Source organism: Microbacterium sp. P03, from assembly GCF_043556235.1.
Taxonomy (GTDB): Bacteria; Actinomycetota; Actinomycetes; order Actinomycetales; family Microbacteriaceae; genus Microbacterium.
Map to the genome: position 1 here is coordinate 1 of NZ_JBIGIM010000001.1, position 57281 is coordinate 57281.

At 70.0% G+C, this 57281-nt stretch carries 47 protein-coding genes (1 of these 47 running past the window's edge); 27 read left to right on the top strand and 20 right to left on the bottom strand.

Going from position 1 to position 57281, the window contains the following annotated elements:
• Positions 1-269: 269 nt before the first annotated feature.
• The 4 genes from pulA (at position 270) to ACFXOO_RS00020 (ending at position 9306) form a co-directional block, all read left to right on the top strand.
• Positions 270-6356 carry a pullulanase-type alpha-1,6-glucosidase gene (pulA, locus tag ACFXOO_RS00005; RefSeq protein WP_394562396.1) on the top strand — a complete coding sequence of 2029 codons (6087 nt, stop codon included), beginning with the start codon at positions 270-272 and terminating at the stop codon, positions 6354-6356.
• 105 nt (positions 6357-6461) lie between these two features.
• On the top strand, positions 6462-7619 hold the full coding sequence (locus ACFXOO_RS00010; protein ID WP_394562397.1) for an acyl-CoA dehydrogenase family protein: 1158 nt from the start codon (positions 6462-6464) through the stop codon (positions 7617-7619).
• A complete protein-coding gene (mmsB, locus tag ACFXOO_RS00015; RefSeq protein WP_394562398.1) occupies positions 7616-8533 on the top strand; it encodes a 3-hydroxyisobutyrate dehydrogenase in 918 nt (305 codons plus the stop codon). Before ACFXOO_RS00010 ends, mmsB begins: the two co-directional genes overlap by 4 nt.
• Positions 8530-9306, top strand: coding sequence for an enoyl-CoA hydratase-related protein (locus tag ACFXOO_RS00020; RefSeq protein WP_394562399.1), 777 nt, complete (start codon positions 8530-8532; stop codon positions 9304-9306). The genes mmsB and ACFXOO_RS00020 overlap by 4 nt, the downstream gene beginning before the upstream one ends.
• Positions 9307-9327: 21 nt before the next feature.
• On the opposite strand, the gene ACFXOO_RS00025 is transcribed toward ACFXOO_RS00020, so the two are convergent.
• A complete protein-coding gene (locus ACFXOO_RS00025) occupies positions 9328-9864 on the bottom strand; it encodes a MarR family winged helix-turn-helix transcriptional regulator (RefSeq protein ID WP_378843366.1) in 537 nt (178 codons plus the stop codon).
• A 90-nt stretch (positions 9865-9954) separates the two neighbouring features.
• On the opposite strand from ACFXOO_RS00025, the gene ACFXOO_RS00030 reads away from it, so the two are divergent.
• The 6 genes from ACFXOO_RS00030 (at position 9955) to ACFXOO_RS00055 (ending at position 16462) form a co-directional block, all read left to right on the top strand.
• The gene (locus tag ACFXOO_RS00030; protein ID WP_378843368.1) at positions 9955-10731 is read left to right on the top strand and encodes an electron transfer flavoprotein subunit beta/FixA family protein; all 777 of its coding nucleotides are present in this window, start codon (positions 9955-9957) and stop codon (positions 10729-10731) included.
• Between the two features lie 9 nt (positions 10732-10740).
• Positions 10741-11709, top strand: a complete 969-nt coding sequence (locus tag ACFXOO_RS00035; protein WP_394562400.1) for an electron transfer flavoprotein subunit alpha/FixB family protein — start codon at positions 10741-10743, stop codon at positions 11707-11709.
• A gap of 657 nt (positions 11710-12366) precedes the next feature.
• Entirely contained in the window at positions 12367-13545 is a 1179-nt protein-coding gene (locus ACFXOO_RS00040; RefSeq protein WP_394562401.1) for a cytochrome b/b6 domain-containing protein, read from the top strand.
• Positions 13546-13644: 99 nt separating this feature from the next.
• Positions 13645-14916: a sensor histidine kinase gene (locus ACFXOO_RS00045; RefSeq protein WP_378853204.1), complete on the top strand. Its 1272-nt coding sequence runs from the start codon at positions 13645-13647 to the stop codon at positions 14914-14916.
• Positions 14904-15581, top strand: coding sequence for a LuxR C-terminal-related transcriptional regulator (locus ACFXOO_RS00050; RefSeq protein ID WP_378843376.1), 678 nt, complete (start codon positions 14904-14906; stop codon positions 15579-15581). Before ACFXOO_RS00045 ends, ACFXOO_RS00050 begins: the two co-directional genes overlap by 13 nt.
• Positions 15578-16462, top strand: coding sequence for a DUF4097 family beta strand repeat-containing protein (locus tag ACFXOO_RS00055; protein WP_394562402.1), 885 nt, complete (start codon positions 15578-15580; stop codon positions 16460-16462). The genes ACFXOO_RS00050 and ACFXOO_RS00055 overlap by 4 nt, the downstream gene beginning before the upstream one ends.
• 29 nt (positions 16463-16491) lie before the next feature.
• Here the strand turns inward: ACFXOO_RS00055 and cofE are convergent, their stop codons facing one another.
• The gene (gene cofE / locus ACFXOO_RS00060; protein WP_378853208.1) at positions 16492-17268 is read right to left on the bottom strand and encodes a coenzyme F420-0:L-glutamate ligase; all 777 of its coding nucleotides are present in this window, start codon (positions 17266-17268) and stop codon (positions 16492-16494) included.
• A 58-nt stretch (positions 17269-17326) separates the two neighbouring features.
• The gene (locus ACFXOO_RS00065) at positions 17327-17866 is read right to left on the bottom strand and encodes a hypothetical protein (protein WP_394562404.1); all 540 of its coding nucleotides are present in this window, start codon (positions 17864-17866) and stop codon (positions 17327-17329) included.
• Positions 17867-18046: 180 nt separating this feature from the next.
• Here ACFXOO_RS00065 and ACFXOO_RS00070 point away from each other — a divergent pair, with 180 nt between their 5' ends.
• Positions 18047-18724, top strand: a complete 678-nt coding sequence (locus ACFXOO_RS00070; protein ID WP_378853212.1) for a response regulator transcription factor — start codon at positions 18047-18049, stop codon at positions 18722-18724.
• Positions 18721-20265, top strand: coding sequence for a sensor histidine kinase (locus ACFXOO_RS00075; protein WP_394562406.1), 1545 nt, complete (start codon positions 18721-18723; stop codon positions 20263-20265). The genes ACFXOO_RS00070 and ACFXOO_RS00075 overlap by 4 nt, the downstream gene beginning before the upstream one ends.
• Here ACFXOO_RS00075 and ACFXOO_RS00080 read toward each other — a convergent pair.
• Complete coding sequence (locus ACFXOO_RS00080; protein WP_378843386.1) at positions 20240-20746, bottom strand: GNAT family N-acetyltransferase; 507 nt, start codon at positions 20744-20746, stop codon at positions 20240-20242. The two genes, ACFXOO_RS00075 and ACFXOO_RS00080, sit on opposite strands and share 26 nt — an antisense overlap.
• 236 nt (positions 20747-20982) lie before the next feature.
• Between ACFXOO_RS00080 and ACFXOO_RS00085 the strand changes: the two genes are divergently transcribed.
• Positions 20983-21543 carry an acyl-CoA thioesterase gene (locus tag ACFXOO_RS00085; protein WP_378843388.1) on the top strand — a complete coding sequence of 187 codons (561 nt, stop codon included), beginning with the start codon at positions 20983-20985 and terminating at the stop codon, positions 21541-21543.
• Positions 21544-21567: 24 nt separating this feature from the next.
• Here ACFXOO_RS00085 and ACFXOO_RS00090 read toward each other — a convergent pair whose 3' ends face one another.
• Positions 21568-22452: a LysR family transcriptional regulator gene (locus ACFXOO_RS00090; protein WP_378853370.1), complete on the bottom strand. Its 885-nt coding sequence runs from the start codon at positions 22450-22452 to the stop codon at positions 21568-21570.
• A gap of 158 nt (positions 22453-22610) precedes the next feature.
• Here ACFXOO_RS00090 and ACFXOO_RS00095 point away from each other — a divergent pair, with 158 nt between their 5' ends.
• The gene (locus ACFXOO_RS00095) at positions 22611-26396 is read left to right on the top strand and encodes a proline dehydrogenase family protein (RefSeq protein WP_378853372.1); all 3786 of its coding nucleotides are present in this window, start codon (positions 22611-22613) and stop codon (positions 26394-26396) included.
• Here ACFXOO_RS00095 and ACFXOO_RS00100 read toward each other — a convergent pair.
• Positions 26389-27096 carry a hypothetical protein gene (locus ACFXOO_RS00100; protein ID WP_378853216.1) on the bottom strand — a complete coding sequence of 236 codons (708 nt, stop codon included), beginning with the start codon at positions 27094-27096 and terminating at the stop codon, positions 26389-26391. The genes ACFXOO_RS00095 and ACFXOO_RS00100 overlap by 8 nt on opposite strands.
• Before the next feature lie 52 nt (positions 27097-27148).
• Between ACFXOO_RS00100 and ACFXOO_RS00105 the strand changes: the two genes are divergently transcribed.
• Entirely contained in the window at positions 27149-28012 is an 864-nt protein-coding gene (locus tag ACFXOO_RS00105; protein ID WP_378843392.1) for a GTP-binding protein LepA, read from the top strand.
• 42 nt (positions 28013-28054) lie between these two features.
• On the opposite strand, the gene ACFXOO_RS00110 is transcribed toward ACFXOO_RS00105, so the two are convergent.
• Positions 28055-30124 carry an MDR family MFS transporter gene (locus ACFXOO_RS00110; RefSeq protein WP_378853218.1) on the bottom strand — a complete coding sequence of 690 codons (2070 nt, stop codon included), beginning with the start codon at positions 30122-30124 and terminating at the stop codon, positions 28055-28057.
• A gap of 286 nt (positions 30125-30410) precedes the next feature.
• On the opposite strand from ACFXOO_RS00110, the gene ddaH reads away from it, so the two are divergent.
• Together ddaH and rocD are read left to right on the top strand one after the other, a co-directional pair.
• Positions 30411-31292 (top strand): dimethylargininase, encoded by an 882-nt coding sequence (gene ddaH / locus ACFXOO_RS00115; protein WP_378843396.1) that lies wholly within the window; start codon positions 30411-30413, stop codon positions 31290-31292.
• On the top strand, positions 31289-32518 hold the full coding sequence (gene rocD, locus ACFXOO_RS00120) for an ornithine--oxo-acid transaminase (RefSeq protein WP_378853220.1): 1230 nt from the start codon (positions 31289-31291) through the stop codon (positions 32516-32518). The genes ddaH and rocD overlap by 4 nt, the downstream gene beginning before the upstream one ends.
• Before the next feature lie 17 nt (positions 32519-32535).
• Here rocD and ACFXOO_RS00125 read toward each other — a convergent pair whose 3' ends face one another.
• Complete coding sequence (locus ACFXOO_RS00125) at positions 32536-32853, bottom strand: hypothetical protein (protein WP_378853222.1); 318 nt, start codon at positions 32851-32853, stop codon at positions 32536-32538.
• Between the two features lie 67 nt (positions 32854-32920).
• Here ACFXOO_RS00125 and ACFXOO_RS00130 point away from each other — a divergent pair, with 67 nt between their 5' ends.
• Both ACFXOO_RS00130 and ACFXOO_RS00135 read left to right on the top strand, forming a co-directional pair.
• Positions 32921-33181, top strand: coding sequence for a hypothetical protein (locus ACFXOO_RS00130; protein WP_378843402.1), 261 nt, complete (start codon positions 32921-32923; stop codon positions 33179-33181).
• A gap of 45 nt (positions 33182-33226) precedes the next feature.
• On the top strand, positions 33227-34033 hold the full coding sequence (locus ACFXOO_RS00135; RefSeq protein ID WP_394562408.1) for a zinc-ribbon domain-containing protein: 807 nt from the start codon (positions 33227-33229) through the stop codon (positions 34031-34033).
• A gap of 14 nt (positions 34034-34047) precedes the next feature.
• Here the strand turns inward: ACFXOO_RS00135 and ACFXOO_RS00140 are convergent, their stop codons facing one another.
• A complete protein-coding gene (locus ACFXOO_RS00140; RefSeq protein ID WP_394563158.1) occupies positions 34048-35598 on the bottom strand; it encodes a molybdopterin-dependent oxidoreductase in 1551 nt (516 codons plus the stop codon).
• Between the two features lie 165 nt (positions 35599-35763).
• Between ACFXOO_RS00140 and ACFXOO_RS00145 the strand changes: the two genes are divergently transcribed.
• The 3 genes from ACFXOO_RS00145 to ACFXOO_RS00155 are packed head-to-tail and all read left to right on the top strand — an operon-like array spanning position 35764 to position 39205.
• The gene (locus ACFXOO_RS00145) at positions 35764-37437 is read left to right on the top strand and encodes a circularly permuted type 2 ATP-grasp protein (protein WP_394562409.1); all 1674 of its coding nucleotides are present in this window, start codon (positions 35764-35766) and stop codon (positions 37435-37437) included.
• Positions 37431-38363 carry an alpha-E domain-containing protein gene (locus tag ACFXOO_RS00150; protein ID WP_378843408.1) on the top strand — a complete coding sequence of 311 codons (933 nt, stop codon included), beginning with the start codon at positions 37431-37433 and terminating at the stop codon, positions 38361-38363. The genes ACFXOO_RS00145 and ACFXOO_RS00150 overlap by 7 nt, the downstream gene beginning before the upstream one ends.
• Positions 38360-39205, top strand: a complete 846-nt coding sequence (locus ACFXOO_RS00155) for a transglutaminase N-terminal domain-containing protein (protein ID WP_378853228.1) — start codon at positions 38360-38362, stop codon at positions 39203-39205. Before ACFXOO_RS00150 ends, ACFXOO_RS00155 begins: the two co-directional genes overlap by 4 nt.
• Positions 39206-39229: 24 nt before the next feature.
• Here the strand turns inward: ACFXOO_RS00155 and ACFXOO_RS00160 are convergent, their stop codons facing one another.
• From ACFXOO_RS00160 to ACFXOO_RS00185, 6 genes are read right to left on the bottom strand one after another with little or no spacing between them, the layout of a single operon-like run.
• The gene (locus ACFXOO_RS00160; RefSeq protein ID WP_394562410.1) at positions 39230-40225 is read right to left on the bottom strand and encodes a serine hydrolase domain-containing protein; all 996 of its coding nucleotides are present in this window, start codon (positions 40223-40225) and stop codon (positions 39230-39232) included.
• Entirely contained in the window at positions 40222-41658 is a 1437-nt protein-coding gene (locus ACFXOO_RS00165) for a rhamnulokinase family protein (RefSeq protein ID WP_378853232.1), read from the bottom strand. The genes ACFXOO_RS00160 and ACFXOO_RS00165 overlap by 4 nt, the downstream gene beginning before the upstream one ends.
• On the bottom strand, positions 41655-43691 hold the full coding sequence (locus ACFXOO_RS00170; RefSeq protein WP_394562412.1) for a bifunctional aldolase/short-chain dehydrogenase: 2037 nt from the start codon (positions 43689-43691) through the stop codon (positions 41655-41657). Before ACFXOO_RS00170 ends, ACFXOO_RS00165 begins: the two co-directional genes overlap by 4 nt.
• Positions 43688-44605 (bottom strand): alpha/beta hydrolase fold domain-containing protein, encoded by a 918-nt coding sequence (locus ACFXOO_RS00175; protein WP_394562413.1) that lies wholly within the window; start codon positions 44603-44605, stop codon positions 43688-43690. The genes ACFXOO_RS00170 and ACFXOO_RS00175 overlap by 4 nt, the downstream gene beginning before the upstream one ends.
• Positions 44606-44611: 6 nt before the next feature.
• Positions 44612-45778, bottom strand: a complete 1167-nt coding sequence (rhaI, locus tag ACFXOO_RS00180; protein WP_378853238.1) for an L-rhamnose isomerase — start codon at positions 45776-45778, stop codon at positions 44612-44614.
• The gene (locus ACFXOO_RS00185) at positions 45775-46134 is read right to left on the bottom strand and encodes an L-rhamnose mutarotase (RefSeq protein WP_378843423.1); all 360 of its coding nucleotides are present in this window, start codon (positions 46132-46134) and stop codon (positions 45775-45777) included. The genes rhaI and ACFXOO_RS00185 overlap by 4 nt, the downstream gene beginning before the upstream one ends.
• A gap of 121 nt (positions 46135-46255) precedes the next feature.
• Here ACFXOO_RS00185 and ACFXOO_RS00190 point away from each other — a divergent pair, with 121 nt between their 5' ends.
• The gene (locus ACFXOO_RS00190; protein WP_378843425.1) at positions 46256-47251 is read left to right on the top strand and encodes a LacI family DNA-binding transcriptional regulator; all 996 of its coding nucleotides are present in this window, start codon (positions 46256-46258) and stop codon (positions 47249-47251) included.
• Positions 47252-47281: 30 nt separating this feature from the next.
• On the opposite strand, the gene ACFXOO_RS00195 is transcribed toward ACFXOO_RS00190, so the two are convergent.
• Entirely contained in the window at positions 47282-48292 is a 1011-nt protein-coding gene (locus tag ACFXOO_RS00195; RefSeq protein ID WP_378843428.1) for a LacI family DNA-binding transcriptional regulator, read from the bottom strand.
• A gap of 134 nt (positions 48293-48426) precedes the next feature.
• On the opposite strand from ACFXOO_RS00195, the gene ACFXOO_RS00200 reads away from it, so the two are divergent.
• From ACFXOO_RS00200 to rhaS, 4 genes are read left to right on the top strand one after another with little or no spacing between them, the layout of a single operon-like run.
• On the top strand, positions 48427-49941 hold the full coding sequence (locus tag ACFXOO_RS00200) for a sugar ABC transporter ATP-binding protein (RefSeq protein WP_394562414.1): 1515 nt from the start codon (positions 48427-48429) through the stop codon (positions 49939-49941).
• Positions 49938-50969, top strand: a complete 1032-nt coding sequence (locus ACFXOO_RS00205) for an ABC transporter permease (protein WP_394562415.1) — start codon at positions 49938-49940, stop codon at positions 50967-50969. Before ACFXOO_RS00200 ends, ACFXOO_RS00205 begins: the two co-directional genes overlap by 4 nt.
• On the top strand, positions 50966-52021 hold the full coding sequence (locus ACFXOO_RS00210; protein WP_378853242.1) for an ABC transporter permease: 1056 nt from the start codon (positions 50966-50968) through the stop codon (positions 52019-52021). The genes ACFXOO_RS00205 and ACFXOO_RS00210 overlap by 4 nt, the downstream gene beginning before the upstream one ends.
• A 58-nt stretch (positions 52022-52079) precedes the next feature.
• Positions 52080-53135: a rhamnose ABC transporter substrate-binding protein gene (rhaS, locus tag ACFXOO_RS00215; protein WP_394562417.1), complete on the top strand. Its 1056-nt coding sequence runs from the start codon at positions 52080-52082 to the stop codon at positions 53133-53135.
• Positions 53136-53231: 96 nt separating this feature from the next.
• On the opposite strand, the gene ACFXOO_RS00220 is transcribed toward rhaS, so the two are convergent.
• The 4 genes from ACFXOO_RS00220 to ACFXOO_RS00235 form a co-directional block, all read right to left on the bottom strand.
• Entirely contained in the window at positions 53232-53957 is a 726-nt protein-coding gene (locus ACFXOO_RS00220; protein WP_394562418.1) for a creatininase family protein, read from the bottom strand.
• Positions 53954-54934, bottom strand: coding sequence for an aldo/keto reductase (locus ACFXOO_RS00225; RefSeq protein WP_394562420.1), 981 nt, complete (start codon positions 54932-54934; stop codon positions 53954-53956). Before ACFXOO_RS00225 ends, ACFXOO_RS00220 begins: the two co-directional genes overlap by 4 nt.
• A 142-nt stretch (positions 54935-55076) precedes the next feature.
• Entirely contained in the window at positions 55077-55949 is an 873-nt protein-coding gene (locus tag ACFXOO_RS00230; protein WP_378843441.1) for a helix-turn-helix transcriptional regulator, read from the bottom strand.
• A 113-nt stretch (positions 55950-56062) separates the two neighbouring features.
• Positions 56063-57281: the 3' portion of a cytochrome P450 gene (locus tag ACFXOO_RS00235; protein WP_394562422.1), read on the bottom strand. 35 nt of this gene lie beyond the right edge of the window; the window shows 1219 of its 1254 coding nt (coding positions 36-1254); its start codon lies beyond the right edge, outside the window — the gene reads right to left on this strand; the stop codon is at positions 56063-56065.

Sequence of the window (57281 nt, forward strand, 5' to 3'; positions counted from 1 at the left end):
CGAACGGGTGGAAAGTGCGCATGCGGGGCGGCATCCCCGAAATACGCGGTCCATCCGCATGGGACCCCGGAAGGCAGTGGAGACCCGTCACCACATCACCCACCCGCCTGAGCCGGGCACTACGCGCACGAAGCCCCGGCTAAGCGGGATCGCGCCCCGCTCTCGATGAGCTGTGCAAGCCCTTGCCGTTTGCTATGCGAGCCGGTACCGTCGCACCCACCTCAGACCGGTCACAGCGGAGTACCGGTCGGTGTACCAGGGAGCCTGACGTGTCGGCATCGACCGGAGCGCGCACTCGTCGCGTCCTCGCCCCTCTCCTCGCCGTCGCCCTCGTGGCGTCGGGGGCGTGGGCCTCGCCACCGCCCGCCGCGTCCGCCGCCGCGTTCGCCGCAACAGCCGCAGCAGAAGACGCCGCAGCCGACCGAACCTTCGCTGTGGTGGGCGATCTGCAGAGCGAGCTTGGATGCGCTGCGGACTGGGCGCCCGACTGCGCTGAGACCGAGCTGATCGCGACGGGCGAGGAGGGCGTCTACGCGGCAGAGTTCGAGGTCCCCGCCGGAACGTGGGAGTACAAGGTCGCCGTCGACGACGGATGGGACGAGGCCTACGGACTGAACGGCGGCGGCGACAACATCCCACTGACGACGGCGGGCGCCAGCATCCTGCGCTTCGTCTTCGACGACACCGCCAAGCGCGTCGGGCTCGAGCTGGTCAGCACGCGATCGGCCTACACAGCGGACGACGACGGGCTGGTGGCCGCGCCGGTGCGGCAGGCGGGTGCCGGTAAGCAGTTCTACTTCACGATGACCGACCGCTTCGCCAACGGCGACACGACCAACGACACCGGCGGGATCGCCGGCGACCGGCTTGCGAACGGCTACGACCCCACCGACAAGGGCTTCTTCAACGGCGGTGACATCGCCGGGCTCCGGTCTCAGCTGGATTACATCAAGGGCCTCGGCACGACGGCGATCTGGTTGACGCCGAGCTTCAAGAACCGTCCCGTCCAAGGCGTGGGGGCGAACGTCAGCGCGGGGTACCACGGCTACTGGATCACCGACTTCACGCAGATCGATCCGCACCTGGGCACCAACGCTGACCTCGAGGCCTTGATCGACGAGGCCCACGCGATGGGCATCGACATCTACTTCGATATCATCACGAATCACACCGCCGACGTCATCTCCTACCAGGAGGGCGAGTACGGCTACATCGACCAGGCCACTGAGCCGTACAGAGACGCCGACGGAAACGTCTTCGACCCGGCCACGTACGCGGGCACCGACACCTTCCCGGCCACGGACCCGGCGACAAGCTTTCCGTACACACCCGTGATCGCGCCCGCCGACGCCGACATCAAGGTGCCCGCCTGGCTGAACGACCCGACGCTGTACCACAACCGCGGAGACTCGACGTATAGCGGGGAGTCGACCACGTTCGGCGACTTCAGTGGACTCGACGATCTCATGACCGAGAACCCCGCCGTGGTCGACGGCTTCGTCGACGTCTACCAGGACTGGATCGACCTCGGCATCGACGGGTTCCGCATCGACACCGCGAAGCACGTGAACTTCGAGTTCTGGGAGCAGTGGACCACGGAAGTGCTCGACTACGCCCATGCCAACGGCAAGCCGGACTTCTTCATGTTCGGAGAGGTGTACGACGCCGATCCTGTGAAGCTGTCGCCCTACGTCCGCAACAGCGACATGAACTCGGTGCTCGACTTCACGTTCCAGTCCTCCGCGGTCGGGTACGCCTCGGGAAACTCCGCGAAGGGTCTGCAGAGCCTGTTCGCCGGCGACGACTATTACACGACGGCCGACAGCTCGGCATCCGCTCTGCCCACCTTCCTCGGAAACCACGACATGGGCCGGGTGGGCTCGTTCCTGCGTTCGACCGATGCGCCGCTGCAGCGTGACGAGCTGGCGCACGACCTGATGTTCCTCACGCGCGGCCAGCCGGTCGTCTACTACGGCGACGAGCAGGGCTTCGCGGGAACGGGGGGTGACAAGGACGCACGACAGAGCCTCTTCGCCAGCCAGGTGGCCGACTATCAGAACCAGCCGCTGATCACCGGCGAGACGGCCGGATCGGTCGACCGGTACGCCACCGATGCGCCGCTCTACACGCACATCGCCGAGCTCGCCGCCCTGCGCGCCGCGCACCCCGCGCTCTCGACCGGCGCGCAGATCGAGCGCTACGCCGCCAACGGCCCCGGGGTCTACGCGTTCTCGCGTGTCGACCGCCAGGAGAAGACCGAGTACCTCGTCGCGGTCAACAATTCCACGACGGCGGCGAGCGTCGACCTGACCACGCTCACCCCGAGTGCGTCGTACGCGGTGCTCCACGGCGATGGGACGACGGTGACGACGGATGCCTCGGCCGCGGCATCCATCACCGTTCCTGCTCTCGGAGCCGTGGTGTGGAAGGCCGATCGCGCGGTGACCGCTCCCGAGGCGGCTGGCGCCGTGACGCTCACGGCCCCCGCCGCGGGCGCGGGACTGTCGGGAGTCAGCCCGGTCTCGGCGGATGTCGACGACGCCGTCTGGCAGGAGTCGAGCTTCGCCTGGCGCATCGCCGGTGACGACGAATGGACGGCGCTCGGCACCGCTGAGGACTCCGATCCTCGCGTCTTCCACGACCCCGCCGGCCTGGCCACGGGGACGCTCGTGGAGTACCGGGTCGTCACGACCGACGCGGCCGGGCAGCACTCCGCCGCGTCGACGTACGCGTCGGTCGGTAACGCCGTGACCGTCGAGGTTCCGGAGGTGCCCGAACAGCCCATCGACATGGTCACGGTGCCCGGCAGCCACAATTCCGAGATGGGCTGCGCGGCCGACTGGGATCCCGCCTGCGACGCGGCGAAGCTCACGCTGCGTCCCGACGGGATCTGGGCCGGGTCGTTCGAGCTTCCGGCAGGCGCCTACGAATACAAAGTGGCGCTGAACGGCTCGTGGACCCTCAACTACGGGGCGAACGGCGTCTTCGACGGCGGCAACATCGCCTACACGCTGACCGAGCCGACGACGGTCACGTTCTACTTCGATCCGCGGACGAATATCGCGCAATCCACCGCCCAAGGCCCGATCGTGACGCTTCCGGGCAACTACCAGAGCGAGCTCGGCTGCCCCGGCGACTGGGCGCCGGACTGCCTCGTGAGCCTCATGGCCGACGGTGACGGCGACGGGGTCTATGAATTCTCGACGTCGGCGATCCCCGACGGCGCCTACGAGGTGAAACCCGCCCACGCGCTGTCGTGGGATGAGAGCTACGGACAGGGCGGTGTCCCCGGTGGGGCGAACTACTCCTTCAGCGCGTCGGCCGGCAAGCTCACGGTGTTCCGATACACCCTGGCCACGCACGTGCTCGAGATCGACGTGACCGACCCGCCCCTCGCCGGTGTCGGTGAATCCCGCGCGCACTGGATCGACGCGGACACGCTCGCCTGGCCGGCTGATCTGGGATCGGCCGCGACGGATGCCTCGTGGCAGTTGCTCCACTCCGCCGACGCGTCTCTGAACGTCGTCGACGGCCTGCCGGCCGGCAGCGGGTCCGACGCGCCGATCGTCCTCGAACGCGACCCGGCAGGATTGACGGATGCGCAGAAGGCGGCGTTCCCCGCCCTCGCGGGCTACATCGCGCTGCACCCTGCAGGACTCAACGTCGACGCGGTGGCCGCCGTCGTCAAGGACCAGCTGCGCGTGGCGCAGTACGACGGCGACGGTGCGCTCACCGCCTTCACCGGCGTGCAGCTTCCGGGCGTGCTCGACGACCTGTACGCCGACGCGCTGGAGGGCGCCGCACTCGGCGTGACCTTCCAGGGCAAGAAGCCGACCTTCGCCCTCTGGGCGCCGACCGCGCGCTCCGCCACCTTGCTGACCTGGGATGCCGGCGCCGATGGTGACCCGCAGCGCCACGAGGCGGAATGGGACGCGGCATCCGGTGTCTGGTCGTTCGCGGGGAAGAAGGCGCTCAAGGGCGACGAGTACCTCTGGGAGGTCGAGGTCTATGCGCCCTCGACCGGAGCTGTCGAGACGAACGTCGTCACGGACCCCTCCTCGATCGCCCTCACCGAGAACTCCGAGCGCTCGGTGGCGGTCGACCTCGGCGACAAGGAGTGGCGCCCGAAGCAGTGGGAGAAGACCGCCGCTCCGGTGGTCGCGCAGCCGGTCGATCGCTCGATCTACGAATTGCACATCCGCGACTTCTCCATCGGCGACGACACGGTGCCGGCCGCCGAACGGGGCACCTACCGGGCCTTCACGCGCGACAGCGCCGGCACGCGTCAGCTGCGCCAGCTCGCGGACGCCGGCATCAACACCGTGCACCTGCTGCCCTCGTTCGACATCGCCACGATCGAGGAGGATCGTGGCGCTCAGGCGACCCCCGACTGCGACCTGACGTCGTTCGGTCCCGCAGCCGCCGACCAGCAGGCGTGTGTCGCAGCAGTCGCCGACACGGACGGCTACAACTGGGGCTACGACCCGCTGCACTTCTCCGCACCCGAGGGGTCGTACGCGGTCGATCCCGACGGCGGCGCCCGCGTGGCCGAGTTCCGCGGCATGGTCGGCGCCCTCCACGGGATGGGCCTGCAGGTCGTGCTCGACGAGGTGTTCAACCACACGGCGGCATCCGGCCAGGACCAGAAGTCGGTGCTCGATCAGGTCGTGCCCGGCTACTACCAGCGGCTCAACGCCGCGGGCGCCGTGGAGACGTCGACGTGCTGTCAGAACGTCGCGACCGAGCATGCGGCGGCGGGGAAGCTGATGGTGGACTCGGTCGTCCTCTGGGCCACCCAGTACAAGGTCGACGGGTTCCGGTTCGACCTGATGGGCCATCACTCGAAGCAGAACATGCTCGAGGTGCGTGCGGCGCTGGACGCTCTGACTGTCGCTGAGGACGGCGTCGACGGCTCGGCGGTCTATCTGTACGGCGAGGGCTGGAACTTCGGCGAGGTCGCCGACAACGCCCTCTTCGAGCAGGCCACCCAGGGCCAGCTGGGCGGCACCGGTATCGGCACGTTCAACGACCGGCTCCGCGACGCGGTGCACGGCGGCAGTCCCGTCGACTCCTCGACGACGTTCCGTCAGGGGTTCGGGACGGGTCTCGGCACCGACCCCAACGGCGACGCGATCAACGGGTCCACCGAGCAGGCGCTCGCAGACCTCGGCACGCAGACCGATCTGGTCAAGCTCGGACTCACCGGCAACCTGCGGGCATTCGAGCTGACCACCACCGACGGCTCGGTGAAGCGCGGAGACGAGTTGGACTACAACGGCGCGGCTGCGGGCTACGCCGATCAGCCCGACGAGACGATCAACTACGTCGATGCGCACGACAACGAGACGCTCTACGACCTGTCGGTGCTCAAGCTGCCGCAGAGCACGACGATGGCCGACAGGGTGCGCATGAACACCCTGTCGCTCGCGACCGTGACGCTCTCGCAGTCGCCGTCCTTCTGGCACGCGGGCACCGAACTGCTGCGATCGAAGTCCCTCGACCGCAACAGCTACAACTCGGGCGACTGGTTCAATCGCATCGACTGGACCGGGCAGGAATCCACCTTCGGATCGGGCCTGCCGCCCGCCCCCGACAACGAGGAGAAGTGGCCGATCATGGCGCCGCTGCTGGCCGACCCGGCGCTGAAACCGGCCGCCTCCGACATCGGATCGGCCGAGGCATCCGCCCTCGACCTGCTGCGACTGAGATCGGACGTGCAACTGCTGACCCTCGGATCGGCCGACCTGATCCGCGAGAAGGTCAGCTTCCCCGGCAGCGGGCCGGATGCCACGCCCGGCGTCATCGTGATGCTGATCGACGATCTGGTGGGGGAGGACGTCGACCCCGCGCTCGAAGGGGCGCTGGTGGTGTTCAACGCCTCTCCGCAGGCGACGACGCAGAGCCTTCCCGCCTTGGCCGGCCGCGGCTTCGCCCTCGCCTCCGCGCAGGCCGACGGGTCGGATCCCGTCGTGAAGACCACGACGTGGGATGCCGCGACGGGCAGCGTCACGGTGCCGGCGCGCTCGGTCGCGGTGCTCGTCGACGCGCAGGTGGAGCCGGTGTCGACGCGGACCATCGCCGTGTTGACCCGGTTCCTGGCCAAGGTCGGCACTCCGGTCTCGGTCATCGGCAAGGTCACCGCGCAGGACGGCTCCGCGCCGGTGGGGACCGTCACCGTCACCGATCGCGGAACGGTGATCGCGACGTTCGAGCTGACGGCTGCCGCCGACGGTCGTTTCTCCGTGCCCCTGCCGGCTCTCGGGCGCGGCCTGCACCTCCTGCGTACCTCGTTCACGGGCTCCGAGGGTTGGCTGGATTCGCAGTCGCCGTTCCCCGTTCCGCTCATCCTCTACTGACAGGGGTCAGGGACGGCGGAAAGGTAGTAGGACTTCCAGCTATCTGGTCGGAGGACAAGCTAAACTCGGCACTGTGCCAACGAAGGTGCCGAAGGAGTCAGCGAAATGTCCTCGAACGTGATGTCGATCAGCGCAGAAGAGCGCACGGCCATCCTCGACGCCGTCCGTGATTTCGCGTCATCCGAAATCGCTCCGCATGCCTTGGAGTGGGATGAGCGGAAGCACTTCCCCCGCGAGACCCTGCGTCACGCGGGCGAGCTCGGACTCGGCGGGCTCTACGTGCGCGATGACGTCGGCGGCACGGCCATGTCGCGGCTCGATGCCGTCGCGGTGGTCGAAGAGCTCGCCCAGGCCGACCCGTCGATCGCCGCCTTCATCACGATCCACAACATGGTCGCCTGGATGATCGACACCTACGGCGACGATGCTCAGCGACAGGAGTGGCTTCCCCTCCTCACCGCGATGGACGGCTTCGGCAGCTACTGCCTCACCGAGCCCGGCGCGGGATCGGACGCCGCGGCCATCACCACCTCTGCGATCCGCTCCGGCGAACACTTCGTGCTGACAGGAGTGAAGCAATTCATCTCGGGTGGGGGCGAGGCGTCCGTCTACGTCGTCATGGCGCGGACGGGTGAGCCGGGCGCACGCGGCATCACCGCTTTCCTCGTGCCCGGCGACGCGGAGGGCCTGAGCTTCGGCGTGAACGAGAAGAAGATGGGCTGGAACGCCCAGCCGACCCGTCAGGTGATCCTCGACGAGGTACGGGTGCCCGTCTCGGCCGTGCTCGGCGGAGAGGGGCGCGGGTTCTCGATCGCGATGTCGGCGCTGAACGGCGGACGCGTGAGCATCGCGGCGTGCTCGCTGGGCGGAGCGCAGTGGGCGCTCGATCGTGCGGTCGCGTATGTGCACGAGCGCTTCACGTTCGGCGAGCCGCTCGCCGAGAAGCAGTCCGTCATCTTCACCCTCGCCGACATGGCCACCGAGCTGCGGGCCGCCCGCGCGCTCGTCCGCGATGCGGCCCAGGCGATCGACGAGCACCACCCCGACGTCGCGATGCAGTGCGCGATGGCCAAGAGGTACGCCACCGACGCCGGCTTCCGGGTCGCGAACGAGGCGCTCCAGCTGCACGGCGGATACGGGTATCTGCATGACTACGGGATCGAGAAGGTCGTGCGCGACCTGCGGGTTCATCAGATCCTCGAGGGCACGAACGAAATCATGCGCGTCATCATCGGTCGCGAACTCATGGGGACACGGCGGTGAAGATCTCCTTCCTCGGGCTCGGCCATATGGGCCTGCCGATGGCTCGCAACCTCGCCGTCGCCGGTCACGACGTCGTCGGGTTCGACCTCTCGGCAGACGCGCGCGACGCCGCACGGGAGGCGGGCGTCGCGGTCGCGGCGACGGGGACGGATGCTGCGACCGGCGCCGAGATCGTCTTCACGATGTTCCAGGCCGGGCCTCAGGTACTCGGCGCGTATCGCGGAACGGACGGCGCGCCGGGACTGCTGGACGTCGCCGCCCCCGGAGCGCTCTTCGTCGACTGCTCGACCATCGCCGTCGACGACGCCCGCGCGGCGCACGCGGCGGCCTCGGCCTCCGGTCATCGGTCGCTCGACGCCCCCGTGTCAGGCGGCGTGGTAGGTGCGGAGAACGCCACGCTTGCGTTCATGGTGGGCGGCGCGGATGACGCGTTCGCCGCGGCACTGCCCATCCTCGACGTGATGGGCGCGCGGGTCGTGCACTGCGGCGGCCCCGGACTCGGTCAAGCGGCGAAAGTCTGCAACAACATGATCCTCGCGGTGTCGCAGATCGCGGTCGCCGAGGCATTCGTGCTCGGCGAGCGACTCGGTCTCAGTCACGACGCGCTGTTCGATGTCGCCGCCCATGCATCCGGCCAGTGCTGGGCGCTCACGACGAACTGCCCGGTGCCCGGGCCCGTGCCGACGAGTCCCGCGAACCGCGACTTCCGTCCCGGCTTCGCCGGCGCCCTGATGAGCAAGGACCTCGCACTGGCGGCGAAGGCGATCGATCGGACAGGTGTCGACGCCCGGATGGGCATGCTCGCGCGTGACATCTACAACGAGTTCGCCTCAGGACCCGGAGCGGGGCAGGATTTCTCGGGGGTCATCACCACGATCCGATCCGCGAGCGCACAGGAGCAGGAGCAGCAATGACCGATTACGAGACGATCATCGTCGAGACACGGGGTCGGGTCGGGTGGATCACCCTGAACCGGCCGAAGGCCCTGAACGCCCTCAACGCGCAGCTCATGCGCGATGTGGTGTCCGCCGCGACCGCATTCGACGACGACGAGGGTATCGGCGCGATCGTGCTGACCGGCTCGGACCGTGCGTTCGCGGCCGGGGCCGACATCAAGGAGATGGAGTCGCAGTCGACCGCGCAGATGCGCGCAAGCGACACGTTCGGCGAGTGGTCGCGATTCGCCGATGTGCGCACCCCCGTCATCGCCGCGGTGTCTGGCTACGCCCTCGGCGGAGGATGCGAGCTGGCGATGATGTGCGACATCATCCTCGCCGCCGACAGTGCTCGGTTCGGTCAGCCCGAGATCAACCTCGGCGTGATCCCCGGAATGGGGGGCACCCAGCGGCTGCTGCGGGCGGTCGGCTACTACAAGGCCGCTGAACTCGTGCTCACGGGCCGCCTGATGGACGCCCACGAGGCCGAGCGCGCGGGGCTCGTCTCGCGCGTGGTTCCCGCCGTCGACCTTCTGGCCGAGGCGTCCACCGTGGCCGAGACGATCGCCTCGAAGTCGCTGCCGTCCGTCTACGCGGCGAAGGCCGCGCTCGACGCCGCGATGCAGACGTCGCTCGCCGAGGGCCTGGCGGTCGAGACCGAGGCGTTCACGTCCCTGTTCGACACCGCCGACCAGAAGGAAGGAATGGCGGCATTCCGTGAGAAGCGCACGCCTGCCTTCCAGAACCGCTGACCCGCACCGACGCGGCTCGCGTCACAGGGGCTCGGGCTGCGGCCGCGGGTCGGCGAAGTCTCCCGAGGCCTTGCGCAGGCGCGCGATGATGCCGACGAGCTCGTCGGTGTCGGACTCCGACAGGCCGGGGTCGGTGAAGACGTCGTCGTTGAGCGCGATGGTCGCCCGCTCCACGAGATCCCGGCCGGCATCCGTGAGCTCGAGCATCGCCGCCCGCCCGTCGACGGGGTGCGGGGCGCGCACGACCAGGTCGTCGCGGACGAGTCGATCGACCGTGTTCGTCACGCTGGTGGGGTGCACCTGCAAACGTGCGATCGCGCTCGACATCGGCATGCGCCCCTCGCGGGAGAAGGCGAGCAGGCGCAGCAGCTCGTACCGCGCGAACGACAGGGCGAAAGGCTTGAGCGACGATTCGATGCGAGCGAGCAGCAGTTGCTGGGCGCGGATGATCGAGGTCACCGCGGTCATGCCGCTCGCGGCATCCGTCCAGCCGTGCGCCAGCCACTGGCGCTTGGCCTCGGCGATCGGATCGACCGGAAGTGGGCCCTGGCGGACCATCGCATTCCTCCGTTCTGGTGCAGTCGGCGCTGTCCACGGTAGCGGCTGCACCGCCGCCGTAGAATCGAACAGACGGAGGAGAGTGTGCCCATGAAGATCGTCGTCCTGGTCAAAGAGGTCCCGGATACGTACGGGGATCGCAAGCTGGATCTCGAGACCGGTCTGGCCGATCGAGCCGCGAGCGAGAACGTTCTCGACGAGATCGGGGAACGGTCTCTCGAGGTCGCGCTGAGCTACGCCGACAAGAATCCCGGCACTGAGGTCGTGGTCCTGTCGGCCGCGCCCGAGTCGGCTGCGGCGACGGTCCGCAAGGGGCTCGCGATGGGTGCGACGTCGGCCGTGCAGGTCGTCGACGACGCGATGATCGGCGCCGACCTCGGTCTCACGGCGGAAGTGCTGGCCGCCGCCGTGAAGCGCACCGGCTACGACCTGGTCATCACCGGTAATCAGTCCACCGACGGCTCGGGAGGCGTGATGGCCGCCATGGTCGCCGAACTGCTCGACGCGCCCCATCTCACCACGTTGACAGAGGTCGAGATCGGCGAGGACCGCGTGACGGGCACACGGGCGTCGGATGCGGCGACGATGCGGGTCTCGGCCGATCTGCCCGCGGTCATCTCGATCACCGAGGCCATGCCCGACGCCCGCTTCCCGAACTTCAAGGGCATCATGGCGGCGAAGAAGAAGCCGTTCGAGGTCGTGTCGCTGGACGACCTCGGCGTCAACGCGGAGGACCCCGAGGCGTCGCGCACGATCGTGATCGCCCTGGCGGAGAAGCCCGCGCGCTCGGCCGGGACCAAGATCGTCGACGAGGGCGACGCGGGCGAGAAGCTCGCCGACTTCCTCATCCAGAACAGGCTGGCATAGGACAGGGACATGACCGAGTATGTAGACGATTCGATCCTCGTCGTGCTGGATGTGACACCGTCGGGCACGCTGGCGGCATCCGCCGCCGGCCTGCTGGGTGCTGCCGCCCAGGTGGGCACGCCCGTCGCGCTCATCGTCGGCGACGAGAGGCTGGTGGCCGATGCCGCGGCTCTGGGCGCGGTATCCGTCGTCCTCGCCCCTCCCGGGGAGGGGCTGACGGTGTCCGCCGTGGATGCGCTGGCCGCCGCAGCCGATCTCGTGCGTCCGGACGCGATCCTCGTGTCGAATTCGATCGAGGGGCGCGATGTGGCGGGACGTTTCGCGGCACGAGCGCGCCGGGGCCTCTGCGTGGACGCCGTCGGAGTCACGCGCGATCCCGAGGGGGTCGTCGCCCAGCACTCCGTATACGGCGGCGCGTACACCGTGGACGCGGCGGTGACCTGGGGCGCACCGGTGATCACCGTCCGCCAGGGTGCCGTGGATGCCCGAGCCGAGGCCGTCGCGTCGCCGCAGGTGGAGCACCTCGCGGTGGTCGCCTCCGGCCGGCGCGCGGCGTCCGTCGATGCCGTCGACGAGGTCGTGGTCACCTCGACGCGGCCCGAACTGCGCGGTGCCGTCAAGGTCGTCTCGGGCGGCCGCGGGCTCGGGTCGGGGGAGAAGTTCGCGCTCGTCGACGACCTCGCCGACGTTCTCGGCGCGGCGGTGGGCGCATCGCGAGCGGCCGTCGACGCAGGGTACGTCCCGCAGTCCTACCAGGTGGGGCAGACGGGTGTGTCCGTATCGCCGCAGTTGTATGTCGCGCTCGGCATATCGGGCGCGATCCAGCACAAGGCAGGCATGCAGACCGCGAAGACGATCGTCGCGATCAATAAGGACGCGGACGCCCCGATCTTCGAGATCGCGGACTACGGGGTCGTGGGCGACCTCTTCACCGTGGTGCCGCAGCTGATCTCGGCGCTGCAGGCGAAGAAGGTCTAGCAACCGGTGGCGACCTTCTCGAGCACTCTGCGTCGTGGGCTTCCGCGGCGCGCCGGCGGCGAGCCGTGGCCGCCGGCCGACGCGGTCGTTCCCGAAGCCGCCGCGGCGGCTGTCGGCGCGCTTGAGGCCACGACCGAGGCCACGGCTCCGCCTGCGGACGCCATTCCGCCGGTGGACGCCGCCCCGCGCGCGGACGCCGCTTCGCCAATGGAGGCCGCTCCGCCGGTGGGCACGGCGCCCGCAGCAGGCGCGCCGACCTCCAGCGCCCCCGCAACCGCCGCGGGGAGGGCGCTGCGTCGCGGCCTGCCTCGCGTCGCCGGCGGCGAACCGTGGCCGCCGGCGTCCGCGGGCATGCCCGTCATCGCCGAACCTCAGGAATCGTCCGCGTCACCCGCGTCGGCTGACGCGGGTGCGGTCGCCCCCCGTCCGGGTCCGACCGCGGAGACATCACCGGTGGCCGTCGGCAGTCCGTCGGCGGCCCGTGACGTGTCGCCGGAGGCCACCGCGGACGCCGGGGGACCGCGCCTGCGTCGCGGGCTTCCGCGCGTGCGGAGCGGCGAACCGTGGCCGCCCGCGCCGGCTGCCGTGCCCGCATCGGCACTCCCGGCCGCGGAAAGCTCCGTGTTCAGGGAAAGTCCGGCCGCCGCGGACAGCTCCGTGATCGGGGAGACTTCCCCGATCACGGCCGAGAAGAAGCCGCCGCCGGTTGCCGCCGAGGTCGCGGCATCCGTCCCCGCCGTGCCCCGCGATCCTGCGCCCGCGCCCGCCGCGCCCTCGACAGCCTCGCCCGAGCGGCACACGCCTCCGATGACCGCGGCGCTGGTGCCGACCGGGGCGCCGCGACCCCCGATCGTCTTCCGGCCGACGGCATTCGCCGGAGCAGCGGCGCGGGTGTCCGACGACGCACGCCGCGACGCCGCCGCCGAACCCGAACGGATCGGACCCTTCACGAAGGCGCAGTGGGCGGGCGCGGTCGTCGTGGGCGGGCTCGGGCTGCTGTTCGGTGCGGCGATGGTCGTGCTCGCCGTCCGCTGGCTCCTGAGTCTGACGTTCATGCAGGAATTCCTGGTGGCCTACCCCGGAGAGTACGAACTGCCCGCGGGCGCGCCGGTCGGGTTCCCCGCATGGCTCGGATGGCAGCACTTCTTCAACACGTTCCTCATCGTGCTGATCATCCGCTCGGGTCTGCGGGTGCGGAACGAGAAGCGACCCACCGCCTTCTGGTCGCCGCGGGGCAACAAGAAGCGCAAGATCAGCCTCGCCCTCTGGTTCCATCAGGCGCTCGACATCCTGTGGGTCGTGAACGGCGTGGTCTTCGTGGTGCTGCTGTTCATCACCGGGCAGTGGCTGCGGATCGTGCCGACCAGCTGGGCGGTGTTCCCCAACGCGCTTTCTGCCGTGCTGCAGTACATCTCGCTGGACTGGCCGACCGACAACGGGTGGGTGAACTACAACAGCGTGCAGCAGCTGGCCTACTTCGCGACGGTGTTCGTGGCGGCTCCGCTCGCCATCGTCACGGGCGTGCGCATGTCGGGCATCTGGCCGAAGAACGCCACGGCGCTGAACAGGGCGTACCCGGTCGAGTGGGCCCGCAGGGTGCACTTCCCGGTGATGCTGTACTTCGTGCTGTTCATCTTCGTGCACGTCGTCCTCGTGTTCGCGACGGGGGCCCTTCGCAACCTGAACCACATGTACGCCGCGAGCGATGAGGTCAACTGGACCGGGTTCTGGATCTTCGCCGCGTCGATGCTGGTGCTGGCCGCCGGCTGGGTCGCCGCACGACCCCTCGTGATCGCGCCCATCGCGGGGCTTTTCGGCACCGTGAAGGGTCGCTGAGTCAGGTCGTCGGCGCGGGTCGGGGTGGGGGATAACCCCACGCACAGTGTCCGGTCGGCAGGGGCGCGGTGATCGGGGCCTGCGTTCTACCGTGGAGCCATGACCACCCAGATCGCACCTCCTCCACAGCGCTCCAGCACCTGGCGTCCCCTGCGCATCGCCGGTGCCGCCGCACAGCTCGTCGCGCTCGGCGCCGTCGGGCCCTTCGTGATCGGCGCCCTCGCGACCATCCTCGGGCTCTCGCTCGGGCTGCTCCCCGTCCTTGGGATCGGGCTGCTCTTCCTCGTCGGATTCGCCTACGTGCTCTTCGGTGTGGGCTGGCTGGAGGCCGCTCGCATTGACGGACTCTACGACTTCGGGCTGCCGTCGCGGCGCCTGCGGCGGAGCGGCCGTCCCGGCTTCGGCGGATTCGTCCGCACCGTGTGGATGCAGCTGATCGACCCGACGACATGGCGGGCGATCGCGAACTTCGTCGTCGCGACGATCCTCGGCAGCATCGCGCTTGCCCTCGTCGGCGTGCTGTTCTCCGCCGTCGCGCTCGTCTTCTCCCCGCTGTACGCCCTCGGCGACGGCGTGCGGATCGCCGGCAGCGGCCTGGATGTGCCCACGGAGTGGGCGGTGCCCCTCGGCATCCTCATCGCGGTGGTCTCGCTCGCCGCGGTCGTCGGCCTCGCGATCCTGCACGGCGTGCTCGCCCGCGCCATCCTGGTGCCCTCCCGCGAAGCCCAGCTCGCCGCAGAGGCTCAGACGTCGCACCAGCAGAGGGCGGGAGCCGTCCGTTCCGCCGAGGTCGAGCGCACCCGCATCGAGCGCGACCTCCACGACGGCGTCCAGCCGCGACTCGTCTCGGTCGGCATGACCCTGGGCATGGCGCAGCAGAAGGTGGACGACGACCCGGAAGCGGCCAAGGCGCTCATCGCCGAAGCGCACACCTCGACGAAGGCGGCCATCACCGAGTTGCGTCAGCTCGCTCGCGGCATCCACGCCTCCGTCCTCGACGATCGGGGACTGGATGCCGCGCTGTCGGCACTCGCCGGCCGCTCGCACATCCCCGTCGTGCTGGATGTGCGGCTCACCCAGCGATGCAGTCCGACGGCCGAAGCGGCGGTGTACTTCGTGATCGCCGAGTCGCTGACCAACGCCGCGAAGCATTCGCGGGCCGGCGAATGCCGCGTGCTGGTGCGCGAGCGCGAGGGCGGCATCCTGTGGGCGCGGGTCGAGGACAACGGACTCGGCGGTGCGACCGTGACCCCCGGCGGCGGCATCGACGGCATCTCGAACCGCGTGCTGGGTGCGGGCGGCACGTTCCGCCTCGACAGCCCCGTCGGCGGACCGACACTCGTGGAGGTGAGCGTCCCGTGCGCATCCTGATCTGCGAAGACTCCGTGCTCCTGCGCGAAGGCCTCGTCCGGCTGCTCGCGGACGCGGGTCACCTCGTGGTCGCGGCGATCCCGGATGCCTCGGACCTCACCGCAGCCGTCCTCTCCGGCGACCCCGACCTCTGCATCCTGGACGTGCGGCTTCCCCCGACCTTCACGGACGAGGGCATCCGCGCCGCCCTCTCGCTGCGCGCGGCCCGTCCGGACCTCGCCGTGCTGGTGCTCTCGCAGTACGTCGAGGAGCGGTACGCCGCCGACCTCATCGCCGGCAACGGCGGGGCGCTGGGCTACCTGCTGAAGGACCGGGTGGCCGACGTCACCGAGTTCCTCGACACGATCGGCCAGATCGCGGCGGGCGGCACGGTGCTCGACCCGGAAGTCGTCGCGCAACTGCTCGGACGCCGTGCCCGCGACGCCCGGATGCAGCGGCTGACCGATCGAGAAGCATCCGTGCTCGCCCTCATCGCCGAGGGGAAATCCAATCAGGCGATCGCGAAGGCACTGCACGTGTCGGAGGGCAGCGTCGAGAAGCACATCACGGCGGTCTTCCAGAAGCTCGATCTCGAACAGGACGAATCGGGCAACCGCCGGGTGCTCGCCGCGATCGCGCACCTCGAACACGGCGGGCCCACACCCCAGAACGGAACAGGACGATGAGCACCCCCACCATGACCCCACCCACCCCACCGACCTCGCCCACCCCTCCCCCCCTGGGATCCGTACCGGGCGATCGACCTGCGCACTCCGCGCCCGCATCACGGGTCATCGCGATCCTGGTGATCTCGCTCGGAGTCGTGGTCGCGCTGTTCGTCGCCGGCTCCGCGATCGTTTCGACCGTCGCGTCGGGCAGCGTCCGCACCGAGACGCGCACCGTGGCCGTGAACGGCATCGACGACCTCGACGTCGACATCTCGACGGGTTCCGTGCGGGTGCGCTACGGCGAGGTGGACGAGGCGACGCTGCAGGTCACAGGTTCGACCGGCGCCGGCGCCTGGACGTTCGAGCGCGACGAGGACACGCTGCAGGTGTCCTCACCCGACTCCGCGTTCGGCTTCGGGTGGGGGATCGGCGGCAACGGGGAGGCCGTGCTCACGCTGCCCGCGGCTCTCCGCCGCGCCGCGCTCGACGGCGATTTCCGGCTCGCTGCCGGCGAGCTCGACCTCGAGGGCGACTTCGGCGAGCTCGACCTCGAGGTGGGCGCGGGCTCGCTGAGCGTCGAGGGGTCGGCGCGCACCCTGACCATCGACCTGAGCGCGGGTCGCGCAGACCTCGATCTGAGCGGTGTCACCACGGCCGACTTCACGGTCAGCGCCGGGGCGGTCGAGGCGAACCTCGCCGGCGACCCTCCGCGCACCGTGACGATCGACGTGAGCGCGGGCGGTCTCGAGCTCACGATGCCCGACGCGCCATACGACGTCCGCGCGACCGACACGACCGCCGGCGACCTCACGAACGAGCTCGAGACGTCCTCGGGCGCCCGCAACACGATCGACGTGCGGGTCTCGGCCGGATCGGTCGAGCTGCTGCCGGCCGGCTGAGCCGACGTCGGGCGGCTGCGGCCGTCGCGTCAGGCGGGAGGGAGGGATGCTGCACCCGCAGCGAATCCCTCCCTCCACGCCTCGTCGGAGCCGGTGTGGAAGAAATCCCGCTCCGCAGGCCGCACGATGGACCGCGCGCCGGGCAGGCCGAGGCCCCCGACGAGGTCGGCGCGACCACGGACGACGGCGACCGGACGCCGTGCGGCCTTGCCCTTCACGAGGTCGGCCGCCGAGGCCAGTTCGTCGGCGACGCAGGGCATCGTGACGGTGAGGGGGCGGCCCTCCGCGTCGACCTGCCCGCGGAGGTCCTCGAAGACGTGCACCCCGGCCGCCCCGATGGCGGAGTCCGTCTGGCCCTCGCGCCAGGCGCGGCCGAGGGTGTCCGACACGATCACGCCCACCGTCACGCCGAGCCGGGTGCGCAGACCCTCCGCGAGTGCACGAGCCGAGGCATCCGGGTCTTCGGGGAGCAGCAGAACGGTGCCCGCGGGGGTGTTCGATGCGTCGACCCCTGCGGCGGCCGCGATGATGCCGAGCCGGCTCTCGACGATGCGGACCGTGTGGCCGGCGGGAGTGGTGCGCGAGGCGACCAGGCGGACGGTCTCGGCCGTGATCGCGTCCTCGCGGTCGTCGGCGATCACGAAGCGGTCCTCGGCTTTCGAGACGATCTTCGAGGTCACCACGAGGATGTCCCCGTCGCGCAGGTCGTCGGCCGCGGCATCCGCGATGATCGCGACGAGATCGTCGCCCGCGTGGATCTCGGGGATTCCCTCGAGCGAGAAGACGGCGAGGGTCGTGGCAGGCATGACTCCAGCTTCGCACCCGCAGCGTCGGACGGTGTCACAGGCTGCGGGTGCGAGGCGTTCAGGATGCCGGCGGCGCGGTGCTCTCCGGGGTGGGCGGCGTGGGGCGCGTGCCGTCGGCGGGGGGCGTGGGGGCCTCGCCCCGCGGTCCGCCCGCGCCCGGTCCGACCGCGCCCGGTCCGCCCGTCGCCGGTCCGCACTCCTGGCCGGCGGCATCGGTCTTGCCCGCGTCGGGCTCCGCGGCGTCCGTCGGCGGGGAGGGCGCGTCCGCCCCGTCGGTGGGAGCAGGCGTGCGAGCTTCGGTGGGTGCTCCCGTCGACGCACCCCGAGGCGTCTGCACCGATCCGCCGGGGGTCGGCGCGTCCGGTGACGCGGATGCCGCCGCGACCGATGACGCCGGGGTCATCGTCGCCCCGTTCGCCGCGAGCGCCGCGGTGCCGGCGACGAGTCCGATGCCGAGGACGGCGGCTCCGGTCAGCAGACCTGCACGTCGCCACCGACGCGGACGGTCGGTCGGGACGGCCTGAAGGGTGGGGCACTCCTGGGTGGTCGCGTCGCCCTCGTCGTCGGGGCGCGGTGCGCGGTGCTCGTTGTCGGTCATGTCATCTCCGTCGTCGGGGGGACCGGCGATCTGCCGGCCGTCGTCCCGGCCGTTCCGGCCGGTGATCCCAGCCTCGGAGCCGAAGCTGAAGCGCGACTTAAGACCGGCCGCCGCCGGCACCTCAGCCTCTCGCCAGCCGATGCATAGGCCGCGCATAGCGCGCGTCCGTACGGTGCTCGGATGTCGACAGCCGCCCGAGTGCTCGTCCTGGAGGACGACGCCGCCATCCGCACTTCCCTCGTCGTCGCGCTCGGAGCCGAGGGATTCGTCGCCCTCGGAGACCCCGACGGCACGGCGCTGCCGGAGCGGTTGCGCTCATTCGTCCCCGACCTGGTCGTGCTGGATTGGATGATGCCGGGCCCGAGCGGCATCCAGCTCGTCTCGACCGTCCGCGCCGCGAGCGACGCGGGCATCATGATGCTCACGGCCCGCGACGAGGTCGACGACCGCCTGCGCGGCTTCACCGAGGGGGTCGACGACTACCTCGTCAAGCCGTTCTCGATGGCGGAGCTGGTCGCTCGCGCCACCGCCGTGATGCGCCGGCGCGGACGGGTGCCGACGGTGATCCAGATCGATGACCTTCTGGTCGATCCGGACGCCGCCACGTGCCGTCGCGCGGGCGTCGCGGTCGATCTCACCGCGACCGAGTTCCGGCTGCTGAGCTTCCTCGCCGCGAGTCGCGGGCGCACGCTGTCCAAGGCGCAGATCCTCACTCAGGTGTGGGGGTACGACGACTACGACACCAACCTGGTGGAGGTGCACCTCAGTGCGCTCCGCCGCAAGCTCGAGGAGCACGGACCGCGACTGATCCACACGATCCGCGGGATCGGCTATCGGCTGAGCCCCGCCGCGGCATGAGCGACGGGCGCCTCCGCACGGGCTCTCTGCGCGCGCGCACGATCGTGGCGGTGCTCGTGCTGCTCGCCGTCCTGCTGGGGGCGCTCGCCGTCACCGTCGAGGCGCTCCTGGGCGCGCGGCTGCGCGCGCAGATCGAGGAGCGGCTGCAGGATCGGGCATCGGCCGCCGTCGCCCTGATCGGCACGGTCGACCCGAACGAGCTGGCGGAGCGACTGTCGGCGCAGGGTCTCGCCGTGAAGATCGAGAACGCGGCCGGCGAGCAGATCGTGGCCGGGCCGAGTCCGGACCAGTTGCGGGCGGGACCGCCCGCGGGACTGGACGGACCAGGACCGGCGCCCGGCGGCGTTTCGCGTGATGCGAACGATGCGGCGGGCGACGCGGGTGCGGAAGGCGACGCCGATGCAGGTGGCGCCGCGTCCGCAGCGCCGAGCGTGACGGCGTCGGCCTTCTCCGGTGATGACGCGCTCGTCACGCTGACCACGACGCTCAGCGACGACTCGATTCTCACCCTGACCGCGTCGGCGGCGTCGGTCTCGCAGACCCTCGTGCAATTGCGGTGGGTGATGGTCGGAGCATCCGTCGGCCTTCTGGTCGTCGCGACGGCGGGGGTGGTGCTCGTCGTGCGGACGACGCTGCGACCCCTCGACAGGGTCACCGAGGTGGCGCGGTCGATCGCCGGTGGCGACCGCGGGCGGCGATTGCGCCCCTCGAGTTCACGGACCGAGATCGGCCGCGTCGCGACGGCGTTCGATGAGATGCTCGACGACATCGAGGGCGCGGAGCGATCGGCCCTCCAGGCCGAGTCACGCCTTCGGACGTTCGTGTCGGATGCCGCGCATGAGCTCCGCACGCCCGTCGCGGGTATCCGCGCGGCAGCCGAGACCCTCGTGCGCGCCGAACTTTCCGACGAGCAGCGAGAGCAGTTCGCGGCCATCGTGGCGGGGGAGGCGGGGCGGGCGACACGGCTGATCGACGACATGCTGATGATGGCGCGACTGGATCGGGGGATCGACCTCGACCTGCGGGTGGTAGTGGTCGGCGACCTGATCGACGCCGAGGCGGCGCGGTCGCGTCTCCGGCATCCGTCGCTCGCGCTCACGGTGGAGCTGGATGACCCCTCGGTCACGGCGGACGTCGACGTCGATCGCCTGGGGCAGGTGCTCGCGAACATCGTCGACAACGCCGCGCGCGCGACGTCCGGCCGCGGGACGGTCGTGATCGCCGTGGATTCCTCCGGACGCGGCGTCGACGGGGTGGTGCGCCTCACCGTGACCGATGACGGGCCGGGGGTCGCGGCCTCCGATCACGAGCGCATCTTCGACCGGCTGGTGCGGCTCGACGACGGTCGCGAGCGCGGGTCGGGGGCCGGCCTCGGACTGCCGATCGCCCGCGGGATCGCACGGGCGCACGGCGGCGACGTGACATGCGCGCCGTCAGGCAGGGGGGCGCGCTTCGTCGTGACGCTTCCGGCCGGCGTGACCGCGGGCGGGGGCGTGGTGGGCTCCGTAGCCGGCGTCAGCGGACGAAGCGGACCTCGGTGAGGGTCTCGCCGAGGAACGGCTCGGTGTGCGTGGCCCCGTCGAGCGAGAACCCGTTGCGCGTATAGAAGCGGTGGGCGCGGGGGTTGTCGTCGGCGACCCAGAGGTAGATCGGCTCCCCCTCGTCGACGGCGGCGTCGAAGAGCCGCTGACCGATGCCCGTGCCGTGGAACGCATCGAGCAGGTAGATGAAGTAGAGCTCGCGGTTCGTCGGGGCGTCCTTGTCGCGGGCCGGTCCCGAGCCGACGAAGCCGACGATGTCACCGTTCACGAGGGCCGCCTGCATGCGGAAGTCGGGTCCCTGCGAGGCCCAGTGGGTCCACAGTTCCGCCAGTCGCCGGGGCGAGACGGCCTCGAGCGCGGCCTTGCTGATGAGGTGGTCGTACGTCTCGTGCCAGCAGGTGGCGTGGACGCGTCCGAGGGCCTCGGCATCCACGTCGCGCACGGGTCGGACGACGATGTCGGTCTGCAGATCCGCTTCCATGCGGCGACTCTACGCGCCGTCCGCGAGGGGGGGAAATCGAGCGGAATCCCGGGGGTGCGCAGCCTGCTCGCGTGGGACGGCTCCGGTCGGTCGCGAGTGGTCACCACGTCTCCGGTTCGCATGCGCGAACGATTCGCACTGCGGACGCGAGGTCCCCCCGTAGGTGCCCCGGGGCGGCTGTGGGCATCCCACAATCGAATCGCGAACCGACGTGAGGATGGCTACTGTCACTCTTCGTGAACGTACTGTGGCGCACCATGCTCACCATCTGGCACGCGAAGGTCATGCTCCGCCGACGGGGTCCGATCGACCCGATGAGCGTCGGGCGCGTGCGGTTGACGACGCTCCCCACCGACCTCGACCTGCTGGGCCACATGAACAACGGGCGCTACGCCTCGCTGTTCGACTTGGGCCGGTTCGATCTGCTGATCCGCACCGGCTTCTGGGACACCTTCGGCGAGAAGGACTGGTACCCGGTCGTGGCGAGCGAGACGGTGACCTTTCGCAAATCGCTTCGGCTGTGGCAGCGGTTCACCGTCGAGTCGCGGCTGCTCGGCCACGATGGCCGTTCGGTCTACCTGATCCACCGCGCAGTCGTGAAAGGCGAGGTCTACACCGAGATGATCGTGCGCGCGCGGTTCCTCAAGCGCACCGGAGGGGTTGTGACGCACCAGGAGCTCTTCGACGCGATCCACCGTTCCGACACCCTCCCGCAGATCGCCCCGTGGGTCGCAGACTGGGCCGCGGCGTCCGCTCTGCCGTCCACTCGCGCAGAGGCCCCCAGCCTCTGGGACTGACGCGGTCGAGCCCGTGCGCGGTCGTCACGCCGGTGACGCGAACGCCTCCCGCAGCGCATCGCGCACCACGCGGATGCCGGCGCGCGCGCCCGATGACCGACGCACCGCGGTGAAGATCTCGCGCACGGGAGCGCCTGGCAGATCGAGCAGTCGCACAGCCGGCTCCTGCCCGGCCCAGAGCAGGTCCGGCAGGAGGCCCACCGCATGACCGGCGGCGACGAGGCGGACGTGCGCCGTCAGGTCGGCGAACTCGAAGCGCACGTCCGGCTCGAAACCGGCGGCGCGGCACTGCTGCTGCATCCACTGTCGCGACGCGGTGCCCGCCGGCTCGGCGACCCACGCCCGATCGCGCAGGTCCGCCAGCCGACGCGCCCGATCTCCCGTGGGCAGGGCCAGCCGGATCGGATCGTCGCCGAGAGGCTCACGCAGCAGCCCGGCATGATGCGCGCGGGTGTGGCCCGGATACTGTTCGGCGATCACCAGATCGAACCCGCGTGCCGCCAGTTCGAACAGACCCTCCTCGGGAGGCACTTCAGCGAGCTCCACCCGTAGATCCGGCGCGCGATCCCGGAGCAGCGTCAGCGTGCGCGGCACGATCGCCTGCGCGGTCGTCTGCATCGCGGCCACCCGCACGGGAGCGATCCCCGGCCGGATCGCCTCCAACTCCCCGCGGATCCGCTCTTCCAGGTCGAGGGCCTGGGCGGCATGCGCGGCGAGCGCCTCGCCGTGATCGGTCAGTCGCACCCGGCGCCCGTCGGCGACCAGCAACGGCACGCCCGCATCCTTCTCCAGCTGTGCCAGCTGCTGCGAGATCGTCGACGGACTGTACGACAGTGCCTCCGCCACAGCGGCGAGCGTTCCCCGCAGCGCGAGCTCGTGCAGCATCCGCAGCCGGCGCAGTTCGAACATGCCCATCCAATCATCGATGAAACCGAACAGTACTGATCGTAGAACATCGCTTTTCATGAACGATCGGATGCCGCATCCTGAGTCGTATGGAAACCATCGGGGTGCAGGCTGGAACCACGAACGCGGGCGAACGCGCACGCGCCAAGGCAGGGGAGCGCATGACCGACGATCCGACGACCCCGCTGGTGGGCGACGCCATCGCCCTTGCTCAGCGCTGGGTCCACGAAGCCGCCGAGGTCGACGCCGATCCCGCCGCCGCCCGGCTCGCCGGCGTCCTGCAGGATGCCAACGGCCTCCCCTTCACGATCGGATTCGTCGATGGGGTCATGCGACCGGAGAGCCTCGCCGCAGCGGCATCCAATCTTCAGCGCGTCGCCCCGCTCGTTCCGGACTTCCTTCCCTGGTACCTGCGCGGCGCCGTCCGCCTGGGGGGCGTGATGGCTCCGGTGCTGCCGACGCCGGTCGTGCCGATCGCGCGCCGCGTCCTGCGTGAGATGGTCGGGCACCTCGTGGTCGACGCCCGCCCCGAGAAGCTCGGACCGGCGATCGCCAAGATCCGCGAGAGCGGCGCCCGACTGAACCTCAATCTGCTCGGCGAAGCCGTTCTGGGCGAGCAGGAGGCCCTGAGCCGCCTCGACGGCATCCACGAGCTCATCCGTCGCGCCGACGTCGACTACGTCTCGGTGAAGGTGTCGGCGATCGCGTCCCACATCTCGATGTGGGCGTTCGACGAGGTCGTCGACACGGTCGTCGCACGACTGCTGCCCCTGTATCTCAGCGCCGCAGGCGACGACACGTTCATCAACCTCGACATGGAGGAGTACCGCGACCTCGACCTGACGATCGCCGTCTTCATCCGCCTGCTGGAGGACCCGCGCCTGAAGGCCCTGGAGGCCGGAATCGTGTTGCAGGCCTACCTGCCGGACGCCCTCCCCGCGCTGCAGCAGCTCACCGCGTGGGCGAAGCAGCGCGTCGCCGACGGCGGTGCTCGCATCAAGGTGCGCCTGGTGAAGGGCGCGAACCTGGCGATGGAACGCGTAGACGCCACCATGCACGACTGGGAGCTCGCCACCTACGGAGCGAAGGTCGATTCCGACGCCAACTACCTGCGGTGCCTCGACGCGGCACTGCACCCCGAGAACACCGCGGCCGTGCGCATCGGCGTCGCCGGCCACAACCTGTTCGACATCGCCTACGCGTGGCTGCTCGCCGGGGAGCGCGGCGTCCGTGCAGACGCCGAGTTCGAGATGCTCCTCGGCATGGCGCAGGGACAGGTGGAGGCGGTCGCCCGCGAGGTCGGCCACGTGCTGCTCTACGTCCCGGTGGTTCGCCCGGACGAGTTCGATGTCGCGATCAGCTACCTCGTCCGGCGGCTGGAGGAGAACGCGTCGAGCGACAACTTCCTCTCGGCCGCCTTCGAGCTCGCCGACCAGCCGTCCCTGTTCGATCGCGAACGCGACCGGTTCCTGGCCTCCCTGGAGCGCGCAGCGGATGCCTCGTTCCCGACCGGTCCGAACCGCAGCCAGGACCGCCGCGCGGCGGGCGAGCCCGTGATCTCGGCCGGTTCCGCACCGCTCGACCCGGGGGCGGACGAGCCCGAGTCGGGCCGGGCACGCCGGCCCGGCGAGCCCGAGGTCGACGCCACCAGAGTGGTTCTCGGCATCGCGCGCGGGTCCGCCGGCGGCGCCTCGGCCCACGACGACCGCGACATCGACTCCGGAATCGACCTGGGGGAGACCGCCCCGCTCGAACCGTCGGCACCGTCGCTGCTGTTCGCCGGTGACGCATACGTCGAGACCGCCATCTTCTCTCCGCGCGAATCCGAGGGGACCGCCGCGGGGGCGCCGGGGTTCCGCAACACCCCCGACTCCGACCCCGCACTGCCGGCCACCCGCGAGTGGTCGCGAGAGATCCTCGCCCGCATCGACACCTCCACCGCCGGCGACGCGACCATCGCCGCCGCCCTCGTCGATGATCCCGAAGTGCTCGAGGGCATCGTGGCCCACGTCCGCGACGCGGCGACCGGGTGGGGCGCGCTGCCCGCAGCCGACCGCTCCGCGGTGCTCGTGGCCGCCGCTCGCGCGCTCGAAGACCGACGCGGCGAACTGATCGAGGTCGCGGCATCCGAAACCGGCAAGGTCTTCGCGGAGGCCGACGTCGAGGTGAGCGAAGCGGTGGACTTCGCGAACTACTACGCCGCCACCGCGCGGGAACTCGACAGCGTCGGCGGGGCCGTCTTCGTCCCGGCGCAGCTGACCGTCGTCACCCCGCCCTGGAACTTCCCGCTGGCGATCCCCGCCGGCGGGGTGCTCGCCGCCCTCGCCGCGGGCTCGGGCGTCGTCTTCAAGCCCGCGCCCCAGGCCCGCCGCTGCGCCGCCGTGCTCGCCGAGGCCCTGTGGGCCGCCGGAGTGCCTCGCGACGTGCTCGCCCTGGTCGACATCGACGAGGGCGACCTCGGCCGGCGCCTCATCTCGCATCCCGACGTCGACCGCGTCATCCTCACGGGCTCGTGGGAGACCGCCGCCCTGTTCCGTTCGTGGCGTCCCGACCTGCCGATGCTCGCCGAGACGAGCGGCAAGAACGCCATGATCGTCATGCCGTCGGCCGACCTCGATCTCGCGGCATCCGATCTCATCAAGAGCGCTTTCGGCCATGCCGGTCAGAAATGCTCGGCAGCCTCGCTCGCGATCCTCGTCGGACCGGTCGGCAGATCGGAGCGCTTCGCACGACAGCTCGTGGATGCGGCGACCTCGCTGCGCGTCGGACCTCCGACCGACCCGCTGTCGGAGGTGGGACCGGTCATCGAGCCACCGCAGGGCAAGCTGCAGTGGGCGCTGACGACCCTCGACGATGATGAGCGCTGGCTCGTGCAGCCGCGCCCCCTCTCCGGAGACTCGACCGGTCGGTACTGGACTCCGGGCATCCGCACGGGAGTGCGCCCGGGCTCGCGCTTCCACCGCGAGGAGTTCTTCGGGCCGGTGCTCGGTGTGATGCACGCGAGCTCACTGACCCAGGCGATCGAACTGCAGAACGCCGTCGCCTACGGCCTGACCGCGGGGCTCTACACGCAGAACCCCGACGACCTCGCGCGCTGGCTCGACGGTGTGCAGGCGGGCAACCTCTACGTCAACCGCGGCATCACGGGCGCGATCGTGCAGCGCCAGCCGTTCGGCGGATGGAAGCGCTCGTCGGTCGGTGCCGGCACCAAGGCCGGCGGGCCGAACTACCTCGTCGGGCTGGGATCGTGGCGCCCCTCGACCGGCGGCGCGGGATCGAGCACGCTGCATCTGCGCGGTCTCGACACCCGCATCACGAGCGTCATCGAGGCGGCCCAGCCGTCGCTGGACTACGACGCCTTCGAATGGCTGCGGCGCGCGGCCCTCTCGGACGCGATCATGTGGAGTCGCGAGTTCGGCCAGGTCAGGGACGTCTCCCGGCTCGGCGTGGAACGCAATCTGTTCCGGTACCGTCCGCTCGACGTGGAGGTGCGCGCGACCGCGGACGCCTCGTGGCAGGCGTTGCTGCGCGTGGTGATCGCCGGTATCCGCGCGGGCTCCACCTTCGTCGTCAGCACGCCCGTCGGACTCCCCGCTCCCGTGCGGCACGCGCTCGCGGAGCAGGACGTGGTGGTGTACCTCGAGACGGACGAGCAGTGGCGACAGCGGATGCTGCGGACCGAGGCATCCGCTCCCGGCGACGCGCCGGCGCACGGGGTGGGCGTCCGGGCGTCGCGTGTGCGGCTGGTCGGCCCGCGCCCCTCGACCCGCGCGGAGGAGCTGGCCCTCGCCGAGACGGTCTCGGGCGATCCCGACCTCGCGATCTATGCGAACGAGGTGACCACCGCCGGCCGCCTGGAGCTACTGCCGTTCCTGCACGAGCAGGCGATCTCGATCACGGCGCACCGCTTCGGCAATCCCGACGGCTGGTCGGAAGCGGTCATCTAGGCAGCTCGACCATGAAGGCGTCCACGAGTCCGCGGGCCGCGATGCCGAAGAGGGTCCAATGCCCTTCCGGACCCTCATCGGTCGCGGCGATGTCGATGAGCGGGTGGTCGAGGCCTTCGGCGGCGCGCACCGCGAACCCTTCGCCGAGAGCCGCCATCGCCTCGGCGAAATCCTGGATCGTGTACGGGGTGCGCATGCGCATCCCGTACCGCCGCATCATCGATGAATAGAAGGCGATGAAGTCCTCGACCGACTCGGCGTGACGCGCGGCGCTCGCTTCGCGCAGCTCGGGCCACGCGCCCGCGGCCGTCCGCAGGGAGAGCGCCGTGATGAATGCGTGCGACGCCCTCGATTCGGGCTCTCGGTGGAACTGGGAGGCGTACGCGACATGGTCCTCGGCGGCGGCGCGGATGACGTCGTTCATCGGGCGATCGCTGTCGAGGGCATCCCGCACCGCGGTCTCGGCGCTCGCTGTGGGCGGCGCGAACCGGAGACCCACCATCTCGACCGAAAGATCGCGATGGTACTCGGTCTGGTCGGCCCAGATCCGGTAAGCCGCCCCCGTCGTGAGACCGACGTTTCGCAGCACCTCCTGCAGACGGATGTGCTGCACCCCCGCCGAGGCCCCGCGTTCGAGCAGCAGCTGCAGGCCTGCGTCGAGGATGAGTCGGCGGGTCTCCTCAGTGCTGCGACGGGTCATGCCCACAGCTTGTCAGGTTCACCCCGACGGTGGCGGGTGGGAACATGAACATGTGGCAGAGGCGATCACGCAGCAGCGCATCCTGGAGCACGTCCAGCGACTCGGTGACCAGTACCCGCCGATCGCGCTCGCCTCCGTCGATCGTGAGATCCGCGATGCGCGTGCCGTCGATGCGCAGTACGGCCACGTCATCGACTACCTCGCCCGCGTCGAGCTCGAAGTCGATCGCAACGTGCTCGAGCTGCTCGTGCTGCTCCCCGACGTCACCGAGGTCGACCGCATGTTCTACGCCGATGTCTGGCAGCCGCAGGAGATCCAGCACGGATTGATCCTCGATCGCCTGCAGCAGGACCTGGGGCGCCCCGCCGCCGCCCCCGAGCTCGAGGTCTCCCTCAAGATGAAGATCATGGGCGCCCTCGCCCACTTCTCGCAGATCCAGGACATCGCCCGCCTGCTCTACTACCTCACCGGTGCCAGTACGGAACGTCAGGCGGTGCTGGCGTACAACATCATCAACGACGGCATGCGGCGGCTCGGGGAGTCGGCGATCTCGCAGACGATCATCACCCCGATCAAGCAGCAGGAGCCCGGGCACTTCGCGTTCTACCGGATGTCGGCGACCGCGCTCGTGCAGAGCGGCGACCTCAAGCCGTGGCAGCTCTACCTCGCCCGCGTGCTGCGTGAGAAGACCTACAACCTCGTCGGGACGAACGGTCAGGACCGCTATCGCGCGCAGATGGGCGGAGTGGCGACGGCTCTCGGCTTCGCCGACGACCTCGAGAAGTATGCCCGTGAGGTCGGCCGCATCGAGGCCCAGCTACTCTGGGCCGACCACCGGGGCATGGAGTTTCCCCCATACGTGCTGAAGGCACTGCGCGAGAGCATCGACCTCTACCGCGAACGCGGCTTCGGCTGACCTCTCGCGCAGCGCCTTCGCGCCGTGCGGAGCCGCGCCCGACTACGGGACGATCAGTGAGCCCGCGGTGGTCGCCGAGTTCGCTCCGATGAGCTCTTCGTTCTCTTCGCGCTCCTGCTGTCGCTTCTCGTCGGCCGCCTCCTGCAGTGCCGACTTCGCGCGCAGCGGAGGCGTCTTGAAGAAGAGGGACAGGATGAACGCGAGCAGCACGACGCTCATCGCCACCCAGTAGACCGACACGGCCGACTGGTTGAACGCGACGAGGAAGGGCTTCGTGAGACGCGGGTCGGCGCCCACCAGGAACGACGTGTCATCGAGCGTCGACGAGCCCACGGACTCGCCCGACTGCCCGGAAGTGAACTGGTCCTCGAGCGTGTCGGCGAGGGTGTCCACGAAGGCCGTGCGCTGCGCCTCGTCGGAGAAGTCGAGCGAGACCGACCCGTCGGCGCCGATCCTCGCGACCGGGATCTGCTCGGTGATCTGGGCCGCGGCGGCGGACTGCGCCTCCGCGACGGCCGTCGCCGTCGCCGTCGCCTGCGCGGCAGCGGGGATCTCGCCCGCAGCGACCTTGTCGGCGACCGCCTGGGTCGCGGCATCCGTCGCCTGCGTCAGCCCGTCCTGGATCTGCGCCGTCGTGGCGTCCGTCGCCTGCGTCACGATCGGCGCATACACCTCGTCCATGATCGCGGTGTTGGCGGGCACCGACGACGTCGCCGGGTCGAGGGCGGCATCGAGGGCGCCGGTGAGTGTCGCGCGGTCGGCGAAGGAACCGGTGATGTTCGTCGGCATGAGCGTGAACAGCAGGGACAGCAGGATGGCCGTACCGAGGGTTCCACCGATCTGACGGAAGAACGTCGACGCGCTCGTGGCCACGCCCATGTCGCGGAGCCCCACCGAGTTCTGGCTGGCGATCGTGAGCGTCTGCATGAGCTGGCCCAGGCCCAGGCCGATGACGAGCATCGCGGCGGCGAGGTACCAGTACGGGGTGTCGTACCGCATGAAGGTCAGGATGAGGAAGCCGGTCGCCATGAGCGCGGTGCCGAGGATGGGGAACATGCGGTACCGCCCGGTGCGGGCGATGATCTGACCGCTGCCGATGGAGGCGATCATGAGGCCGAGGATCATCGGCAGCATCTGGAAGCCGCTCTCGGTGGGCGAGGAGCCGAGCACGAGCTGCAGGTAGAGCGGGAGGGTGAGCATCGCGCCGAACATGCCGAAGCCGACCAGCACGCCGATGATCGTCGCCATCGAGAACGTCGACGAGCGGAAGAGCTTCAACGGGATGAGCGCGTCGTCCTTCATGAGGGTCTCGGCGATGACGAAAGCCAGAACGCCGATGGCGCCGATCACGTAGCACGCGATGGCGATGCCCGAGCCCCAGCCCCACTCGCGGCCCTGCTCGGCGACGAGCAGCAGCGGCACGAGCGCCATGATGACGAACGTCGCGCCCCACCAGTCGATCCGCACCGAGTGCCGCGACTGCCGGGGGATGTGCAGGAACCGCCACACGATTCCGAGGGCGACGATGCCGATCGGCACGTTGATGAGGAACACCCAGCGCCAGCCGGCGATCCAGAGGATCTGGTCGGCGCCCGCGAACAGGCCGCCGACGAGGGGGCCGATGACGCTCGAGATGCCGAAGACGGCGAGGAAGTAGCCCTGGTACTTCGCGCGCTCACGCGGCGCGAGCATGTCGCCCATGATCGCGAGCGGCATCGACATGAGGCCGCCGGCCCCGAGGCCCTGTACGGCGCGGAAGGCGGCGAGCTCGATCATCGAGGTCGAGAAGCTCGCGAGGATCGAGCCGATGATGAAGATCACGATCGCGATGAGGAACAGCGGTCGACGACCGAAGATGTCGGACAGCTTGCCGTAGATCGGCGTCGAGATCGTCGAGACGATCAGGTAGGCGGTCGTCACCCACGCCTGCAGGCTGAGGCCGTTCAGGTCGTCGCCGATCGTGCGGATCGCCGTGCCCACGACGGTCTGATCGAGGGCGGAGAGGAACATGCCCGCCATCAGGCCGACGATGACGAACATGATCATGCGGTGGGTCATCACCGTGTGCGTGCCGTCGGTTTTCGGGTGGCGGGTTTCAGCGACGTCTGACATCGGTCCTCATCGGGGTTCAGCGGGAAGCAGGGTTCAACGGGAAGGGGCGGCGCTCTGCGCGATCGCGGCGACCACGGAAGTGAAGTCGTTGTCGCAGGTCAACCAACATTAGCGCTTCTCGCATTCCCGCGGCACCGGTTTCACGGCGGTATCGCCGGGGGAACGTGCCAGAATGAACCCGGCGTGCCCGGAATCGCCCTTCTTCGCACCGCTCCCGCGAGCAGCGCAGGGAGGGGCCGCCGGGCCTCTGGACATCGTCCGCCCGTCCCTCCCGCAAGGAGAAGTCATGACGACGCCCACCCGTACCGACCCGTCCCGCACCGATCAGCCCCGGATCGCCCAGCGCCGCCGCTATCTCATGTGCCGGCCCGAGCACTTCACGGTCAGCTACACGATCAATCCGTGGATGGAGCCGGCCAATCCGACCGATACGGCCAAGGCCGTCCGTCAGTGGCAGGACCTGTACGACATGTACGTGCAGCTCGGGCACGAGGTCGAGCTGATCGATCCCATCATCGGCCTGCCCGACATGGTCTACACCGCCAACGGCGGGTTCCTGATCGACAACGTCGCCTACGGCGCGAAGTTCCGCTTCCGCGAGCGCGGTCCCGAGGGCCCCGCGTTCATGGACTGGTTCGCCGCGAACGGCTACGACGTGCGCGCCCCCGCGGAGGTCAACGAGGGCGAAGGCGACTTCCTCCTGGTCGGCGAGGCGATCCTCGCGGGAACCGGCTTCCGCTCGACGGGAGACTCGCATCGGGAGATCGGCGAGATCTTCGGACGCGAGGTCGTGTCGCTGACGCTCACGGATCCGCGGTTCTACCACCTCGACACCGCGATCGCGGTGCTCGACCCCGTGCAGGGCGAAGGCGGCGTCGAGCACGCGAACATCGCGTACCTGCCCGGCGCGTTCGATGAGGCCAGCCAGGCGATCCTCGCGGAGCGCTACCCCGACGCGATCCGGGTCTCGGACGAGGACGGCTCGGTCTTCGGACTCAACTCCTCCAGCGACGGCTACAACGTCATCATCTCCCCCCGGGCGAAGGGCTTCGAGCAGCAGCTGCGCGAGCGCGGCTACAACCCGATCAAGGTCGACCTGTCGGAGCTCCTCCTCGGCGGCGGCGGCATCAAGTGCTGCACCCTCGAGCTGCGCGGGGCGGAGAAATGACTCCCGCGCACTCGCCGGCGCTGAGCACGGGCACGATCCGCGTCATCGGCGCCGAAGAGGACCACCTCGCGCACAACTACCATCCGCTCCCCGTCGTCATCTCGAAGGGCGAGGGTGCGTGGGTCACCGACGTCGAGGGCAAGCGCTACCTCGACCTGCTGGCGGCCTACTCCGCGCTCAACTTCGGGCACGGGCATCCGGCCATCCTCGCGGTCGTCCGCGAGCAGCTCGAACGCCTCACGCTGACGAGCCGGGCGTACCACAACGACCAGCTCGGACCCTTCGCAGGGGCGCTGGCGAACCTCTGCGGCAAAGATCTGGTGCTGCCGATGAACACCGGCGCCGAGGCGGTCGAGACCGGCATCAAGGTCGCGCGCGCGTGGGCCTATCGCACGAAGGGCGTGGCTCCGGATGCCGCGACCATCGTCGTCGCGGACGGCAACTTCCACGGCCGCACCACGACGATCGTGGGTTTCAGCGACGACCCGCAGGCCCGCGACGACTTCGGTCCGTACGGGCCGGGCTTCGTGCACGTGCCGTTCGGGGATGCCGCGGCGCTGGAGGCGGCGATCACCCCGTCCACCGCGGCGGTGCTGATCGAGCCCATCCAAGGGGAGGCCGGTATCGTCATCCCGCCCGAGGGCTACCTGCAGGCCGTTCGCGAGATCTGCACGCGAGCAAACGTGCTGTTCATCGCCGACGAGATCCAATCCGGGCTCGGACGCGTCGGCACGACGTTCGCGTGCGATCGCGAGAACGTGGTTCCCGATGTCTATCTCCTCGGAAAGGCGCTGGGAGGCGGCATCCTGCCCCTCTCCGCCGTCGTCGCCGACCGGGAGGTGCTCGGTGTGATCCGCCCGGGCGAGCACGGCTCGACCTTCGGCGGGAATCCGCTGGCGGCCGCGGTGGGCACCCGGGTCGTCGAGATGCTCGCGACCGGCGAGTTCCAGAAGCGCGCGACCGCGCTGGGCGGGCACCTCGCCGCGCAGCTCGAGGGGCTCATCGGTCACGGCGTCACGGCGGTGCGCGTCGCCGGCCTCTGGGCCGGAGTCGACATCGATCCCGCGGTCGGAACGGGGCGCGAGGTCGCCGAGCGGCTGCTCGGGCGCGGGGTGCTCGTGAAGGACACGCACGGGCAGACGATCCGCATCGCTCCGCCGCTCATCGTGCGCGCGACCGAGCTGGACTGGGCCGTCGAGCAGCTCCGCGTGGTGCTCGCGGGCTGAGGATGAGATGCGCGTGCTCATCGCGGGGGCGCTTCGCGGACGGCGGACGACCACACCCACGTCTTGAACTCGCGGCCCGCGATCGTGAATCGGATGGCGACGGCATGCGCCGTCCAGCTGCACGCCTCGGCGTCGACGAGCAGCGGCGTCTCGCCGAACCGCACCCACGCGCGGACGGGTTTGGGTTGCGGGTCGCGGGTGAAGGCCTCGTGATCGAGCTCGAGTTCTTCTTTGCGGAGGCACTGCAGAGGGCCGGATGTCTCGGCCACTCGCTGCACGATGCGGTCGTCCATGAGCCGGTCGTAATGCGCGGCGTAGCGTCGGCTGGTGCCCATCGAGCCTCCTTTCGGGCACGTCATCGAGACTAGACCGATTCGAACACCTGTTCTATTGTTAACCGCTATGAGCGAAACGACTATCGAGCATGAGTTGACCCTATGGATGGTCAACGACGTTCCGACCCGCATGTTCTACGCCGGGCGGAGGTGGCGGGTGACCGATACGCCGACGCGGCTGCGCGAATCGGTGTGGAGCGTTCCGCTCGAGCACCGGAAGGGGCTGTACGGGTGGCGCTTCCAGGCGACCGACCCCGACGGCGAGACCTATGTGTTCGACGTGCATCGCGGCGAAGACCACTGGCACGTGCACCGGGCGTACGACTGAGCTCCCGGGTCCCGCTGTCGGTGGCCGTCGGTACGTTCCTGATCCATGGCCGAACGGGTGGAGCTGTGGTGGGCGCGCAGACAGTTCTCGCGGGGCGCGGAGGTGCCGTACCCGGTGGGAACGTACCGCGAGGAGTGGGCGGGCTACCCCGCGCTGATCCGGCAGTACCACCCCGATCTGAACGCGGGCATCACCCTCACTCAGATCCCGCCGGCCGCCGACGTGCTCCTGTGCTGGCAGTGCGAAGCCGACCACCGATTCGCGGCGACGCCCGATGAGCAGCGCAACCGGCCCGGCCGCGTCCGCCGGCGGTCGGCCTGGTGCCCCGACTGCACGGCGCTGGCCGTGCCGCCCCGGGCGGGGGCCCGCGCGAAGAGGCCCGCGCCGGCCGTGTGCGACAAGACGCCACCCCTGCCCGTCGGGGAGGCGTTCGTGTCGCGGTGCGCGCCGAAGCCGGCATCGGCGGCCGAAGCGCGGTTGCGGGCCGAGCTCACCGCCCGCCTCGCGGTCACCCACGGGATGAACGCGGTGAAGGTGGGGCGCCCGTTCTTCCGCCACCGCGAGGTATGGCCCGACATCCTGCTCCCCGAACTGCGGGTCGTGATCGAGTACGACACCCCCGGCAGGCACGGACTGGAGCACGTCGGTCAGCGCGAAGTCGCCGACCGTCGCAAAGACACGCTGCTGCGCGCCTCGGGCTGGGAGGTCGTGCGGGTCCGCACGGGCCGCCTGGAGCCGCTCGGCCCCCACGACCTGCAGCTCGCATCGGTCGGAAAGCGCGGGGTCGAGATGCTCATCGACGTGCTGCGCGACGTGCGTGGGCCGCTGATGGTGGACGCCTACCTCCGGTGAGGCACGGCGCCGGGTCAGATCACCTGGACGGTGACCTCGTCCCAGCCCGTCGCACCGTCGGGCGCGGGGGGAGCCTGGTCGGGGGTCTGCACCTCGCCGTCGACACTCGTGGCGCGGCAGCGGATGGTGTGCGCGCCGGACGAGGCGTCCCACGGCAGGCTCCATTGCACCCAGGTGTCATCCGAGATCGCGGTCGCGAGGGTGGCCTGCTGCCAGGCGCCGTCGTCGACCTGCACCTCGACGCCGGACACGCCCACGTGCTGGTGCCAGGCCACGCCGGCGATCACGCTCGCACCGACCGGGGCGTTTCCCCGCGGCACGTCGATGCGCGACTCGAGCTTGATCGGACCGCGATCCGACCACCCGCGATCGGTCCAGTAGCCGCGTGCATCCGCGAACCGCGTCACCTGCAGCTCGGTCACCCACTTGGTCGCCGACACGTAGCCGTACAGTCCGGGCACGACCATCCGCACGGGGAAGCCGTGCTCGGCGGGAAGGGGCTCGCCGTTCATGCCGACGGCGAGGATCGCATTTCGGTCGTCGGTCAGCGCCTCGATCGGCGTCGAGGCCGTGAACCCGTCGCTCGACCGCGACAGCACCATGTCGGCATCGCTCGTCGGGGCGGCCCGCTTCAGCAGTTCGCGGATCGGATATCCGAGCCACAGCGCATTGCCGATCAGATCACCGCCGACCTCGTTCGACACGCACGTCAGCGTCGTGTAGCTCTCCTCGAGCGGCAGAGCGAGCAGCTCGTCCCACGTGATCGTCACCTCCTGCTCGACCATTCCGTAGATGCGCAGACTCCAGCCGGCCGTGTCGAGCTGCGGCACGATCAGCGCCGTGTCGATCCGGTAGAAGTCGGCATTCGGCGTGATGACGGGCGAGAGCCCCTCCACGTTCAGGCTCGCCGAGGCGGGCACGGCGGGCGCCACGACCGCGGGCGCCGGAAGTCTGAGGGCTGAACGCACCGCCTCGACCGAGCGCGTACCGGCACGCAGTGCCGAGCCGCCGATGGCTGCGAGCACCCCCACCGCGATCGTGCCTCCGCTCCACGCGAGGAAGTTGCGTCGGTCCTCACCCTGGGGCGCGGGCGGGGCATCCGGACGCAGCAGGAACCACAGGACGACGGATGCCGCGACCCCGGCGACCGCCGACGGGACCCACGACAGCAGGCCGGAGTCGGCTCGCGTCATGGCGGCGATCGCCCCCGCGAGACCGACCAGGAGGACGACCGCGCGACCCCAGGGGGGTCGCACCCGCTCGAGGACCCCGGCACCCGCCGCGACCACGAGGAGCACGATGGCGATGCCCACGAGCAGAGCCGCCTTGTCGTTCGTGCCGAAGAGGGCGATCGCGGTGTCCTTCGCCCAGGCCGGAGCGAGGTCGATCATCGCGGAGCCGATCGAGGCGAACGGACTGGAGCCGGGGGAGAGGATCGCAGCGGTCAGCTCACCGAGACCCGCGCCCAGGACGACCGCGGCGACGCCGGCGATCGAGCCGGTCACGAGTCGTCGTCGTCCCGTGCCCACGTCGGCGGGACTCGAGCGCACCTCAGTCGGGGTCATCACGCTCTCAGGCTAGGCCGGACGCGTCGGGATGCGGCGGTCGGGACCTCTCGATTCGCCGTGAAACGGGCCGTGCACAGGGTGCGGCATCCGCTCGAGAAGCGCCCCGACACCCGCCCGGCTTCGGAAACACTCCGGCAACACGCCGCCTACTAGGCTCGTCGCATGGGCGATCTGTTCGATGGGTACGGCTCCACGCTGGCGCCGCGCAAGACGGTCAGCGGCATCCCCGCGTTCGATGAGATGTTCGGCGGGCCCGAGCATCCGGGTGCCCCGGCGCAGTCCCGTGAGGCCTACAAGGAGCTGTACAGCGCGCTCGCGCAGATGACGCAGGAAGAGCTGCGCGGACGCACCGAATCGCTCGCCAGCTCGTATCTCGCCCAGGGTGTCACGTTCGATTTCGCGGGCGAGGAACGCCCGTTCCCGCTCGACGCCGTGCCGCGCGTGATCGCCTACGACGAGTGGGCGCGTGTCGAAGCCGGCGTCAAGCAGCGCGTCCGCGCGCTCGAGGCGTTCCTCGACGACGCCTACGGTCACCAGCACTGCGTACGCGACGGCGTGCTGCCCGCCGGACTGATCGCATCGTCGCAGTACTTCTACCGCCAGGCGGCCGGGATCCACAGTGCCAACGGGGTGCGCATCCAGGTCTCGGGCATCGACCTGATCCGCGACGAGAACGGCGAGATGCGCGTCCTCGAAGACAACGTGCGCGTCCCCAGCGGCGTGAGCTACGTCATCTCCAACCGCCGCGTGATGGCGCAGACCCTGCCCGAGCTCTTCGTCTCGATGCGCGTCCGCCCCGTCGGCGACTATCCCAACAAGCTGCTCGCCGCACTCCGCGCCGCGGCTCCAGCCGGCATCGAGGATCCGAGCGTCGTCGTGCTCACCCCGGGGGTGTTCAACTCCGCCTACTTCGAGCACACGCTGCTCGCGCGACTCATGGGCGTCGAGCTCGTCGAGGGCCGCGATCTGCTCTGCGCGGGCGGCAAGGTCTTCATGCGCACGACGCGCGGACTCAAGCGCGTCGACGTGATCTACCGCCGGCTCGACGACGACTTCCTCGACCCGCTGCAGTTCCGCGCCGACTCCATGCTCGGGGCCCCCGGTCTCATGCTCGCCGCCCGCCTCGGCAACGTCACGATCGCCAATGCGGTGGGCAACGGCGTCGCCGACGACAAGCTGCTCTACACCTACGTGCCCGATCTCATCCGCTACTACCTCGCCGAAGAGCCCCTCATCAAGAACGTCGACACATGGCGGCTGGAGGACCCGGGCGCGTTGGAGGAGGTCCTCGACCGCCTGCACGAGCTCGTGGTCAAGCCCGTCGACGGGTCGGGTGGGAAGGGTCTGGTCGTAGGGCCGGATGCCTCGCCCGCCGAACTCGACAAGCTGCGCAAGAAGCTCCGCGCCGACCCGCGCGGCTGGATCGCCCAGCCCGTCGTCATGCTCTCGACGATCCCGACGCTGGTCGAGGACGGGATGCGCCCGCGCCACGCCGACCTGCGCCCGTTCGCGGTCAACGACGGCGACGACATCTGGGTGCTGCCCGGTGGACTCACCCGCGTCGCTCTGCCCGAAGGAGAGCTCGTGGTCAACTCCAGCCAGGGCGGCGGATCGAAGGACACCTGGATCGTCGGCGGTGCCGCGCCGGGCAACGTCGAGTACGAGCGCTCGCAGGACATCGCCGAGCTCGTCGCCGAGCAGGCCACGCCCACGCAGGCGATCCCGATCATCTACGACGCGCAGCCGCCCGTCACGCATTCCCCGCAGGACCCGGGCGGAGCGCACGAGCAGCAGGAGCAGCAACAGCAGCAGGGGTGGGAGGAGTCCTCATGCTGAGCCGCATCGCCGAGTCGCTCTTCTGGATCGGACGATACGTCGAACGCGCCGACGGCACCGCGCGCATCCTCGACACGCACCTGCAGCTGCTCCTCGAAGACCCGTGGATCGACGAGGACACGGCGTGCCGCTCGCTGCTCAGCGTGATGGGGACGTCCGCACCCGAGGGCCTCGTCAAGGTGCGGCGGGAGGACGTGCTGCAGCTGCTCGCCGTCGATCGCGCCAACGCGGCGGCGATCGCCTACTCGCTGCAGGCGGCCCGCGAGAACGCGCGGCGCGCCCGCGAGATCGTCTCGACCGAGTTGTGGGAAGTGCTCAACACGACATACTCCCGGATGCCGCGCCGACTGCAGACCGACAAGGTGCACGACTTCTTCAAATGGGTGCGGGAGCGCTCGGCGCTCGCTGTGGGCATCATGGACTCCTCGACGAGCCGTGACGAGGCGTGGCAGTTCTTCACGCTCGGCCGCAGCATCGAGCGTGCGGACATGACCGCCCGCCTGCTGGCCACACGGTCGCTGACCGAGGCATCCGGTCCTTCCTGGACGACGATCCTGCGATCGTGCGCCGCGTACGAGGCGTACCTGCGCACCTACCGCGGCATGCCGAGCGCGCAGAACGCCGCCGAGTTCCTGCTGCTCGACCGCCTCTTCCCCCGCTCGATCATCTACTCGATCCAGACGGCCGAGGCGTGCATGAGCGCGATCGACCCGCGGGCCGACCGCGTCGGGCACTCCAACACGGTGCTGCGGGCGCTCGGGCGGATCCGCAACGACCTGGAGTACCGCCCGATCGGAGAGATCCTCAGCGAGCTGCCGCTGCACATGGAGCGGGTGCAGACGGTGACCCGTGAGGCATCGGTCGCGATCCGCGACCGCTTCTTCCCGACACTGGCGGAGCCGAGCTGGATCGGAGAGACCTCATGAAGCGCTTGCGCATCGAGCACCAGACGGGCTTCACCTACAAGGGCGACGTCACGGCGTCATACAACGAGGCACGGATGCTGCCGAGCTCGACCGACAGCCAGTTCGTGCTGAGCTCCGCCCTCGAGATCGACCCGACGTCGTCGGTCAACCAGTACGTGGACTACTTCGGCACCCGCGTCGCGTCGTTCGACGTGCTGCAGGCGCACAGCCAGCTGCAGATCACCGCCCGCAGCCTCGTCGAGGTGCGCCCTCGGCCGATCGATCACGTCGAGATCACGTGGGATCGCCTCAAGATGGCGGCTGCCCGCGGCATCTCCACGGTCGAGCAGCTCGGGCAGTCGGCGCGCACCAAGCCGCATCCCGAGGTGGCGGAGCTGGCGCGCTCCATCGCCGCCCAGCACGACCAGCCCGGCGAGGCGGCGCGGGCGATCGCGTCGACGATCGGCGACTCGGTCGAGTACATGTTCGGGGTGACCGGCGTCGGATCCACGGCGCGTGAAGCGTGGGAGGCGCGGAAAGGCGTCTGCCAGGACATCACGCAGATCACCCTGGGCGCCCTCCGCGAGGTCGGCATCCCGGCGCGCTACGTGTCCGGCTACCTGCACCCGAAGGCGAACGCCGCCGTCGGCGAGGCCGTCCGGGGCGAGTCGCACGCGTGGGTCGAATGGTTCGTGGGGGAGTGGCAGGGCTACGACCCGACGAACAGCAGCGAGATCGGCGATCGCCACGTGCTCGTGGGCCGCGGTCGCGATTACGCCGACGTCCCGCCGCTCCGCGGCGTGTACGCCGGGCCGCACAAGTCGCAGCTGCACGTGAAGGTGACGATCACGCGTGAGGCGTGAGGCGCGCGAGGACGTCGGCTCCGGTCAGAGCGCGGCCACCACGGCGTTGTCGAGCTCGTCGGCGTCGACTCCCGGACGCGCTGCGAGGTTCGTGAGCAGCACGTAGGCGACGCCCGCAGTCGGGTGCACCCAGAACTCGGTGCCCGACCACCCGCCGTGCCCGTAGACGTCGCGATCGATCAGGCCCGGGGCCCGGGTGCGCAGATTCCACGTGAAGCCCCAGTCCTGTCCGCGCTCGGCGGGATATGGATCCATCCGCGGGATGGCGCCCGTGAGCGGCCGCCGCATCATCGCCAGGGTGGCCGGCCGGACGACCGAGCCGCCCGCGCCTCCCGTCTCGTGCGTCCGCAGCAGATCGGTGCCGAGGGCCAGCAGGTCCGCGGCTCGCCCGATCGCGCCCGCGCCCGGATGCCGGAGGCGGGCCATGGCGGCGATGTCGATTCCGGATGCCGCGGCATCCGGAATCTCATGCGGATGCGTCGACTCGTCCAGTGTCAGGCCGTCCGCGCCGACCGCGGCCGCCCATTCGGCGACACCCTCGTCCCAGGTGCGACCCGTCGCATGCTCGAGGAGCGCGGCGATGCCCTCGAACGCGACCGAGGAGTAGCGCGACATCGTGCCCGCCGCGAAGTCCCGACCACCGGCGCGCAGCACGTCGCGCAGCGGCACGGCCGTGTCGAGATGCGGCTCGGGGACGCCCGAGGTGTGGGCGGCGAGATGGCGCAGCCGCACGATGTCGTCGCGGTCCGACCCGAAGCCGTCGATGGCCGAGGACAGCGGCGTCTCCGGCGTCAGCAGCCCGCGTTCGATCGCGCGCGCGGCGGTCAGTCCGACGAGCGTCTTGGTGATCGAGAACAGTCGGTAGTGGTCGTCGATCCTCGCCGCGCGGTCGCCGGTGGCCCCGAACGCGTCGAGGGCGACCGTGCCCTCCGCGGTGGCGATGCCGAGCACCGCCGTGGGCAGCCGTCCGTCGCGCACATGGCGGCGCGCCCAATCGAACGCGGCGGCGTACCCGGTCATCGCGAGGCTCGCGGCTCGTAGCGGGTGGGTGCGTGCGTGCGCGCGACGAGATCGCGGAGCGCCTCCAGCGAGCCCGAGACGAAGCCCATCGCCCGGGCCTGGATCAGCACGTTGCCGAGCGCCGTCGCCTCGACGGGACCGGCGAGCACCGGCAGACCGGCGCGATCCGCCGTCCGCTGGCAGAGCAGCGTGTTCAGGGCCCCGCCGCCGACGATGTGGATCGTCCGCACGTCCACGCCGCCGAGTGTGCCGGCGAGGACCGCGGTGTCGGCGAACGCCTGCGCGAGCGACTCGACGATCGAGCGCGCGTATTCCGCGCGGGTGCGGGGCGGGGCGACGTCGTGCTCGGCGCACCACGCGTCGATGCGTTCCGGCATGTCGCCCGGAGGCAGGAACCGCGGGTCGTTGACGTCGAACACCGGCGCGGGGGCGTCCAGTTCCGCGGCCGAGTCCAGCAGGGTCGGGAGGTCGATCGGGTGTCCTGCGCGCTCCCAGCCGCGGACGGCCTCGCTCAGGATCCAGAGGCCCATCACGTTGTGCAGCAGGCGGACGCGACGGTCCACCCCGCCCTCGTTGGTGAAGTTCGCCGCCAGCGCCGCCGGGGTGAGCACGAGGTGGTCGACCTCGACCCCGACCAGGCCCCATGTGCCGCACGAGATGTAGGCCGCGGCATCCGCCTGCATCGGGACGGCGACGACGGCCGAAGCCGTGTCGTGCGAGCCGACCGCCGTGACCTGCACCTCGCGGGAGGCGCCGAGCGTCGCGGCGACGTCGCCGCGCAGCGCGCCGACACGCTCGCCCGGGGCGATGAGAGGGGGGAGGATGCGGCGCGGCACGCCCAGCGCTGCGATGAGCGCGTCGTCCCACGTGCCGTCGAGGACGCGCAGCAGCCCGGTGGTCGAGGCGTTCGTCTGCTCCGCCCGCGCCTCGCCGGTCAGCCAGTAGCCGATCAGGTCGGGGACGAGGAGCGCCGTGTCGGCGAAGTCGAGCAGCTCGGGCGGCTCGGCCGCGTACTGGTAAAGCGTGTTGAAGGGAAGGAACTGCAGACCGTTCCGTTCGAAGAGCTCGGCGTGCGACATCCGCTCGTGGGTGTTCGCCACGCCCGATGCGGTGCGCGCATCGCGGTAGTGGAACGGCTCTCCGAGCAGGCGCCCGTCGCGCAGCAGGCCGTAGTCGACTGCCCAGGAGTCCACGCCGATGCTCGCCACGGACGGATCGGAGCGGAACGCCTCCCGGAGCCCGTTCGTCACCGAGCCGTACATGCCGACGAGGTTCCAGTGCAGGCCGTCCGCGGTCTGCACCGGCTCGTTCGCGAAGCGCGCGAGCTGCGTCGTCTGGAGGGTGTCCGGCCCGACGCGGCCCACGATCACCCGCCCACTCGTCGCGCCGAGGTCGACCGCCGCGACGGTGCCTGCAGTCCGTCTTCCGGTCATCGCAGGAAGGCCGCGGCGACACCCGAGTCGACCGGGATGTGGAGTCCGGTCGTGCGGGTGAGCTCGGGGCCGGTGAGGACGTAGACCGCATCGGCGACGTTCTCGGGGACGACCTCCCGCTTGAGGATCGTACGGTTCGCGTAGTACTGACCGAGATCCTCTTCCTTCACGCCGTAGGTCGCGGCGCGGTTCGCACCCCAGCCCGCCGCGAAGATGCCCGAGCCGCGGACGACGCCGTCGGGGTTGATGCCGTTGACCTTGATGCCGTGCTCGCCCAGCTCGACCGCGAGCAGGCGCACCTGGTGGGCCTGATCGGCCTTCGTGGCCGAATACGCGATGTTGTTGGGCCCCGCGAACACGGAGTTCTTGGAGGAGATGTAGATGACGTCGCCGCCCATGCCCTGGTCGATCAGCACGCGCGCTGCGGCCTTCGACACCAGGAACGAACCCTTGGCCATCACGTCGTGCTGCAGGTCCCAGTCCTTCTCGGTGGTCTCCAGCAGCGGCTTGGACAGCGAGAGCCCGGCGTTGTTGACGACGAGGTCGACGCCGCCGAACGCGAGCACGGTCTCGTCGATCGCCGCCTGCACCCCCGCGGCGTCGGCGACGTTCGCGGCCACGCCGATCGCGACATCGGTGTTCCCGAGCTCGGCCGCAGCCGCCTGCGCCTTCTCGAGGTCGAGGTCGGCGACGACGACGCACGCGCCCTCTGCCGCGAGCCGGGTGGCGATCGCCTTGCCGATGCCCGACGCCGCGCCCGTCACGAACGCGATGCGCCCCTGGTGGGTCTTGGGCTTCGGCATGCGGCGCAGCTTCGCCTCCTCGAGCGCCCAGTACTCGATGCGGAACTTCTCGGCGTCCGAGATGGGCGTGTAGGTCGAGAGTGCCTCGGCACCGCGCATCACGTTGATCGCGTTGAGGTAGAACTCCCCGGCGACGCGCGCGGTCTGCTTGTTGGCGCCGTAGCTGAACATGCCCACGCCGGGAACGAGCACGATCAGCGGATCCGCCCCGCGCATCGCGGGGCTCTCGGGCGTCGCGTGCGCGTCGTAGTAGGCGGTGTAGTCGGCGCGGTACGCCTCGTGCAGTTCCTTCAGGCGGGAAACGGATGCCTCGATCGATGTGTCGGCCGGAAGGTCGAGCAGCATCGGCTTGACCTTCGTGCGCAGGAAGTGGTCGGGGCAGCTCGTCCCGAGTGCCGCGAGCTCTTCAGCGCGGGCCGATGCGAGGAATTCGAGCACCTCCGGGGCATCGGTGAAGTGACCCACCATGGGCTTGTCGTGCGAAGCGATGCCGCGGATCGTGCCGGCGAGGGCGGCGGCCTTGGCGCGGCGCTCGTCTTCGGGCAGAGGCGCGTAGTCGGCGCGGGCCGGACCGAACGGCTCGGCGGCGCCGTGCTCGGCGATGTAGGCGGCGGCGGTGTCGATGATCCAGAGCGAGTTCGTCTCGGCCTCGGCGGAGGTGTCGCCCCATGCGGTGATGCCGTGTCCGCCGAGGATGCAGCCGATCGCCTGCGGGTTCTCGGACGTGATGGCCGCGATGTCCAGACCGAGCTGGAAGCCGGGCCGGCGCCAGGGCACCCACACCACTTTGTCGCCGAAGATCTTCGTCGTGAGCTCGGGGCCATCCGCCGCCGTGGCGATCGCGATCCCCGAGTCGGGGTGCAGATGGTCGACGTGTGCGGCGTCGACGAGTCCGTGCATGGCCGTGTCGATCGAGGGGGCGGCACCGCCCTTGCCGTGCAGGCAGTAGTCGAACGCCGCGACCATCTCGTCTTCGCGGTCGACGCCCGGGTAGACGTCGACGAGCGCGCGCATCCGGTCGAGGCGGAGCACCGCGAGGCCCCCCTCCGTGAGCGTGCCGAGATCGCCACCAGATCCCTTGACCCACAGCAGCTCGACCGGCTCGCCGGTGACGGGGTCGGTCTCGGTCCCTTTCGCGGACGTGTTGCCGCCGGCGTAGTTGGTGTTCTTCGGGTCGGAGCCGAGGCGGTTGGAGCGCGCGACGAGGTCGGCGACGGTCGGATTCGTCATGAGGGCATTCCTTCAGTGGCGGGGGTGGAAGCAGGAGGGGCGAGGGCGAGGATGCGGGCGGCGAAGCGGTCGAGGGACCGGGATGCCGCGGGCTCGTCGGGTCGGTTCAGGTGGCCGTGCATCGTGCCGGGCTCCGTGGAGACGTCGACCTCGCGGCCCGCCTCGGAGAGTGCGCGGGCGAAGGCCTCGCCGGACACGCGCAGCTGGTCGACGTCGCCGTTGATCATGATGGTGGGCGGGAACAGCGCGAGCTGCTCCGCCGAGGCGTCACCGGGGACCGCGAAGACCTCGGGGTTCTGGACGGCACCGCCGAGGTAGTTCTCGTACATTCCGAGCACGGCGGCGGGGCCGAACCGGTCGGCGTCGGGATTCGCGTCGAGCGCCGCGCGAAGCTCAGCATCCGGAGCCGCCTGCACCGCGTGCAGCGTCGGGTAGGCGAGGACCGCGAGGGCGGGTACAGGTCCGCCGTCGTGGATGAGCCGCAGGGTCGCCCCCGCCGCGAGATTGCCGCCGGCGCTGGCGCCGCCGATCGCCCACGGCCCGGAGGCGAGGTGCGCCGCGGGATCGGCTGCGGCGGCCCAGTGGAACGCGGCGGCGACCTCGTCGGAAGGGACGGGGTAGTGCACGCCACCCGTCGCACTCGCACCCGTCGCTTCGGCCCACACCTGGGGCAGCGGCGCGCGCCGGTAGTCGACCGACACGACGACGATTCCGCGCGCAGCCAGCTCTCGGGCGACCCCGTCGGCCTCGGGCATGTCGAGGTCGCCGCCGGCGAAACCGCCGCCGTGCGCCCAGACCAGCCCGGGGCCGGCCGAGGCCTCAGGAAGATAGACGCGCAGCGTCAGCGGGCCGTGCGGGCCGTCGATCTCGCGATCGGACACGTCGACGGTGGCGGTGTCGCTGAGGGGGGTCATGCGGATTCACGCACCCCAGCCGGCCTGGGTGCCGCCCACGCGGTCGGCTTCGATCCTCTGCTGGTAGCCCGATGCGGCGAATGCCGCCATGGGATCCGCCGGGAGACCGCGCGACTCGCGCCACTCGGCCAGCGCCGGGCGCACGTCGGTGTAGAAGGCGTCCATGAAGACGGCATTGGCTGCGAGCACGTCGTTCGCCGACTGCGCGGCCGCCAGTGCGGCGTGGTCGATGAGCAGCGCGCGAGCGGTCATCTCCTGCACGTTGAGCACCGAGCGGATCTGGCCGGGGATCTTCGCCTCGATGTTGTGGCACTGGTCGAGCATGAAGGCGACGTCAGGGTTGTTCAGGCCGCCCCCGCGGATGACCTCGACGAGGATGCGGAACAGCTGGAACGGATCGGCTGCCCCCACGATGAGGTCGTCGTCCGCGTAGAAGCGCGAGTTGAAGTCGAACGAGCCGAGCTTGCCGAGTCGCAGCAGCTGCATGACGATGAACTCGATGTTCGTGCCGGGCGCGTGATGGCCGGTGTCGAGGCACACCATGGCGCGCTCGCCGAGGGTGGCCACCTGCGCGTACGAGGTTCCCCAGTCGGGGACGTCGGTGTGGTAGAACGACGGCTCGAAGAACTTGTACTCGAGTACGAGTCGCTGCTCGCCCGTGAGGCGCTCGTAGATCGAGCGCAGCGAGTCGTTGAGGCGATCCTGGCGGGCGCGCATGTCGGTCTGGCCGGGGTAGTTCGAGCCCTCGGCAAGCCAGATCTTCAGGTCGCGCGAGCCGGTGGCGTCCATGACATCGATGCACTCGAGGTGGTGGTCGACGGCCTTGCGCCGGATCCGGTCATCCTCGTGCGTGAGGGCTCCGAACTTGTAGTCCTCGTCCTGGAAGGTGTTCGAGTTGACGGTACCCAGCGTCACCCCGAGGTCTTCGGCGTGACGACGGAGAGCGCCGAAGTCATCGACCCGGTCCCACGGGATGTGCAGCGCGACGGACGGGGCCAGAGCCGTCACGCGGTTGACCTCCGCGGCATCCGCGATCTTCTCGAACGGGTCACGGGGGGTGCCTTCGGTGGTCCACACGCGGAAGCGCGTGCCGGAGTTGCCGAACGCCCAGGAGGGCAGCTCGATGGCCTGTTTCTGGAGGGTGGATTGGATCTCGGGCGACAGGATGCTCACGATGCGCTGCTTTCGGGGGACTCGGATGCGGTCAGTTGGTCATGGAGATTGAAGACCTCGGTGAGCGGCACGGCGGTCTGATCGACGCGTCCCCCCGCCCCGAGGAAGAAGCCGGCCATCTCGGCCTCCCATCGCGCGGCGACGGCGGATGCGGCGAGGTACGAGCGCGCGGCGTCGTCGTCGTCAGTCTCGTAGTAGCCGAACAGGCGGCCGCCTTCGCCGAGGAAGATCGTGTAGTTCCGGCGCCCGGAGGCGGCGATCTCCGCCAGCATCTCCGGCCACACGGGGCTGTGTCGGGCGATGTACTCCTCGACCAGCTCGGGGCGCACCTCCAGCTGGAACGCGATGCGGGTCATGTCACTCCTGTGTGAGCCCTGCGGGCGGGATGGAACGGCGTCGACGTTCGTGCGCGGCACGTGTCGGTGAATCGTTTCAAACGATAGTGTCGGGGAAGCAGTTCGTCAAGGTGGGGTCCTCGTGTCAGTCAATGTCAAGGATGTCGCGGCCGAGGCATCCGTCTCGGTCGGCACGGTCTCCAACGTGCTCAATCGCCCCGACAAGGTCGCGCCCGAGACCGTCGCCCGCGTGCAGGCCGCCATCGACAAGCTCGGCTTCGTGCGCAACGACGCCGCCCGGCAGCTGCGCGCGGGACGGAGCCGCAGCATCGGCCTGATCGTGCTGGACAGCGCCAACCCGTTCTTCGCCGATCTCGCGCGCGGTGCTGAGGAGCGCGCGGCCGCCGCCGGAGTGTCGGTGCTCCTCGGAAACAGCGACCAGGACTCTGCGCGCGAGACGGCGTACCTCGACCTGTTCCGCGAGCAGCGGGTGAACGGGGTGCTTCTCATCCCGAACGACATCGCCGGCACGATGCTCACCCATGCCGGGATCCCGCTCGTGCTCGTGGACGGTGAGCTGCCCGGTGGAGAGCTCCCCTCCGTCGCGGTCGACGACGTCGAGGGCGGGCTTCTCGCGGTCGCGCATCTGCTCGGGCTCGGACGTCGGCGCATTGCGTTCGTGGGCGGCCCGCTGTCGATACGCCAGGTCGCCGACCGTCTGGAGGGCGCGCGCCGCGCGCTCGCGGTCGAGGCGGACGCATCGCTCGAGGTCATCGAGCTCGAAGCCCTGACCGTCCTGCACGGGCGCCGGGCGGGCGAGGCGATCGCGGCCAGATCGCCCGCCGACCGCCCCGACGCCGTCTTCTGCGCGAACGATCTTCTCGCCGTCGGCGTGCTGCAGGGAACGGCGATCCTCGGCGGGGTGCGCGTTCCCGAGGATGTCGCGATCATCGGGTACGACGACATCGACTTCGCACAGTCCACCGTCGTACCGCTGTCTTCCGTGCGGCAGCCCGCCCGCGAGATCGGGGCGACCGCGGTCGACCTTCTCTTCGAGACGCTGGAGCATCCCGGCGAGCCTCCCCGGCACGTGCGCTTCCGGCCCGAACTGGTCGTTCGGGCATCGACGGGCGGATGACGGCTGCGGTCCGGCGGTGGCCGACGCCGGTCAGCGCGGCGAGGTGGAGCCGCGGACGACGAGCTGGGGCTGGAACACGGTCTGCCGGGGGATGAGCTCCGGGTCCTCGCATTCCTCCAGGAGCGTCCGCAGAGCCGTCCGCCCGATCATCCCGCGCGGCTGGCTGATCGACGAGATCGGCACGGCGGCACCGGCCGCGAACGCGATGTCGTCGAAGCCGATCAGCGCGATGTCGCGGGGGACCAGCATCCGTCCTCCCACCGCGAGGGATTGCAGAAGGCCGATGGCGATCAGGTCGTTGGCGGCGAACATCGCGTCGGGCCAGTCGCGACGCGGGCGTGAGAGCACACGTGCGCCGGCCCGCACGCCCTCCTCCACCGTCATGGCCTCGGTGGACACGACCTCCAGTTCGACGTTCTCGAGGACGTTCTCGGCCGCGACGCGGGCGCCGGCGAGCCGATCGGTGACCTGCCGCATGTCCATCGGCCCCCCGACGAAGGCGATGCGCCGACGCCCGGTGGCGATGAGGTGCTCGACGGCCATGCGTCCGCCGGCGACGGAGTCGACCGACACCGAGCTGAAGCGACTCGTCCCGCCGAAGCGGTCGACGAGAACGGCACGGATGCCGCGCGAGCGCAGCTTCTCCAGTCGAGGCAGGATGTCGCCGTAGGGGCTGATCAGGACGCCGCGCACCTGCTGCTCCTCGAACAGATCGAGGTACATCCGCTCGCGGCGGGAGTCCTCGTCGGTGTTGCCGTAGAGGATGGCGATGCCGTGACGGGACGCCTCATCCTCGGCGCCGCGGACGACGTCGTTGAAGAACGGGTTCTGGCCGTTGAGGACCACGAAGCCGACCGTGGTGCTGATGCCGTTTCGAAGTTTCCGCGCCGCGTCGTTGCGGACGTAGCCAAGGCGGTCGATCGCGGCCAGCACACGCTCAGCCGAGTCGGACGAGACGGTCTCGGGACGATTCAGCACGTTCGACACGGTGCCGACCGAGACGCCCGCCGCGTCTGCGACGTCTCTGATGCTCGCCGCCATGTGTGCTCCTTCGCCCGGGCGCTCCGCCGTGTCCAATTCGAGACTTGACCCGGCGACTGAGTGGTGTCTACAGTAACCATGAATCGAGCCTGAATCGATTCAGAATATTTCAAGCCCTCAACGAGGAGGAATTCGTGCCGACCACCGACGCACCCGTCGTCCTCGAGCTGTCGAAGGTCGTCAAGTCGTTCGGCGCCGTCGTGGCGCTGCGTTCCGCGAGCCTCCGCCTGCACGCCGGCTCGATCCACGCCCTCATCGGCGAGAACGGCGCGGGCAAGTCCACGCTCGTCAAGATCGTCGCCGGCCTGTACCGCCGCGACGGGGGCGAGTTCCGCCTCGACGGCGAAGACGTGGATTTCACCTCCACCGCACAGTCCAAGGCCGCGGGGGTCGCGGTGATCTATCAGGAGCCGACGCTCTTCCCCGATCTGACGGTCACCGAGAACATCTTCATGGGACGCCAGCCCACCGGTCGTCTCGGACGGATCGACCGCAAGGCGATGCGCCGCGAGGTCGAGCGGCTCTTCACGCGGCTCGCCGTGACGATCGACCCCGACCGGCCGGCCGAGGGCCTGTCGATCGCCGACCAGCAGGTCATCGAGATCGCGAAGGCCGTCTCGCTCGACGCCCGGGTGCTGATCATGGACGAACCCACGGCCGCCCTGTCGGGGATCGAGGTCGACCGTCTCTTCACGATCGCCCGGAGCCTGCGCGACGAGGGTCGCGGTCTGATCTTCATCTCGCATCGCTTCGACGAGGTGTTCGCGCTGTGCGACACGGTCACGGTCATGCGGGACGGCTCGTACATCTCCACCGTGCCGATCCCCGACACCACTCCGGCGGAGCTCGTCCGGCAGATGGTCGGACGCGACGTCACCGACCTCTTCCCCAAGCAGACCGCTGTGATCGGCGAGCCGCTGCTGCGGGTCGAGGGGCTCACGTCTCCGGGGATCTTCCACGACATCACCTTCGACGTGCGCGCCGGTGAGATCGTCGGTCTCGCGGGCCTCGTGGGCGCGGGGCGCAGCGAAGTCGCACGCGCCGTGTTCGGCGTCGACGGCTATCGCGAGGGCACGGTCACCATGAAGGGCCGGCGCATCCGTCGCGGTCAGCCCACCGACGCGATGCGCGCGGGCATCGCGCTCGTGCCCGAGGACCGCCGCAAGCAGGGTCTCGTGATCGAAGCGGGGGTCGGCCGCAACATCACGATGGCGATCCGCCGTCAGCTGTCCCGGTTCGGCCTCCTCACCACCGGTGCTGAGAATCGCGCCGCCCGCGAGTGGGCGAGCCGCCTCGAGGTCAAGTCGCATGCGCTGGACACGGTCGCCGCGACCCTCTCCGGAGGCAATCAGCAGAAGGTCGTCCTCGCCAAGTGGCTCGCGACCAAGCCGGACGTGCTCATCATCGACGAACCCACGCGAGGTATCGACGTCGGCACCAAGTCCGAAGTGCACCGACTGCTGTCCGAGCTCGCCGGCCAGGGGATGGGCATCCTCATGATCTCCTCCGAGCTTCCGGAGGTGCTCGGCATGGCCGACCGCGTGCTCGTCATGCGCGAGGGACGGATCACCGCCGAGATCGACCGCGACACCGCCACCAGCGAGAACGTCATGTTCGCCGCCACCCATGCATCGGAGCAGCACGCGTGACCGCCACCACGACCACCCGCATCCCCGTCTCGGGGATCACGAAGCACATCGGCGCGCTCGGCAAGGCGCGCGAGTTCGGCATCCTGATCGCGCTCGGAGTCGTCATCGTCGCGGCGACCGCCAAGAACCCGGCCTTCCTCTTCAGCAGCGACGGGTGGCGCGACCTGCTGCTCACGCCCTCGATCCTCGTCCTCGTGGCGGTCGGCCAGGCGATCGTCATCATCACCCGCAACGTCGATCTGTCGGTCGGATCCGTCATGGGGCTGTCGGCCTATCTGACCGGCCGGCTCTTCATCGACATCCCCGACCTAGCGATTCCCGTCGTGGTGCTGATCGCCGTCCTCTTCGGTGGCGTCCTCGGCCTCATCAACGGCGCGCTCGTCGCCTTCGCCCGGGTGCCGGCCATGGTCATCACCCTCGGCACGCTGTATGCCTATCGCGGCATCAACGTGATGTGGGCGGGATCGACCCGGGTCAACGCGTCGGACATGCCCAAAGAGTTCCTCGGCCTCGGCACCGGGCAGATCCTGACCATCCCGATCCTGACGATCGTCGCCCTCATCGTGCTCGCCGCGGCCGCGTGGTACATGCGCAACACCCGCGGTGGCCGCGAGTACTACGCCACCGGCTCCGATCCGGCCGCCGCCGAGCTGTACGGACTCAAGGTCACGCGGCGCATCCTGACCGCGTTCATCCTCTCCGGTGCACTCGCCGCTCTGGCAGGGGTCTTCTACGCCGCCCGGTACGGCTCGGTGAGCTCGCAGGCGGGGTCAGGCTGGGAGCTCGATGCCGTGGGCGCCGCGGTCATCGGCGGCGTCGCCATCACCGGCGGCGTCGGATCGGTCTGGGGCGCGGCGATCGGCGCGGTTCTCCTGATGACGATCAACCGCGCGCTGCCGATCCTCGGCATCCCCGACTTCTGGCAGCGCGCCGTCGTCGGCGTGCTCATCATCGGCGCCATCGTGCTCGATCGGTGGATCGCGGTCCGCCAGCGACGCCGGCTCATCGAAGCGAGGGATCAGTCATGACGACCACGACCACGCCCACGTCGACGAATCGGGCGGTCCGCAACTTCGACAAGCCGCTGTGGCGGCGGCTCGTCCTCAACCGCGAATCGGCGACGGTGGTGCTCCTCATCCTCGTGATCGCCGTCTCGATGGCGACCGTGCGCGGATTCAGCCAGCCGATCACTCTCAACTACCTGCTGCTGGACACGGCGCCGATCCTGCTGATCGCCCTGCCGATGACGCTCGTCATGATCACGGGCGAAATCGATCTGTCGGTCGGCAGCATGGTCGGGCTCGCCAGTGTCGTGACGGGACTCGGCGTGCAGGCGGGCCTTCCGTTCGGCGTCGCCGCGGTGATGGCCCTGCTGGCCGGCGCCATCGGCGGCGCGGTGAACGGCTTCCTCGTGACCGTCGCCGGACTGCCGTCGCTCGCCGTCACGATCGGCACGCTCGCGCTCTTCCGAGGGCTGGCAGTGGGCCTGCTCGGCACGACCGCCGTCACCGATTTCCCGGAGATGTGGACGGCGCTGGCGAAGGCGAAGATCTCGGGTACGACGATCCCGTACATCATGGTGCCGTTCTTGATCCTGCTGGCGATCTTCATCGTCATGCTCCACTTCACCCCGTTCGGTCGCGGCATCTATGCCATCGGGCTGTCGAAGGACGCCGCCCGCTTCTCAGGTGTGCACGTCGAGCGGACCAAGTTCATCCTCTTCGTCCTCACCGGACTGGTGTCCGCCTTCGCCGGGGTCTACTACACGCTCCGCTTCGGCAGCGCCCGCGGAGACAACGCAACGGGCCTCGAGCTCCAGGTGATCGCAGCCGTCGTCCTCGGCGGGGTGTCGGTGTTCGGCGGTCGCGGGCAGCTGTACGGCGTGGTCGCCGCCGTGCTCCTGATCGGCGTGATCTCGAGCGCCCTCCGCCTCGCCGGCATCACCTCCGACGTCATCAACGTGATCACGGGCGCGCTCCTCGTGCTCTCGGTCGTCAGCGCCAGCGTTCTCGCCTGGCTCCAAAGAGCCCGGCGACGGCCCGGTCGGCCCCCACACCTCGCAGCATCCACAGCATCCTGACAAGGCTGCGCCCCGGCCGACGGCACACGTCCCGGCCACCACACGAAAGGAAGAAACGATGAAGTTTGCACACAAGCGTGTCGGCGCGGTGGCCGCGGTGGCCATCGCGGCGGCGCTCGCCCTCTCCGGCTGCGCCGACACCGGCGGAGGCTCCACCGGCGGTGGATCGACCGCAGATACCGGCGGCTCCGGCGGCAGCGACAACCTGGCCATCACGTTCCTGCCGAAGAACCTCGGCAATCCGTACTTCGACACCTCCAGCAAGGGCGGCAAGGCCGCCGTCGAGGCTCTGGGCGGCACGTTCGCCGAGGTCGGTCCCGCCGAGTCTGGTCCGGACGCACAGGTGAGTTACATCAACACGGCGACCCAGCAGGGCGTCGGCGGCCTGGTGGTGTCGGCGAACGACCCGAAGGCCATCTGCGACGCGCTGAACGAGGCTCGGGATGCCGGCGTCAAGGTCGTGACCTTCGACTCCGACACCAACCCCGAGTGCCGTGACCTGTTCGTCAACCAGGCGACCGCCGACGGCATCGCCAAGGTGCAGGTCGACCTCATCGCCGAGCAGATCGGCGACGCGGGAGAGATCGCGATCGTCTCATCGACGGCGAACGCGACGAACCAGAACGCGTGGATCGACAAGATGAAGGAGCTCCTCGCGGCCGACCACCCGGACATCCAGCTGGTCGACACCGTCTACGGCGACGACGACGAGCAGATCTCGTTCGACAAGACCGCGGCGCTGCTGCAGTCCCACCCGAACCTGAAGGGCATCATCTCGCCGACGACGATCGGCATCTCGGCGGCCGCACGCTACCTGTCGACGTCGGACTACAAGGGCAAGGTCGCGCTGACCGGTCTCGGCACGCCGAACCAGATGCGCGAGTACGTCGAGGACGGCACCGTCACGTCGTTCGCGCTGTGGAACCCGGAAGACCTCGGCTACCTCGCCGCGTACGCGACGGCGGCGCTCATCACGGGTGAGATCACGGGCGCGGAAGGCGACACGTTCGATGCCGGCGACCTGGGCTCCTACACGGTGGGTGCGGACGCCACCGTGCTGCTCGGAGACCCCTTCGTCTTCGACAAGTCCAACATCGGCGAGTTCGACTTCTGAGTCGACGCGCCCGGGGCGCCCGGTCGGCTTCGGCCGGCCGGGCGCTTGCGCGTGCAAGGCGGCCGCCGACGGCCGGCGTGCACGGCCGCGCGGCCGTCAGTCTCGCGTCGCGAGCCCGGCGACCCAGCCGACCAGATGTTCCCACAGCGGTGCCGCCGCGGCTCGATCGAGACGGCGCGGGTCCGGCCCGAACACCCCGTGGAGCGGATGCTCCGGCCGGTGCCGGTCGGCGCCGAAGGGATCCTCGCCGAGCGGCGCAGGATGATGCGTCACATCCGGGAGGGCTTCCGGGTGAACCAGCGCAGGATCGATCGCGTGCAGCAGAAGCGACTCGAATCGGCCGGCATGGTCCGGTGTCACCGGAGGCTGCGGCGCCTGGCCGAGCGTGCGCGCGACGACGCTCATCGTCGTCGCCCTCTCGGACCACCGTTCGGCGACCCGCGTGATGAGGTCGCGCTGCCCGTCGGCGAAGTGCCCGCTCAGGATGACGGTCCGCTTCACTCCGAAGTCGGCGAGCCGCGCCAGCGTCTCGCCGAGCAGCGTCGAGATGGCGTCGGGCGAGGAGCTCATGATCGTCCACGGGTAGGCCGTGTGCTCCCCGCCCACCGCCTGGTAGACGGCAGGCAAGACGACCCCACCCGTGAGGTCGGCGGCGCCGGCGCACACCCCGTGCGCCGTGAGCGCGTCCAGGCCGATGGGCAGGTGCGGTCCGTGGAACTCGAGCGAGCCCATCGGCAGGTACGCGACGGGGGAGGCGCCCAGCCGATCCTGGATCTCCTGGGGGCTCAGCCGTTCGACGGAAGAAGTGGTCGGGATGCTCATATGTAGTAGTTCCTCTCCCACCCGAAGCCGCGCAGGCGCTCCCGGAGACCTTCGGCGAGTCCTCGCCCGTCGGCGAACGACACGTTGCGGGCGATGCGCGCGGGGGATGTCATGCCGATGATCGCCGTGGAGATCTCCGGGCGGTCCAGCACGAATCGCACCGCCGCCTCATCGAGTCCGTCGTAGGAGCCCGAGGTGACGGCTTCGACCCGGCGCACGCGGTCGATCGTCTGGGCGAAGCGCTCGCCGCGGAACATCGAGGCGAGCACGGAATCGTCCGCCCATCCGGCGGGGGTCGAGGCATCCCATGTCCCGCTGAGCGAACCCGAATCGAGCACGACACGCGCGATGACGGCCGTCCGCGATGCCGCCGCGGCAGCCAGGAGATCCGACTCGGGACGCTGCTCGAAGATGTTGTAGATCACCTGGATGGAGTCGACCACGCCGGCCGCGGCGATCGCGATTCCCTCATCCGCACGGTAATCGCGGAGGGAGACGCCGATCCTGTCGATCTTGCCCTCCGCCTGCATCTGTCCCAGCACGTCCAGCCAGGTGTGATCGCGCATACCGCTCGGCATCCAGCAGTGCAGTTGCAGCAGGTCGATGCGTTCGAGCGCGAGCCGGCGCAGCGATTGCTCGACCTGGGTGCGCAGGTATGTCGGCGGGTAGGCCTTCCTGATGTCGGGATCGTCCTCGGAAGGATGCGGCCAGGTCGTGGGCTGCACTTTCGTGGCCACGCGTATGCGCCCGCCGTCCCACTGTCGGAGGGATCGTCCGACAATGGTCTCGCTGTGCCCCGCCCCGTACATCTCGGCGGTGTCGACGAAATTGATCCCCTGCTCGTAGGCGAACAGGAGTGCGCGGACCGATTCCTCGTCATCGACGGGTCCCCACTGCCCGCCCAGCTGCCACGCGCCGAAGGCGATCTCGCTGATGTCCCAGCCGGTGCGGCCGAAGGGTCGAAGATTCACGGCCATCGGAATGCGCTCCTTCACGCTCGCGGCGCACCCGGAAGTGCCGCCCACGTTCGAATCTAGGGATTCGCGGTGCACGCGGTCTGTCGGCGGAACGGCGAAACATGGACTGGACGCCCGCGACGGCATGCGCAGGCGCCGTGTTTCACGGCCGCAGGCTGCCGTGCGCGAATCGACTCGGTGCGACGCCGTATGCCTGCCGGAAGGCCCGCGAGAAGTACAGCGGGTCGGAGTATCCGACCATCAGCGCGACCTCGCTCACCCTGAGGCCGGTGGTGCGCAGGAGAGTGCCGGCCTCGCGAAGCCGCAGGTGTCGGATCCACTCCTGCATGGTCTCGCCGGTGTGCGCGCGGAACAGGCGCTGCGCGGTGGTCTCGCTGCACCGAGCGGCCTCCGCGACCCGCGCGACGGTCAGCGGCTCGGCGACGTGGTGTCGGATGAACGTCATCATCAGCTCGAGCGAACCCGGCAGCGTCGAGGACGAAGGCTGTGATCGGGACCACCCGGCGTTCTCCGACAGCACCAGCCGCCCCAGCGCCCGGAAGTAGGACTCGTCGAACCCGCCGTCGCCCAGGCGGTCGATCGCGAGCGTGCCGTATTCGGTGATCCGCCGGGCTGCGCCGCTGTTCATCGACGACAGACCTGCGCGGAACGCCGTGGCGTCGCCGGATCGTGCGGGATCCTGCAGGAGGGGATCCCCGGGGCGGTGGGCCACCCGCGGGACGACGGGGGAGGACCGGTCATGCCGCTCGACGACGTGGAGGGTGCCGATGTGGAACGGCGCACGGCGGTGCGCGCGGTACTCCACGCGGTGGTGCCAGGGCAGGCGCAGCACGTGCTGGGCGTCGACAGGGAAGAGCTGGTCGTCCGCGCGGATCTCACCGCCTCCGCTCACCACCCAGATGAACGAGACGCTCATCACATGCGGATTGACGATGTGCTCGCCCGACGCGAACCGGTACCAATTGGCGCCGACGACGACGGGTCCGTCCGCATCGTCGCCCTCGAGCACCGTCATCGTGCGCCTTCCTGCTCACCCTGTGCTCGCGATGGTAGTTCGTCGCGATCGGTCGCGGCGCAGCCCCGGTCGGGTCGGGGTCGGGGGCTGTCGGGGTCCGGGAGTCGTCGTCCTCAGACTGCGGTCGTCGCGCCGCCCAGCCGCACGATGACCGCGCCCGCCTCGTACACGGCGACCGGGTGCGCGAACGGCATGGGTGACAGCTGCTCCGCCTCGATCAGCTCGAGGTCGGGGAAGGCGGTGATCAGCGCCCCGATCCCCTCGCGGATCTCGACGCGGGCGACCTGCTGCCCGATGCATCCATGGATGCCCTGCCCGAACCCCAGGTGGCCGAAGGCATCGCGGGAGACATCGACATCGTCGGGTCGGTCGCCCCACTGCGCCGGGTCGCGGTTCGCCGACACGGGGGAGACGGCGACGGACGTGCCCGCCGCGATCGGCACGCCGTCGATCACGACATCCTCCCGCGCGGTGCGGGCGAACAGCGTGACGAACATCGCTCCGGTGCGCATGAACTCCTCGACAGCGCCCGTGACGCGCTCGGGGTCGGCGCGCAACGCCGAGAGCTGGTCGGGGTTGATCAGCAGCGCCACGGTCGCCGTGGCGATCAGGTACGCGACCGAATCGCGCCCGGCTCCCAGCAGCAGCCTCAGCAGCCCCTCGATCTCGACGCGCGAGAGGTCGGTGTCGTGCAGCAGGTCGGTGATGACGTCCTCGCCCGGATCGGTCCGCCGCTCCTCGATCAGTCCCCGGATGAAGTCGTACTTCTGCTGGGCGGTCGACACGCCGACGAACAGCTCGACGAAACGCTCGTATCGGGCCTCGGGAACCCCGATCACGTGACAGTGCGTGCGCGCGGCGATCGGTTGGGCATAATCGCGCCAGATGTCGACCACCGGCCCCGAGGCCCGGAGCGCCTCGATCTGCGCGACGACCATCTCGTGGATCCACGGCTGTCGCATCCTCGCCTGGCGGAGGGAGAACCGCGCCGTGACCGCCCGCCGGAGCTTCGCGTGCTCCTCGCCGTCGAGAGTGAGGAGATTGAACTCCTCCGACTGCTGCCCCGCGTCGTCGAGCTCACCCGGCGCCTCCAGGGGAACAGCTGACGTCTCTGCCGCGGCGGGGTCGTCCGCGGCGTTGGGCCCTACCGGCATGCGGGCGGGTCGCATGCTGAACCGTGGATCCTGGAGCACGTCGATCGCCGCCTCGTACCGCGTGGCCACCAGACCTTCGTGACCATCCTGGAAATCCAGAGGCATGAACGCGGCCTGCGCACGCCACTGTGCCAGGCGGGGGGAAGGCGACAGCGGAGTGCCGTCGCCGGGGAGCGCG

Excerpts from the sequence above, each read along its gene's own strand:
- ACFXOO_RS00010 (WP_394562397.1), top strand. The coding sequence starts at position 6,462 with ATGTCCTCGAACGTGATGTCGATCAGCGCAGAAGAGCGCACGGCCATC.
- ACFXOO_RS00020 (WP_394562399.1), top strand. The coding sequence starts at position 8,530 with ATGACCGATTACGAGACGATCATCGTCGAGACACGGGGTCGGGTCGGG.
- ACFXOO_RS00025 (WP_378843366.1), bottom strand. The coding sequence starts at position 9,864 with ATGGTCCGCCAGGGCCCACTTCCGGTCGATCCGATCGCCGAGGCCAAG.
- ACFXOO_RS00030 (WP_378843368.1), top strand. The coding sequence starts at position 9,955 with ATGAAGATCGTCGTCCTGGTCAAAGAGGTCCCGGATACGTACGGGGAT.
- ACFXOO_RS00035 (WP_394562400.1), top strand. The coding sequence starts at position 10,741 with ATGACCGAGTATGTAGACGATTCGATCCTCGTCGTGCTGGATGTGACA.
- ACFXOO_RS00045 (WP_378853204.1), top strand. The coding sequence starts at position 13,645 with ATGACCACCCAGATCGCACCTCCTCCACAGCGCTCCAGCACCTGGCGT.
- ACFXOO_RS00055 (WP_394562402.1), top strand. The coding sequence starts at position 15,578 with ATGAGCACCCCCACCATGACCCCACCCACCCCACCGACCTCGCCCACC.
- cofE (WP_378853208.1), bottom strand. The coding sequence starts at position 17,268 with ATGCCTGCCACGACCCTCGCCGTCTTCTCGCTCGAGGGAATCCCCGAG.
- ACFXOO_RS00065 (WP_394562404.1), bottom strand. The coding sequence starts at position 17,866 with ATGACCGACAACGAGCACCGCGCACCGCGCCCCGACGACGAGGGCGAC.
- ACFXOO_RS00070 (WP_378853212.1), top strand. The coding sequence starts at position 18,047 with ATGTCGACAGCCGCCCGAGTGCTCGTCCTGGAGGACGACGCCGCCATC.
- ACFXOO_RS00075 (WP_394562406.1), top strand. The coding sequence starts at position 18,721 with ATGAGCGACGGGCGCCTCCGCACGGGCTCTCTGCGCGCGCGCACGATC.
- ACFXOO_RS00080 (WP_378843386.1), bottom strand. The coding sequence starts at position 20,746 with ATGGAAGCGGATCTGCAGACCGACATCGTCGTCCGACCCGTGCGCGAC.
- ACFXOO_RS00090 (WP_378853370.1), bottom strand. The coding sequence starts at position 22,452 with ATGTTCGAACTGCGCCGGCTGCGGATGCTGCACGAGCTCGCGCTGCGG.
- ACFXOO_RS00095 (WP_378853372.1), top strand. The coding sequence starts at position 22,611 with ATGACCGACGATCCGACGACCCCGCTGGTGGGCGACGCCATCGCCCTT.
- ACFXOO_RS00100 (WP_378853216.1), bottom strand. The coding sequence starts at position 27,096 with ATGACCCGTCGCAGCACTGAGGAGACCCGCCGACTCATCCTCGACGCA.
- ACFXOO_RS00110 (WP_378853218.1), bottom strand. The coding sequence starts at position 30,124 with ATGTCAGACGTCGCTGAAACCCGCCACCCGAAAACCGACGGCACGCAC.
- ddaH (WP_378843396.1), top strand. The coding sequence starts at position 30,411 with ATGACGACGCCCACCCGTACCGACCCGTCCCGCACCGATCAGCCCCGG.
- rocD (WP_378853220.1), top strand. The coding sequence starts at position 31,289 with ATGACTCCCGCGCACTCGCCGGCGCTGAGCACGGGCACGATCCGCGTC.
- ACFXOO_RS00125 (WP_378853222.1), bottom strand. The coding sequence starts at position 32,853 with ATGGGCACCAGCCGACGCTACGCCGCGCATTACGACCGGCTCATGGAC.
- ACFXOO_RS00130 (WP_378843402.1), top strand. The coding sequence starts at position 32,921 with ATGAGCGAAACGACTATCGAGCATGAGTTGACCCTATGGATGGTCAAC.
- ACFXOO_RS00135 (WP_394562408.1), top strand. The coding sequence starts at position 33,227 with ATGGCCGAACGGGTGGAGCTGTGGTGGGCGCGCAGACAGTTCTCGCGG.
- ACFXOO_RS00140 (WP_394563158.1), bottom strand. The coding sequence starts at position 35,598 with ATGACCCCGACTGAGGTGCGCTCGAGTCCCGCCGACGTGGGCACGGGA.
- ACFXOO_RS00145 (WP_394562409.1), top strand. The coding sequence starts at position 35,764 with ATGGGCGATCTGTTCGATGGGTACGGCTCCACGCTGGCGCCGCGCAAG.
- ACFXOO_RS00150 (WP_378843408.1), top strand. The coding sequence starts at position 37,431 with ATGCTGAGCCGCATCGCCGAGTCGCTCTTCTGGATCGGACGATACGTC.
- ACFXOO_RS00155 (WP_378853228.1), top strand. The coding sequence starts at position 38,360 with ATGAAGCGCTTGCGCATCGAGCACCAGACGGGCTTCACCTACAAGGGC.
- ACFXOO_RS00160 (WP_394562410.1), bottom strand. The coding sequence starts at position 40,225 with ATGACCGGGTACGCCGCCGCGTTCGATTGGGCGCGCCGCCATGTGCGC.
- ACFXOO_RS00165 (WP_378853232.1), bottom strand. The coding sequence starts at position 41,658 with ATGACCGGAAGACGGACTGCAGGCACCGTCGCGGCGGTCGACCTCGGC.
- ACFXOO_RS00170 (WP_394562412.1), bottom strand. The coding sequence starts at position 43,691 with ATGACGAATCCGACCGTCGCCGACCTCGTCGCGCGCTCCAACCGCCTC.
- ACFXOO_RS00175 (WP_394562413.1), bottom strand. The coding sequence starts at position 44,605 with ATGACCCCCCTCAGCGACACCGCCACCGTCGACGTGTCCGATCGCGAG.
- ACFXOO_RS00185 (WP_378843423.1), bottom strand. The coding sequence starts at position 46,134 with ATGACCCGCATCGCGTTCCAGCTGGAGGTGCGCCCCGAGCTGGTCGAG.
- ACFXOO_RS00195 (WP_378843428.1), bottom strand. The coding sequence starts at position 48,292 with ATGGCGGCGAGCATCAGAGACGTCGCAGACGCGGCGGGCGTCTCGGTC.
- ACFXOO_RS00210 (WP_378853242.1), top strand. The coding sequence starts at position 50,966 with ATGACGACCACGACCACGCCCACGTCGACGAATCGGGCGGTCCGCAAC.
- rhaS (WP_394562417.1), top strand. The coding sequence starts at position 52,080 with ATGAAGTTTGCACACAAGCGTGTCGGCGCGGTGGCCGCGGTGGCCATC.
- ACFXOO_RS00220 (WP_394562418.1), bottom strand. The coding sequence starts at position 53,957 with ATGAGCATCCCGACCACTTCTTCCGTCGAACGGCTGAGCCCCCAGGAG.
- ACFXOO_RS00225 (WP_394562420.1), bottom strand. The coding sequence starts at position 54,934 with ATGGCCGTGAATCTTCGACCCTTCGGCCGCACCGGCTGGGACATCAGC.
- ACFXOO_RS00230 (WP_378843441.1), bottom strand. The coding sequence starts at position 55,949 with ATGACGGTGCTCGAGGGCGACGATGCGGACGGACCCGTCGTCGTCGGC.